Origin of the sequence: Bdellovibrio sp. BCCA (genome assembly GCF_037996825.1) — a bacterium.
Taxonomy (GTDB): Bacteria; Bdellovibrionota; Bdellovibrionia; order Bdellovibrionales; family Bdellovibrionaceae; genus Bdellovibrio.
This window is the reverse complement of the sequence record NZ_JBBNAC010000001.1, coordinates 513,010-570,680: the sequence shown is the minus strand read 5'-3', so window position 1 is coordinate 570,680 and position 57,671 is coordinate 513,010. Positions and strand designations below refer to the sequence as shown.

Below are 57,671 nucleotides of genomic sequence, written 5' to 3'. Positions count from 1 at the left end.
CTTAAGCTTTGAAGAAGTCAATCAATGGCTGCGTGAAGCAGGCTTTACGGAAACTGTGATCGCTAAATTCAAAAACCGTCCTGTTCATCAGTTTGACAAGGCGGTTCGCAAAAAGGACGGCACGACGGTGCAAATTCGTGTCACTCGTTTGCTCGCTGAAACAGGTGTCATGAGTAAGAACGTGACCTTTGCTAAATTCTTTAAAGAGGCCGTAAAACAGTCCGATGTGATTATCTATGCAGGACACTCGGGTCTTGGTGGAAATCTTGACATTGGCTCGTTAGAAGAGAAAGCCGGGCCTTTAGAGTTTAACAACCGCAAACATCAGATCTTTTTCTTCGATGGATGTTCTAGTTATTCGTATTATCTTTCGATGTTTGAAGCTCAAAAAAGCAAAGGCAAGATTGATATTCTAACAAACGGTCTTTCAAGCTATTTCGCTTACGAAGCACCAATTCATATTCAATTCATGAAACGGCTTTTTAAAGTGAATGACAATCCAACTTGGGGCGAAATCCTAAAAGATATGGAAAAGCCCCTAGATGGAATGACCTTTATGCTTAACGTTGGTTCGCTTTAATCCAGTTCTCTAAAGCGGAACCATCCTGCCAACGCAAAGATTTTAAACTCTCGGCGGAGTTCACAATTGCAAACTGCACTGAACTTTGTCGAGGTTGGGTCGCGAGTAAAGTCAAAACACCTGCATATACTGTAGGATCATCCGTCGGAAGAATGTGCCCTGCATTCGCCACCACAAGCACACGTGCTGGTTTTCCGCTTGCTAAGTAATGCTTTAAAACATCAATTTGATTTTTAAGACGCTCCGGATTTTCCCGGCCCGCAAAAACAAAATCACGCGTGCGTTTTTCTTTTCTAAAATCCCACTCCGGAAAATTGAAATCTTCCACAGCGCGAGCAATCGTCACATAGCCGGATTTGATATCGGCAACGCGTGGATTTTCACCATAGAAATCAGCATCCGCTTTTAAATTCGCATCCACCGTCTGTCCCCAGTGAGTGGCATAGGCTGTGTCGCGGAACTGACGAATCCAGAACGGAGCCATGAATGGATTTAAGCGAAGCCAATTTTCCCAAAGCTCTGCGTTCTTTGCTGACGCTGGATCGGCTTCTGTAGCGACTCCCAAAGGAACTGTTTCAATCACATGAGGAAAAAGTTTTTCGTTCAAATAAGCACCCACAGAAGAACTGTAAGACAGTGTGACGGGAATGGCTTTTTTAATTCCCAAATACGCTGTCAGCGCTTCGATATCGCCCGCAAAGTCTTTCACACGGACAGTGGAATCATATCTGAAGTACGGAGCTTCCAAAGACTCTAAGCCTCGCACAGAAAGAGGATGTGCTGGCAAAGACGGCATCAAAATATTCCAACCTTGCTCCGCTAAAGCGCGCACGGCACGGTCTGATGGATTGAGTGCGCGATTCACTCCCGGAAGTAAAATCAGAGTGCCACTGTTTTGATTTTTTGCGATGTGCTCGTAAGCGATCACTTTACCCGGAGATAAGCGAAGATACTCAACGTCAGCAAACGAAAGAGACGAAACAAAAAGCAGAGAGAAAAACAGAACCGATTTTTTAATCATATAGGTGCCCCTTTTCCGCATATTGGTGAACGAGAGTTAGCAAAACCCTCTGCGGAAGGCAAAAAATATAAATAGAATGAATGCTCTAAAGGCGGCCTTCTTCAAACACAGACTGCTTGAGGCGCGGATAATTGCGACGCGCTCTTGCGGCTTGAGCCTCGGCTTTACTTGCTAAGCGAAATTCAAAACGATTTTTAGGATCGCCAAATCCCAAACGCGCCAGAGTATTTTGTTTCGCAAGATGATTGAAAAATCCAGTGAAGAAATCAAATCGATTGGCCCCAAGAACCCCACCGCCGGAATCACGGATGACGATGTAACCATCATGCACTTCTCCATTAGGCATCACGGCTCCAACTAAACGCGGAATGAAAATGACGTCGCCCGCATTATAATATTTAAGATCAGCGGCAGCTGAAAAGTAAGGATCAAGACAGCTATTGCGAACACCGTAACCATAAGGGCAGGAGTTCAAATCGACTTCAATAAAACGCGGTATCTTTTCTTTTGTTGAATAGTAATTGTAGGAAGTGATTTTACCATCGTCCTCAATAAAGCAAGATCCCTGCAAAAGACATTGCTTGTAGTCGGATTCACACAAAGTCACTAGAACCTGCCCATCCGGAGAAAGCAAGTCACGCAAAGCGTTCGCTGAGCACTTGGTTTTATTTTGATGAATCGTGGGCTTATAATAAATTGTTGGATTTAACGACATGCCATCAGAGTTTTTAGAAACTGCACAACCGGCAAAGAATAGAGCGAACAACGCCACTACGACGAACGACTTGGATGCCTTCATTTTTCGCTCCTTTCTTTGCTTTCTTTATACCAAAAGTTAGTGACTTTTTCCGGAGGCAGCGACAAAAAACAAGGCTCCCTTGCAAAGGCTTCATGGCTGTCTAAACCTTGATCAGCTTGCCTTCGCTGACGATTCAAATTTTGTAATGAAATCCGTGCCCCAGATGTGTTTTAAAGGGCCTGATTTAGAGGTCGTATGTAAGTACTCATTGCCCCTCTAAGACCGATACGATATCACTAAATTTACAACAGGCTTTCAGGGGACATGACACTACGATTAAGGATCTTTTTATTCAATCTCATCTCGGTCTTTCTTGCGACATTTGTCGTCGCACTAATTGGCCTCAAGATTGTTGAATCCACTGTCATCGATAGCACCTACGAAAGACTGACACAGATACGCATCAGCAAAACCACCGCCATCGAAAATTATTTCCGCGATTTGCAGACTGCGATCAACCTCATTTCTTCACACGAACTCACAGACAACCTAATGATGGAATCCAGACTGGACAGTCATCCAGAGTTTCGCCGCCTTCTCGATAACTACGTTTTGGATTTCAATATTTACGACATGGCTCTGGTCAATCCCAAAGGCATTGTGATCTACACCACTCGTAAAGATATCGAAGACGGCACGTCTCTTTTAAAAAATGGTGCTGCGAGCAGCAAACTGAAAGATCTTTTTACTTGGGGAATGAAAGCTCAAGAGGGATCGACTCTGTTTTTGGACTTTGACAAAGACACCCTCAGTCCCAACTCGGCGACAGGGTACGTAGCGGCTCCCGTCTATCGCAATAACAATATCGTCGGCGTTTTGATGCTTAAAATTTCTATTTCAGAAATTGATCGCATCACCAGTGATAACTTCGCCTGGGCAACACATGGAATGGGACAAACTGGAGAGACCTTGATTTACGGCGAAGACTGGAGCTTGCGCAACACGGGACGTTTCCGTGTCGAAGGCATTCAAACCAGCAAAGCCGTCAATGAAGCAGAGATTCTTTCCTCCAATCGCGGCGATGAAGACATTAAAAAAATCGAAAACCTCAGTGAGGTGCGCGAACTTGGCACGGACTATCGTGGTCAGAAAGTCATTCGTTCAATCGGGAAAATTTATTTGCCCAATGGCGAACTTTGGTACATCCAAACAAAGATTGACGAAAGCGAAGCCTTTGCCGTTCTTGATCGTATCGCCATCGCCTCCAGTGCTGCCGCGGTATTGATCTTTATTCTTTTCTTCTTTGCGACGTTTGCAGCGACAGGAAAAGTTGTCGAGCCTATTCAACTTTTGACAGATCGCCTGGAAAAGCTGGGAACTAGCAACCTTACTCAAAAGATCAACTACAATTCCAAAGACGAGATCGGTCTTCTGGTCAGCAAATACAATCAGCTTGCTGACCGTCTGGAAACTACCACGGTATCCAAGGAGTTCTTAGACAGCGTTATCCAGTCTATTAAAGCTTTTTTGTTCATCGTGAAAGTCTCTCATCACGAGGATTGGCGCCAGTGTTCTTACGTGATTTCACAAGCCAATGAATCGGCTTTAAAACTTTTAGGCCTGTCACCAAATCAAATGTCCCAGATTGATTTGAAAACAGTGATCCATGCGCAGCCTGAATTTAATAACTACATGTGGCTCCTGCAAACCCGTCACAGTATTGAAGCTGAAATCGTCAATCATGAGGGTCGACGAGTTCCAATGCTTATGAACTGGGCCGCTCTTCCAAACCGTACAAGCAAGGACCTCACTTTCGTTTTCGTCTGCACCGATATCACGGACCGTATCACTGCGGAAACGGCTTTGATTGAAGCGCGTGAACAAGCCGTCAAAGCTTCCCAGGCAAAATCAGAATTCTTGGCTCGTATGAGTCACGAAATTAGGACTCCACTTAATGCGATTATCGGTATCACTGACATTCTTGCAGAGTCTGATCTTAAACAAGAGCAGGCTCAGTTGGTGAAAGTCTGCGCCAATGCCGGGGAAAATCTTCTTTCTCTGATCAACGATATCTTGGATATTTCTAAAATCGAGGCCCGCGAAGTTCGTCTTGAAAGAATTGCTTTCGACCTAGAAGCCACGACCACAAATATCTGCGACATTTTAAAACAAAAAGCCGCAGAAAAAAATCTGCAGTTCCATTTACGCATGAGCTTAGATCAAGATGAATCCCATCTCGTTATCGGAGACCCAACCCGTCTTCGTCAGATACTTTTTAATCTGATCGGCAATGCTATTAAGTTCACGCAAACAGGTGAAATCTCTGTCGCCGTGGATTTTGAAAGCGACGACAAAAAGTTCGTGCGCTTTGCCATTCAGGATACAGGAACGGGGATTCCGCGCGATAAACAGCACTTGTTATTCCAAAATTTCGTTCAAGCGGACAGTTCCATCACTAGAAAGTTCGGTGGTAGCGGTCTTGGACTTACGATCTCCAAAAATCTTGTGGAGCTTATGGGCGGTCGTATCTGGTTCCAGAGTGCGGAAGGCAAAGGCAGTTCCTTTTTCTTTACAATTCCGTTCTTGCCGGCGGATGCGTCTCATGAATCCGTAAAAACGGTGGAGGCCGCTCGTCCTTCTCAACCGACCCAGCCCATAGAATCCAGCATCACTCGCAATGCACGCATTTTGATAGTCGACGATACCGAAGACAACCGTTTCCTTTTACTGACTTATCTAAAAAAGCTTCCGTTTGATGTCGTCCAAGCTGAAAACGGACTTGAGGCGATTGAAAAGGTTTTCCGCGAGCCCTTTGATCTGATCTTGATGGACATTCAAATGCCTGTGATGGATGGCTATGCGGCCACTCAAAAAATCCGTCAATGGGAAATAGAACAAAACAGAAAACCGATTCCAATTATTGCCGTCAGTGCGAATGCGATGGCGGAAGACGTGCAAAAATCTTTGGATGCTGGTTGTACAGAACACGTCACAAAACCGATTAAGAAATCGGCTTTGTTAGAAATGATTCAACGCTATACGATTTAAACCAACCGTCCATGACGGATCTGGGTGACTTTATTGGCAAGAACATCTACGTCACGCTGATCGTGAGTCACCAATAACGTCGGAATTTTTTCGGTTTCTATCACTCTTTGCACGAGCTTACGACTTTCCTCGCGCAGTTCTTGATCCAAGGCAGAAAAGGGTTCATCTAATAACAACAATCTAGGCTCACCCATAATCGCACGGGCAATCGCCACGCGCTGCTTTTCTCCACCAGATAAGACGGCGGCTTTGCGTTTTAAAAAGCCTTCCATCTGCATCACTTCGGTCAGTTCCTTCATGCGCTCTGAAACTTTCTTTTCATTCACATTGCGGGCTTTGGCCGCAAAAAGAATATTTTCTTCCGCGGTCATATGAGGGAAAAGATCTAAAGTTTGAAACACAACACCCAAACGTCTTTGCGGCGTTTTTAATTTCGCAAGATCAACATCTTGAAACGTCCACTTCATTCCCGGGCACGCTTCAAGTCCCAAGAGAATGCGAAACACCGAAGTTTTACCAGAGCCTGAAGGCCCCATTAAAACCGTGACTCCTTCATCAAGAATGTCCCAGGCATCAATATCCAACTTAAAGTCGCCATAATCACGGTGCAAATTTTCGACGTAGGACACGACTTCCTCCCACACATGCAGTGAAACACAAAAGTCCCGATAGAATAATCAAACTGCTTAAAACGATTGCTTGGTTCAGGCGATACCCTGACATCAAGGTCTCCGTCATCATCGCAATGCTGAGATCCCGGTGCGCGAGGATCCTGGAAACCGCAAAATCTCCACACGCCCAAACAGAGGCGATTCCGGCAAGAAGCCCCGCACGCGTTGAAATCTGCGGAAATAAAATATCTCTAAAAATTTGTTTGTGAGAAGCCCCCATCGCATAAGCCACTGTCATCTGCGATTGCAAAGCATGAAGCTCACTGTCCCAACCCATGCGAAAAAGGCTGTTCAGACTTAAAAGTGTTAACGCCACGGGAATTTTTATGAACGGATAAAAACTTTCATTCGGCGTTAGGATTAACAAACTAAAACAGGCCAAAGAAGTCGACGGAGCGACATAACCATTTAAGAACTTTTCAAACCACGCTTTAGGCCAACAATAAGCAATACCCAAAAGTCCAACGTAGCAAAGCAATCCCACACTCAAGCCAAGCGCCATGCTCCCTAAAAAATTCCAGAAAAGAGCCGATTGCACTTCGTAAAACGTCGAGATCATTGAAAGGCCAGAGACGAAACCTTGGACATATCCGAAGAGATACAAAAACGAAAGCCCCGCGACGACGACAACTCCCGAATGGCTTTTAATAAGACTTAAATTTGCAATACGCGTAGAGTGCGAACCCTTCCCACGGCTGGCAATGAAAGATAAAGCAAAAATAAAAGTGGATTGCAGAAAGGCCAATAAGACCGCGTCCCCCCAATCACTGGAAAGACGGATTTTTTCGTAGATCAAAACTTCGACAGTCGTGCCCTTGCCACCGCCCACAATCAGTGGAACGGCGAAACTTCCAAAGCACACGACAAAAATGAAAAGACCTAAAAGCCAGAAATCTTTTCGAAGAGTCGGAAAAAGTCCTTTCCACAAAAAGTACCTGCGACTGGCGCCTTCAACATAGGCAAGCTCCACCATGCCACCCGTTTTGTTTTCAATAATTCCCGCAAGCAAAACGGCGACAAGACCAAAATTCATCAAAGTGTGAATGATCACAATGCCAGCCACTCCCATAGGGAAGGGCTCAATGATGTTCAACGTGGAGAGTAAAATAAATATCGGCGGAAGAAAATTCGGCAGCAAACACAAGATTTCAAGGACAAAGCGGCCTTGTTTGCGGGGACCTTCATTCAGACTGAGAAGTCCCAATGACACCCAAAAACCCACCAGAAGAGAAAAAAACGCAGAGAAGAACGCCTGAATGAAACTGTTTTTAAAGGCCCAAAATAATTCTCCCCAATCCGGCATCTCGGTCACACGAAACTGTGTGAATAAGAACAGAAAGGGGAACAAAAGAAACAAAACATAACTGAGACGCAGGCACTGTCTTAGATTCAATTGAGTTCGCCTCGGCGGACTTCCGTCCAACGTCGCAAAAGACGATCGACTTCAGCAGCAGAAAGAATTTCTACTTGGCTCATCGTTTTCACATTCATCAACGGCGCAAAAGGAGTATTTTCCATCACACCTTTCATCACCGGGAACATATAGTTTTTTTCCATGATGATTTTTTGACCTTCAGGAGACAGCATCAAGTTAATAAACTGCTCTCCTAATTCACAGTGACGACAAAATTCTGGGATTCCCACAAATTCAAATTGCACCGGAAGTGGTTCATTAAATGGCAATGCCACATAGTCTTTATTTTTTTCTTCAATCTCGTGATAGAGCGGCGACGTCACGTAAGAATAAACCAGCTTCGCCTGTTTATTCGTGAAAAGCCCGTAAGCCGCGGACCAAGTTGGTGAGAAGCTGTGAACCTGTCCCATCAATTTTTGCAAATATTTGAAACCTTCGTCTTCACCTTTAGAACGAATCACCCAATACAAAAACTGCATGCCCGGTGAACTCGTGCGCGGATCTTGAAGCGCAATTTTTTTCGCAAGTTCGGGTGCCAACAAATCGTCTAAAGAAGCCGGAAAGCGAGGAAGATCCCCTTTTCTCGTCACAAACGTCAAAGCTCCCCAATCATAGGGAACAAAGAAGCTATTGGACAACGCAGGTTTCACCGAATCGTAAACATTGAGTTGTCCCAAGCTGAGCTTGCGCCAAGACTGCTCGGCAATCGCTTTTGATAAATCAAATTGATCAAGACCGATAACGACGTCAGCGCCTAAACTTTCACCTTCGATTTTCAGACGCTGCAAAAGAATTCCTGAATCACTGCCTTCGATGAATTCCACTTTGCACTTACAGGTTTTTTCAAACTGCTCTTTTAAAAGAGGCCCTGGTCCCCAACGTCCCGTGAAAGACGCATAACCAAACACACGAATTGTCGGAAGTGAATTTGAAGCCGCTCCCTGCTCGGTTTTATTGAGAACCGCCAGAAACAAACCCAAGAAGATAACTGCCATGAAGAAGATGAAATGTTTCACGTCTTACCACCACAAACCGCGACGACGCTTGAAGAAATAATAATCAAACCCCAAGCAGCGTCCTGCGCCCACCCATGCCAAAATCAGATGAATCGCTAAAAACGTTTTATAAAGATCTTCTGAACCGGGACCGGAAATAAACAACATCGTCACGCAAAGAAGAACACCCAGAAGCGCCACGGGTCTGACAACGTAACCGATGATGTAGGAGATCGCGATTGCGAACTCAAGGCCTAGGATAATGAATGCCACCGTTTGCCAATTGGGAATCATCTGACTGCTGGCAAAAATCTTAAACCAATTTGGAGCATGACTTGCCGGCAACCACTCTGCCATTTGATCAGCAATGCGCGGACGAGTTAAAAAATCGCCGCGAAACTTCATCATCGCTTGTTCTAAATAATAATAACCTAAGAAAATTCTTAAGAAAGAAATCGGTAAAAGATGGCCTACGTATTTAACGCTCTCAAAGAATGCAACAAACATGAAACCATTGTGAACTAGACACCCTTCTTAGGGCAAGTCTCCTCTAGGAAACAATGACTGCAATCAGGTTTTCTCGCCTTACAGATAGCTCGGCCATGAGAGATCAGATAGTGCGACAGCATGACCCAGTCTTCCTCAGGTACATGCTTGCAAAGTTCCTTTTCAATTAGCACGGCGTTTTCAGTCTTCACCCAACCCAGACGGTTGGACAAACGAGTCACGTGAGTGTCCACGACAATACCGCTGGCAATACCAAACGCATTTCCCAAAACAACATTCGCTGTTTTACGTCCCACTCCAGGCAGCTCGACCAAAGCCTCGAGATTTTGCGGAATTTCGCCTTTGTACTTTTCAACAAGCTCAATCGCAGCCCCTTTAAGGCTCTTGGCTTTGTTCTTAAAAAAACCTGTGGAGCGGATGATGTTTTCAATATCCTCCACCGGGGCCTTCGCCATCTTTTGCGGGGTCGGATACTTTTTGAAAAGGTTTGGAGTCACCATGTTCACGCGTTCATCCGTGCATTGCGCGGAAAGAACCGTGGCAACTAAAAGCTCATAGGGATTTGTGAAATTAAGGGCACAATGAGCGTCAGGGTAATAGCGCTTAAAAAGCTCAATGGTCTCCAAAATAGGAGCCGCTTTTTTGACGACCTTTTTAGGGGCTGTTTTCTTGGAGGGGGATTTCTTTTTACTGATCGCCATCGTTTCCGATGGCTTCAACTGGACAACCTTCCATCGCCTCTTTACATAGAGCTTCTTCCTCAGGAGTTTCCGGTTGTTTAGCCACGAAAGCATGGCCGTCTTCTTCATGCATTGAGAAGTTCTTAGGAGCCGTCAAAACGCAGGCATCGCAGGCAATACATGATTGATCCACGAACATTTTACCCGGTTTATTCTCTTTCCATTGCTGACTCTTATCGGCCATGAGGTCTCCTAAATATGCGACCTTAATATAAAACTTTTGACCTTTATGTCAAATCCAGTTCCAGACTTGGGTCGCATTTTTCACACCTCGGACTTTGCCGTCCTATGGGCCTCTGCTTTTTAACGCTAGACTATATAAGGGGTAGGGAGTGGCTCTCATATTAAAACACTCAGACAGTCCTCGCTGACGCGGTCCCTTCGGGCCTCGCTGCTGCGGAACTCGCATTTTAATATGAGAGCCACTCCCTACCCCACACAGTTTAGCTTTTAAAAGGAGAGATCCAATGGAAGGACCTCGTTCACCCTCTGAAAATGAATTACCCACGGTGCTTGATTTCTTAAATAAGAAATTGCGCAATGAGGCTTCTTGGTCGATTGCGGCGGAGTATCCGACGGCGTTTTCTTCTAACAACTTGCATAATATGCGTATTATTGCGGATGAGGGGCATGTTCTTTCTCATGCTGTGTTGAAGCCTCTTATTATTAAGTCGCCGCATGTGATTTTTAAAGTGGGTGCGATTGGATCTGTGGTGACTGACGATCAACATCGTGGTCAGGGGTTAAGCACAAAAGTGATTTCGGATTGTTTGAAGCTGGCTACGGAACAGTCTTGTGACATTGCTATTTTGTGGACGGATCTTTTTGATTTTTATCGTCGGATGGGATTTGAGCTGGCTGGCAGTGAAATTAGTTTTGTGGTGGAAGAAAATTATGACATTCCACCTATAAATCTTCGTTTTTCAACGGACACTAAAGTTTCTCCGGATGCGATTTATCGTCTTTACTCTTCTCACTCTGTAAATTCGGTTCGCACTATTGAGGAAACTCGAAAGTTTCTCTCGATTCCGCAAACGAAAGTTTATACGGCTTGGGAGTCCAATGGTCAACTTGCGGCTTATGCCATTGAAGGCAAGGGGGTTGATCTTGGTGGTTACATCCATGAATGGGGTGGCTCTATTTCGAAATTGATGGCGCTTTTTAGTTTCATTCGTGCTCATAAGAACCAACCTTATACGATTATTTGCCCTCGTCATGCGCAGAACTTAATTCAACAGTTGCAGCAAAAACCTGTGACGATGAATCAAGGTTTCTTGGGCATGATCAAACTTGTGAACTTCGATCAACTGTCTGCGAAAATCAAACGCGCTTTCCGTGCGGAAGGTGTCGCGGATATCGTCTTGGAAAAACACCCGCAACATTTTGTGTTTGGTGTGGGCCAGGATCTTTTCACTATCAATAATGAAACCGACATGGTTCGTCTTCTTTTTGGCCCGGTGGACTACCGCGCTTTAGGAATGTTCAAGGAAGAGACCATTCAAAAACTTGAAAAAGTATTGCCACTGAATCTGTGGATCTGGGGATGGGACTCTATATGAGTTTAAATAAAATCATCGTGCTACTGGCGCTCACAGCCAGTATGGTTTCTTGTATTAAGGAGCCGGTTGAAGAAACGGAAACGCCCGCGACAGCTCAAGAAGTTTATTCTGCCGTGGCTCAAGGTTGGGGCAATACCGATCCCCTCACGATGGCGCCGAATGATTTTCTTTTTCAAGAAACAGAACAAACAATAGAAAACAATCCAAAGCCTTTCTATGTTCTACAAGAAGGCATCACGATTTCTAAAAAAGAAGAGCAGACGGACTCTTGGCTTTATACTTTTCTTTATCAAACAAAAGTCTATAAGCAGGATCAAGAAGGTGCGCAGTCCACTCGCGAAGATCATCGCACTGTTGGAAAAGCCAATGCAGCTGTGACAATGGCGCAGAATGCTTTACGAGCGGCCAAGCCTTACGCTTCGTTAAAAACTTTAGCTGAAGACAATCAAATGTCTTTGGGCTTTGAGCGCATTTATGGTTTAGCAGGTTCTTGTGTTAAGAGCGACGCTCTTGATAAATACTGCAAAGAAGATTTGGGAATGGATAGCTGTGAAATTCAATGCTCGAATCTTAAGACAGCGGATGAAGTGCGTCCCCTTCCCGACATGATCAAAGCGCAACCTAATTGCGGTGGTTTTGCCGACTGCACTTATCATGTGAAGACGGTTCAATTCAATTGGACGATTTCTCTAAAAAAAGGTGAATCGGTAGAGACACAAAAAGTGAATTACTCTATCGCTTTGAGTCCTGACATGCCGTTCTTCTCGCGCATGAACGAATATTGCTATCGTCAACTGTACACAGTGCAAGATCAGAAAGTTCTCGTCACGACGTGCACTAAGTTAAAGAACTTTAAAAAGGGCGGAACCTAGAGTAATCTAAAACCTCTTTCGGGAGGTTTTATGAAAAAGATTGCCGTTGTTTTATCTGGTTGTGGGCATCTTGATGGCAGTGAAATCACGGAGTCCGTCAGTTTGCTGATTGCTCTTCACCAAGCCGGAGCAGACGTTTCTTGTTTTGCTCCCGACATTGAAATTCCAGTGATGAATCATATCGAGGGAAAACCTCAAACAGAAAAGCGTCGCCTGCTTGTCGAAGCTGCGCGTATTGCTCGCGGAAATATTCAAAGCCTAGATCAGCTTCAAGTGAAAGACTTTGATGCCTTGGCATTCCCCGGCGGCTACGGAGCCGCAAAAAATCTTTCAAACTGGGCCGAAAAAGGTGCCAAGTGCGACGTGAACCCCGACGTCAAACGCGTGATTTTAGAATTCCACAGCGCAAGCAAACCGATTGGCGCATGTTGTATTGCCCCTGTTTTGTTGGCGCGCGTTCTGGGTGATAAAAAAGTCACGGTGACCATTGGTGAAGATCCTGAAACAGCGGCCGAAATCAAAAAGACAGGTGCACAACATGAAGATTGTCCTGTTGATGATTACATTACGGACCGTGAAGGAAAAATCGTCACGACTCCAGCATATATGTATGACGACGCAAAACCGAATGAAGTCTTTAAAGGCATCTTTGGTTTGGCGCATGAACTTGTAGAGTGGGCATAATATGAAAACAGTTGTCGCACTTATTTTCGGTGGAAAGTCAGCGGAGCACGAGGTTTCCTTGCGCTCTGCCAAAAACATTGCCGATGCTTTGGATAAAGAAAGTTTTGTTCCCGTGCTTATCGGAATTAGTAAGGAAGGCAGTTGGTATCGTTTTCCAGATATGAACGTTTTCCAATCAACAAAAGTTGTTGATTCTGCCTTACCTCCGAATGCGGAACCCGTGGCCCTTATTTCTCTCCAAGGGAAACCGGTCCTTTACTCTTTGAAAGACCAATCGAAAACATCTGTGGATGTGGCATTTCCAATTCTGCACGGAACTATGGGAGAAGACGGAACCATTCAAGGTCTTTTTAAAATGGTTCAATTGCCTTTTGTCGGTTGTGGAGTTTGGTCTTCCGCCGCCGGCATGGATAAAGAAGTGATGAAACGTCTTCTTGTCGAAGCGAAAATCCCGAATGCTCGTTATATGCTTTTGACTCCGTTTAAAAACATTTCTTATGCGGAGATCACAACACAATTGGGCTCCCCGTTCTTTATTAAACCTGCCAATGCAGGTTCCTCTGTGGGCGTTCATAAAATCAAAAATGCAGATGAGTTTGTGACGAAATTGAAGGACTCTTTCCAATTCGATAATAAAGTTTTAGCGGAAGAATTTGTTCAAGGTCGCGAGATTGAATGCTCCGTAATGGGACATAATCATGCTCCGCAAGCTTCTTTACCGGGTGAAATCATCCCCCAGCATGAATTTTATTCTTATGAGGCTAAGTACGTTGATGACAATGGCGCCCTTCTAAAAATCCCGGCAGAGATGACGGCTGAACAAGTCCAAAACCTGCAAACCTTGGCAAAAAAAACATATCAAGTGATGGGTTGTGACGGTTTAACTCGTGTGGATTTCTTCATGAAGGCGAACGGTGATATTTTCGTAAATGAAATCAACACGATCCCAGGTTTTACAAAAATATCGATGTATCCAAAAATGTGGGAAGCCGCTGGCGTTTCCTATAAGGACTTGATCACGAAGCTGATTCATTTCGGTCTTGAGAAATATCAAGAAGAGCAGAAGCTCAAAACCAGCTACTTAGATTAACGATCTGCAATGAAAGTCATCAAAAGGCCTTCCTTGTGAAGGCCTTTTTTTTCTGTCCTACGTCTGGATATTTACAAAATGGAATTTGTTTATAATAATCCCACATCTGTCCGATAAAGAGAGTATGGGACCACGACGATTTTGGCGACACCTTTCAGTTTCAAACAAACTTTACGCTGTTATTGGCGTGATGGCCTTACTTATTGCTTTAGAGCTTTTCTCTCTGTATTTCGCGATGAATACGCTGTCTTCCTTGCGCGGCTTCGTTACAGGCGAAAGCCTGTGGTCGAAAGCGCAAAAGGACGCTGTGATCAGCCTGCACAAATATGCGCGCACTCGTGATCCAGAATTTTATCGCTCTTTCCGTGAAAATCTGGAAATTCCTTTGGGCGATAGTAAAGCACGTCGAGCTTTAGAAAAAACGCCGCCCAATATTCGCGAGGCTCACGAAGGTTTTGCGCAAGGGCGAATTCATCCCGACGACGTTCCCGGCGTTGTGCATTTGATTTTGAAATTCAATAATGTCTCTTACGTCGCCAGGGCCATCAGCATCTGGCAAGAAGGTGACGATCTGACCAACGAGATGATCTCTTACGGAGAAAACCTTCACCATTTGATTTCCACTCGGGCCCCGGAAAAAGAAATCATCACGACACTGGATAAAATTGACGAACTCAATGATCGTTTAACAATTTTAGAAGGAAGTTTTTCTTACACCTTGGGTGAAGGTTCACGCTGGCTCGAAGGTCTTTTGATGATCACTCTTCTTCTAGCAGTGTTGATTGTAGAAGGCACTGGCTTGTTTCTTACCGTTACCTTCAGCCGCAATCTTTCAAAAGGACTTAAAGAGCTCAATGTCGCCGCTCACAAAGTAGGCCACGGCGAGTTCGATGTTCATGTCCCCGTGCGCTCAGGTGATGAGTTGGGACAACTCGCAGAGTCTTTAAACAAAATGGCTTTCGACTTACGGCACAGTATCGGCGAACGACAGCAAGCCGAACAAGCAAGCCAGTTAAAAAGTTTATTCCTTGCAAATATGAGTCACGAGATCCGCACACCTTTGGCTGCGATTATCGGATTCTCGGACTTGCTTAAAGATAAAAATCTACCCGAAGAAGAGCGCCTGCAATATTTGAATGTCATCCATCGCACGGGAGAAAATCTCACTCGCATTATCAATGACATTCTAGATTTATCTAAAGTCGAAGCCGGTCACTTAGAGATTGAAAAAAGTCAGTTCTCTTTATCTTCACTTCTGGATGACATTCACGTCGTGATGGTGGCAAAGAGCCAAGACAAACCTCTTCATATTGAATTCAACCGTCGCGGCATCGTTCCCGACATGATATATACGGATCCTCTTAGGTTACGCCAGGTTCTGACAAATGTTTTGGGTAACGCGATTAAGTTCACGGAAAAAGGCTACGTGCGCATGACCTACGAAGTCTCTGGCGATAGTCTTGTTTTTACAATTCAAGACACCGGTGTCGGTATAGCGCAAGACAAACGCACCTTGCTGTTTCAGGCATTCAGTCAGATCGACAATTCTGTTTCAAGAAAATATGAAGGCACGGGATTGGGTTTGGTGCTGTCTAAAAAGTTAGCGCAAATGATGGGTGGAGATGTGACGTTGGATGACAGCCAGATCGGTAAAGGTTGCACATTCACCGTGCGAATTGCCTTGCAAACGGTGGCACCAACCATAGCCAAAGCTTCCACTCACCGCGGAGAAATTCATCTTGGAAAACAACTTGCCAGTACAAATATACTTTTGGTCGATGACGTCGAAGACAACCGTCTTTTGATTCAGAGAATGCTAAGTAAAAGGGGCGCCAAACTGACCTTAGCGACAAATGGCGAAGAGGGTCTCAACAAAGCTTTGGAAAATAATTACGATATTATTTTAATGGATATTCAAATGCCGGTGATGGATGGCTACACGGCCACACGAAAATTACGTCAAGCCGGATATAAAAAACCGATCATTGCGCTGACTGCTCACGCTATGAAGGATGATCGGGAACGTTGCATAGAAGCCGGTTGCACGGATTATTTAACCAAACCCGTGCAAGTCGAAGCATTGATTCAAACGATATTAACGCATTCGATGGAAGAAATGACTTAGTTTGAGCAATTCATTATTTTATTCTTTGTGATGCAGGAAGTTTGTACTTCACCATTTGCACCATTTTTCCCATCGGGTCCTTTGTCTCCTCGTGGCCCCATCAATCCCCGGATTCCTCCACAATTTTGCCCTCGGCTATCGACCGTGGGATTGCCTCCGTCGCCGCCGTCGCCACCGACACCTCCGGGTTTGCCCATTCCTCCCACGCCTGGAACTTTTTCGACATTGTGAACAAAGCGACTTGAGTCTTCGATAGAGATTTCTAAAGTACCCGTGGCCCCGCCTTTTTTGCCGTCTCCACCGGGATAGCCCGGAAGACCTTTAAGGCCTTCAGCACCGCTATAGGCAAATGGCAAAAGAGCTTCAGGACGACGGCGTTGGCAGAACCTTTCACTACGTCCGTCTTTGCCTTTCGGTCCCTTAAGCGCAAAATCAGGATATTTCGCCGGGATTCCATCTCCGCCTGATTCGCCACGCATTTCAATAGTAAGACCTCCAACCGCGACACCAAGATTTAAAAGAATATGTCCTCCAGATCTTCCTTCTTCACCTAATTGCGCTTTCATATTTTTGGGAAAGGTCGCAATTCTTCCTTTAGCAGAAACAAAACGATTGGCGTGGATTCGAACATTGTTTCCCATGGTATAAAGAACACCGTTTTCCTCAAAGCGGAGTTCATCAAACTGAAATTCGAAATCTTTGTTTTTGCCAGATTCTATCGAAAGCATTTCTTCTTCAGTAACAATTTTACCGTTCCAGATGTAGAGGTTTTTATCGACCACAAGATTTCCCATGCTTTGAACTTCGACCATAGGTTCTGGGGCATGGGGTGTTTCGTCGTCAGCGTCTTTAAATTCTACGCAGCCTGCGAGCATTGCTAAAGCAGCAAGACCGGTTGTTAGCTTTAAGATTGTTTTCATTGTTATCTCCTTTTCATCGCTTCGAGGCCTATCCAAAAAAGACACCTTCAGAAAATCCAAAGAGACGACGCCAGGGTTCCGGACACCGGACGTTGGCCTGTGAACAGCTTTTGCAGTGGCTCCTTAATGCTCCAGGATGGAGCCTTGGCCGTAAAGGTCGATGAACTCGAAGGAACGAGACAAAATGGAATACAGCAAGATCAACTACTTTGAAAAAGCCGACTCGAAAAAGCACCGCGAGTTTATAATTTCTCAAAACAATTGCATACTTTGCGGCACAGTGCTGGAGCTAAAACACATTGCTGATCGCGGAATTTCTGAAATCAAAGAAGAAGCATTCTGCCCTCATTGTGAAGTCAAAACTCGGGCGAAAACGCATAATTTGAATTGAGCTTCGTCAAGAATTCGACAGGGGATTTCGTCAGAAGGTTGACGTTATAAGGTCCCCGCCAATTTTTTTACATCCGAATAAAAGCTTCCAGACCAAGACATCTCAGGATTTCCAAAGCTGGATTGCTTATGTCCAAAGATGATTTCTGTCTCGCCTTTTGTCCAAGAGTTCACCCACACGTAAGCGCACTCTAATTGCGAAATCACCTTCATCACTTTTTCCGAAGGTCCCCACACAATACCTGAATGAGCAAGATAACTTGTATTCGCCCACTTTAAGCTTTCGTGTTGATACTTTACCGGAGTTATTAACAACAACGGTCCTTGCAATTCATCTTGTTGAAGAACGCTACAGTTCGGAAGATCAAGCATCACAGTGGGCTTATAAAAATAACCGGGACCGTCGAAACGGGCGCCGCCGACAAACACTTTTCCGTGCTCTTCTACACCGCTATGAATTTTTGCATCAATGCTTTGGATCGCTTCCTCTGAAATCAAGGGCGTCCACACTTCAGAACCGCGCGGATCTTTAAGAGGTGTTAATGTTGAGAGATATTCTTTAGCGACATTCAAAAAATCCTGCGCAAAGGATTCAAGAACAAAGATGCGTGAAATATTCCAACAAAGTTGACCTTGCCCCATCAAAAATGGACGAAGGATTTCGGGCATCAAATTTTTATAATCTGTATCTGCCAAAACAATCGCGGGATTCTTTGCACTCCCATTGAGTTGCATTTTTTTGAACTGTGAAAGACCTGCCTTTGCAATGCTTTCCATGGTTGAAGTTTTGCCAACGGCCGTGACCGCGTGAATGCTGGGGTGACCTGCAATCACTTGAGCAATATCACTTCTGCCTTGCAAAACATTGATGACACCCGCTGGAACTTGCGCCGCTTTGGCGACCTCACCCAGAATTTTCGCCGTGATCGGAGACTGCTCGGAAATTTTTATGATCACAACATTTCCAGCAGCCAAGGCCGGAGCCAATCTTTCGATCACGAGTTTTAAGGACAAGCACCATGATGTGATAAGACCCATCACACCGTTAGGTTGTTGTACAATATGTATCGAATTTCCTAGCAAAAGACTTTGCGCATTGTTTTTCAAAATTTGAATCGCGGGTTTCACACTGTTTTCTAGAACGAATGAATGCGAAAGACCTTGGTGAAGGGCTTCTTCATAAGCAATCACATCGGCATTTTGCTCTAGGTAAGCGGCCATTTTAGCTAACAACTCAGATCTATTTTCTTTTGAAAGCTCTTTAAAAAGAGGTGCCGCTTTTTTTGCGATCTGCAAAGTTTTAATGACGTCCATGGCATCGCTTGACGCCACTTGCGCTAAAACACTTCCATCAAAAGGAGAATATTTTGTGAAGGTTGCCTTGCTTTCGGCAGGAACAAATTCCCCGCCTATAAAATTTGAGAGGTCCAAAGAACATCCTAGTACAAGTTTTGGTTTCGATACTGCATCAAATGATGCGCCAACATATCTGATTTAAGTACCTCATCCGCAACTCCAAGTTCAATGGCTTTCTGTGGAGCATAGGGAAATTGCGCTTCTTCAGGGTGCTGCACGACGCTAGCGCCACCCTTTTTCTGCACTTCAATAAGACCGTCGACGCCGTCCGTTCCGAATCCACCTAACAACACAGCGTAGACACCTTTGGAATAACTTTGGGCTGCTGACTGAAACAAAACGTTGCTTGATGGCAGCTGCGAACAAACAGGTGCCCCTTTTACGATGTTCAACATAGGACCATGCGGACCCGCTTGAATTTTTCCGTGATGTTCAGAAGGGATAAAATATACATGTCCCATTCTTAAGAAATCTCCGTCCTTTGCAACAACGGATGTCACTTTTGAACCGACCTTCAGTTTACTGATAAAGGCTGTGATAAAATTCGCTACCGTACTGCATGACACCACCACAGGAGGCGTATCCGCAGCCAATCCTTTTACGAATTTTTCCAAGGCGTCGGCACTTCCGGCATTCCCCCCAAGAACAACGACTTTTAGCTCCGCAGCTTTTCTAAGTGTAGAGGTCGCGTTGTTTGCGCTTTTCATTTCCATCACTGGCGGAGCTTCTTTTAATTTTTTAAGGACATTGACTGAAGCCGCCGCACGAACTTTATCGACGAGCATTCCTGCAAGGTCCTTTAAAACTGCCGGGTCAAATTGCGAAGGCTTATGAACGAATTCAATTGCACCTAGCTCTAACGATTTCAATGCGGCTTCCCCGGTGCTTGCAAGAGATGACACCATCACGACAGGTATTGGATGATGCTTCATGATTTTTTCTAAGAACATCACACCAGACATTTTCGGCATCTCGATGTCCAAAGTAATTACATCTGGTTTTTTATTCAGAATAAGCTCGCGAGCTTGATAGGCATCCGCCGCAGCTCCGACCACTTCCAAACCGTTCTTGGTAAAAATATTTGTGAAAAGAGTTCTTACCGTCGCCGAGTCATCGACAACCAGAACTTTCACGTTTTTCGCTACAGACAAGGGTTTGAAGCCCGAGACATCCACAGGTCTTTCCACAGTGCCGTCTTTTGAAGAGTTGTGAAGCACGTCAAAAGTCGCCGTGTTCAACTTAATGGTTCTGGCAGACTCACCTGCGACATTTTTTTCTAAAATAGGAATGCCCAACTCCTTAAGCATTTTTTCAGCCAAATCGATATTGCGTTTTCCGATACCATCACCTAGCTGTGCCACACTGATAACGTTAGCACCGCCGTAAATCTTGGCTTGCAACTTATTGCGATTCGCTCCTAAGCGCACACACTCTTCAATAAGAATGGGAATCGCGTGACTTCCATAACGGGTATTGGCTCTTTCTTCAGGAAGACCGTCTGATAAAAGATAATGGTTCAAGCCGCCGATTCTAGTTGTCGGATCATAAATGGCTACCGCCACACAAGAACCCAAGAGAGTCGAAATGATCGTTTCTTCTTTAAAGGCCGCCACTTTTCCGGGAAATAAATAGTGTGTGTTCATTATGCCACCAGTTTTTCTAAATCCAGCACCATGACACTTTTATTTTCTCTAATAAAGAATTGCTTCACAAAGGAAACTTGGATCATAGCTGAATGGTTTTCTATATTTTGAAGTTCTGAATCGCGTAGGCTTAAAAGGTCGTCGGTTTCAGTGACCTGCAAAGAAAAACGCACGCCTTCATGTTCGCAGATAATGTAATAAGAATTTTTAGCGTCCACTGTTGCAAAGCCATGATCTTGAAAATTCACGACAGGAACGGCTTCGCCTCGAAAGGGAATCACACCAAGAAGTCCCGGCTTTTTTTGAGGTAATGAGTAAAGAGGTAAATGGCTGCTGATTTCCACGACGTTGAGCAAGGGAATCGCAAAATCTTGCGCGCCCCAACGGCAGTGCAAGAACAAAGTTTCATGGCGGCTCTCGGCCACCAAAGAAAATTTTGCGGCAAGCTCTGTAGAATCTGTTTTTTCAACGATCAAAGCTTCAGCATAAGCTTTAACCGCTTTTAGAGATTTTATGAACTCGGCCGCTTCTTTTTGAGCTTCCGTCCTTTTTTCAAAGCCGTCTAACCATTCTGCGAAGAAATTAAATTCGTTGGTTTTCGCGTCGACAGCCCAGGCTCTTGTTTGCTCAGAAACTTCATTCCGGATACGCTTCCACAAAGAATCGTCCACAAGATCTATAAACTTGTCTGCTTCTTTCGCCAGGTTATCGAGAAAGTAGGTTTTTAACTCGGCTGTAAAGTCATCACCAAAGAAGTCACTCATGCTGCTTCCTCCACTGAGCCGGGCTGTCTAACCATTAACGCAATCAACTTTTCAGGATCTACGATGTACGTTACTTTTTCGTCCGCCAGGATTGAAATTCCCTTGAAGCCTTTTTGTTCACCGACGATCTTTCCAAATGATTTCACTACAAGATCCGTCTGAGCTTCGATTTTATCCACCAAGAGTGCAAAGATAGCATCTTTGATCTTAACAAAGACAGCAGATGAAGAACGAACTTGTTCCTCACTTGCGGTAGTTCTTAAGCAGAGCATTTCACCGTAATTCATTAAAGGAACTGTGAATCCACTGAACTGACAATAACGAAGGTGATCAACTGTTGTGATCTGCATTTCTGCGCAAGAACTGATATGAGCCACGGATGTTAACGGCACAGCAAATTGGAAATCCTGCCATGCACAGAGCAAAGCACTTTCCACCATAATGTGCTGAGGAATGGGCATTTCGAGTCTAAAACAAGCGCCTTGCCCGGGGTTGTTTTCGATAAATATTTTTCCTTGATACTTTTCAACTGTGGCAAGAACGATGTCCATACCCACGCCACGCCCGGAAATCGTCGTGACTTTTTCCTTCGTTGAAAAACCCGCGTTGAAAATAAAGCGATAGACTTCATCGTCGGAAAGCTTTGCCGCAGTCTCTTCTGTTACCAGTGCCAGCTTTAAAGCTCGCTGCAAGATACGTTCTTTGTCCAAACCTTTTCCGTCATCTTTAAAAACCACGTGAACGGTGTTGTTCTTTTCAAAAACTTCGAGAGACAAAGAACCAATCGGGGATTTCCCCTGGAGGGCTCTTTCAAATTGATCTTCGATACCATGGTCAATAGAGTTGCGCGCAACATGCACCAACGCTTCATAGAGATCTCTTCCCAAGCCTTTATCAATAAGAAGCTCTCCACCATGAATTTCAAAGTGGACGTTTTTGTTCAGCTCCGTTGAAGCTTGGCGAACAAGAACATGCAAGCCTTGGAAACTTTCACTGGCTTTTTCTTTACGAACAGATTGAACCTGATTCTGAAACTGATCGCAAATCTTAGAAAGATTTTGTGAAAAATCCGTCTGGCGTCTTTCAAAAAGTTCCGGTTGTGAACGAAAGTTCACTGTCTGGTTCATCATTTGAAAGAAGTTTTTTAACACGAGAAGCTCGCCAGAAATTCTAAGGAACTCATTAAGCTGCTTCACCGAAAGCCAAACACCTTCATCTTCCGCGGAAGAAGCTTGCACCGTTCTTACGACAGAACGGTGGACGACGTGGCCTTCATCAGAAAACTCGAAACCGCCATATGCAGAAATTAGTTCGATGGCTTCGCTGAGTTCTTCCGGAAAAAGTTCGCGCTTGTCTCGTAAACTTTGAGCTAGAACTTTGAGAATGCGGGAACTCTTTAAAAACAAATCGATGCACTCTTTGGGAACCGGACGCGATTCGCGCTTAATACGGGTAAGAAGCGCCTCAAACTCATGAGCAAGAGAACCCATCAACTGTCCACCAGGAACGGAACCGACACTGCCTTTAATGGTATGAACTTTACGGAAAAGTAAATTGATTTGGTCCGCGTTTGTAGGATCGGCTTCAAGTTTAAGAATCAGACCGTCGAGATCTTCAAGAATCTCTTTGGATTCTTCAAAAAAAACGCGTGAGACTTCTTCGACTTGTTCGAAATCAATGAAAACGGCGGCTTCCTGTTGTGTATTTTCAAGTTCAGATTTTTCGTCAGACATAACTCTTGGAAGATCCCGCTTTCAATCAGTGTAAAGTTCCAAGAATTTATCGGCATTTTCAAAGATTTAAGTTAGATACTTCGGAGACTTATGAGACCAGATTTTTGTTAAAAAATGGAAGAGCGACCTTGCGGTCGCTCTTGATTATGATTCTTTTAGAATCCAGGCGAAGGACTAGCCGGCTAAGAAGCCGTCACCTCCGCCTTGGTTATGTCAGATGTTTTAACCATAAGCACCACCTCCTCTCCAGCCCCAATAGAAGCTTTAGATGATAGTACAATGGTCTTAACAAAATGCGCCATAGTTTCATGGTCCAGTTTTTTTCTGAACCATTCAGATTGAAACAGTCAAACTACAAAGACCTGATGAACTGGATCAAAGCAGTACGGTCTGCCTTTGGAAGTTTCGCAAAATTAGATTTTGAAAATTCTGCTTCCCCACCATGCCACAAAATCGCCTCTTCAATAGTGCGAGCCCGACCGTCGTGCAGGAACCCAGCGCGCGGATTGATTGTTTGAGTATGCCCCAAACCCCAAAGCGGACGCGTCTTCCACTCACTTCCGGTGGCATCGAAATCTTGGCGTCCATCAGCAAGTCCCTCTCCCATGTCGTGTAAAAGCATATCCGTGAAAGGATAAATTTTTTGATTACGGAAAGCGGGATTTGCGTGATCGCCCGTTACAAAACTGGGTTGATGGCAGCTTGTGCAACTGACCTGATGAAATAAGTTGGCGCCGCGAATGATTTCTGCTTCATCAACATTGCGACGAGCTGGAACTGCGAGAGTTTGTGAGTAAAACACAAGATCGTCCGCCACTTCGCGCGAAGCTTCAACCACTGTGGGACGAGTCTTTCCTTGCATGAAAAGATCATAGAGGGCTGTACCGACAATGCTCTCTTGAGGGAAAGCATAGTTTGTCACGCCGATGTCACCGCGAAGGGCTCCGAGTGATTGATGGAAAACAGACGGCGTATTGTTTTTTAAACCAAATCGTCCCATCGAAACAGGATAAGGATCGTGAACCATGCTCTTTTGAATATCAAAAACGTAGTTCGGTTTTCCGCTGACACCTTCGCTTGAAAGATCGCGAGCGGCCAACGCGAGAATGTCGGATTCCTTGATCGCCTCAAGAAGTCCAAGACCAATCATAGGCGTTCCGATACGTGCGCCCATCTTTACATCTTTTTCGTAAAGACGACTGCGCGTTTGTCCCGTAACGGAATCAAAATATTCATCGTAAGCATCTGTGATCTTGAAGATCGGCTTACGCAACTGCACCACTTCTCCGTCGGAATAAGTGAAGGTGCTTTTTTCGTACTTCATCCAAACCTGCGCTTGGCCTACGCCGGGAAGGTCTTCGCGCACTCCCATGGAACCTAAATGAAAGAGTTGATCTGAAAAACCAGGAACAGCAACAGGAGCACCCCAATTATTTTGAGCACTCTTTGGATGTTGGACGCCGTCTTCAATACTGATGCGCAAAAAGACCGCTTCGTTTTGTCTGAGCGGAACCCACTCTTGACCAAACGGAATTACCGGCAAAGCACCGCGACCGTCTTTAGAGTGACAAGCATTGCAGCTTGTATTGTTGAAAACAGGTCCCAAACCGTAGTCAAAACGACTGGCATCATCAGAAAAATTTCTTTCAAAAAGAGCATCGCCAGTTAAATGCTGACGAATTTGATCTTCCGTTAAGTTTGCAGCGGGATTCCTGAAAGCCTGAACCGATTCTCCTCTAAAAAAAACCGTCGTGTCACCGCCTGACTTAATAGCGCGCACGTAGTCCATATCAATTGAAGGAGCCGCGTTTGCCGCCGCTCCCATAATCATTCCACTTAAAGCAGTTAGAACAATCCAAGCTTTCACATGTTCCCCTATTACATATCCAAGGTCGGAAGAACTTCAGACTCTAGAACACCGTGAAGAGCATTCAAGGCGTCGATGGCTTTTTGTGTGCGTGCACGACCATCTGGCGTGAAGATCGCTTGACCGAAATCGCCACCGTTGGCTGGGCGGATTGCTTGAATCAACTGCATGCAGTTCAAAATGTCTTGCTCTACTTGAGATGCCAAAGCAGGGTTTACTCTTTCAACAAGAGCTTTCACGCCCGGACCTTTTGTTGTTCTATAGTGACCTGTGTAGATGCTGTAGACGGAACGAATGTTGTTTGTGAAGTCGTTCAAAGAGTTCCATGCAAATGGTGACTCGACAAGAGCCATGTTTGCAGAACCGATGTCAGCACCCATTGGGTCAGACATCTTACCGTTGGCTACTTCATCAACGATACCCATCATGCCTTGAACAAATTCTTCCATCACGGCTCTGTCAGACGTATAGAATTGGTTGTCAAAACCGGGTTTGCTGATCACCTTTACATAGCCAGGAGCTGACGGATCTTCTGGGTCATAGTTTGTGGACCATGTGTAAGCCAAAGTCGCTGCATGTTCAGCCAACAAAGCCGAAGTCGCTTTCAAATATTCAAACTGTTTACCAGTCAATGCAGTCACTGGTTTTGTATTTGCTGAAGTTCCGTCACCGAACAAAAGATATTCGATCGTGTGGAAACCTTGAAGATTTGTTCCCAGTGCCCGCACGAAATCAGTCGTGATCGCGCGATTGGATTTAAGAACGTTATCAAGATCCAATTTGTTCAAAGGCCAAGTGTCCAACATCGGATCAATACCCAGTGAATCAACTGGTCCAAACAAGAAGGACTCAGAACTTTCCCAAGGAACGCGAGCCGCGCGCCATGCAGTTTGAGCGTTGTTCAAATTTTCTTGAGTAGGATTTGCGGCCAATGTGTCTACAGCCGTTTTTAGGTTTGCAGTTTGCGCCGCAAGGTCATTGTAAGTTGCAAGAATCACATTGTAAGAAACGTGATTGATGATCTCTTGGTTCGTCGCTGCTTGAGCCGTTGCTCCCGCAAATGCGAAAGCTGCGAACATCATTTTAAGAGCTTTCATTTTTTGTCTCCTTTAATAAATTAATTAAAACGATCTAAATCAAATCCAAATGCAATGTTGGCTTGGTAAGTTTCCGGCAAGCCTTCCAATTCTGTTTTTTCACGAGAGTACTGAACTTTCATGAAAGCGGCTGTGTCCCACATCCACATCAAACCCGCCGATTTTTTTGTCATGTTGTAACGAGGATTTTTGTTGATGTTTCCGGCAACATCCGCAAACGTGTCGACATGTTCCTGTTTTAGATAGAACGTCAAATCTTCCAAAGCGTCGTAAGAAACCTGCACGCTTTCAAGACGAGCTTTGCTTCCCAGCGGCGCAAAGGCTTTTGGTTTTGCAAGTCCGCCCAATGTAGCATTGGCCTGAGAAACTTTATCCGCATTATCAAGTTCCCCCAGAATCATTTGTCCTTGAATTCCGAACTTGCCCAATTTGTAAGATCCCAGCAAAGACCAAAGAGTCACAGTCGCCGTGTCTTTCAGCTTGTCGACTTTATATCTGTTTTTTGTTGTGTCACCTTTGTAAGCGGCAATGGCAATGCCTTGGCCTTTTCCCACGTTACCAAACTCTAGACTGCCCACTGTCGCCAAATCATCGGCGTTCATGGTTTCAAAGTGGCGTTGATAACCACCACCAACCCAGTTGTATGTTCTAAAGAATTCAGAGTTTAAACCCGTGACAACTCCCAAACGTCCCGTGAAAAGACCGTACTTTTGCTCAACTTGTACGCCTGTCTCTGTCCATCCTAGCGGAATCATGCGTGCTTCCACATCAGAAGGAAGAATTGAAGGATAGCGGTGTGGTTTTGTAAGAACAGAGCCTAGAGAAATAAATAAAGGAAATTTTCCGACTTTCAAAGTCGTGCCGTATTTGAAAGATTTTTTGTAGTAAACTTCGTGAAGAACAACTTCCCCGCCCTTCTCGATTTCTTGCTCGAACTCACCGAACTCTTCAAATGGATCAAACTCAACGGCTGTCCCAACACCGCCGTGTTCAATTTCCACTTCGAATTCGATTTTTGAATTTTCAGTGAGGATGTATTCACCTTCAAAAGCGAACTCTGCCAAGTCCATTTGACGACGGACAATCGGTTCTAGATTCTGAACTGTTTTAAAAGTTTCATGTTGGCTAAATGAAATATAACCATAAGACTTAAATTCAAATTTCGGGAATTCACCACGCGGCTTTTCAACAGAAGCCGTAGAAGTCGCTACTGGTTTTTCATCATCATCGTCGTCCGAAACTACGGAGGGCTTAACTTCCTCTGGTACAACGGTTTCAACCGTCGTTGTGGTTGTTGTCGTCGTTGTTGTTTCACTTTCTTGAGCGTGAACAAAAGTAGAAAAAAAGATGAGAACTAGAAATACTGATTTCATTGAACATGCTTCTCCGTGAGGGCCCTTTTAGAGAAGCACTATATAAAGGTCAAAATCACCGCCTGTTTTTTAAACAAGTGATAAAGACCTGAATGCCAATTGAAAGCGAGTTGATAAAATTGAGAGACCTTTGTGGAACACCACAATTTCCATGAAAAAACTACGCTGTCAGTTGTTTTATCAACTCACGAATCGAGAGCTCTTTCAAACGTCCAACACCAGTGCCTGCCCACAATGACATAAAATCGGAAAGACCTTTTTCTGTGGCGTATTTGCGTAAGACCTGTGTCAGAGAATTTTGCAAAGGATAATCAGGAAGGTCCTCTTCAAAAGACTTCATTTCCTGCATAAAGCGGTTGGAAACTCCGCGCGCCCAGCGACCAGAGAAAGCTTTTGTTAAAATGGTGGAGCCTGATGAATTTGTAAGAAGTCTTTTCTTAAACTCAGGAGCCGCTGTGCTTTCTTTACAGACTAAAAAAGCGGTTCCCACTTGCACACCCTGTGCTCCCCACTTTTTCGCTTCGCGGACATCGTTGCCGTCGACAATTCCGCCGGCCGCCAGCACAGGAATCTGCACATTGTCCACGATTTGCTCAACAAGCTCTTGAACTGGGATCAGAGGAAATTTTCCATCAAGGAAAGATCCACGATGCCCACCTGCTTCAGCTCCTTGAGCTGCGATCGCATCACACCCGATCTTTTCCAGGAATAATCCTTCTTCAAGGCTCGTGGCTGTTCCAATGATAAAAACACCTTGAGCTTGCAAAGTCTGCATTTTATCCGCAGAGAGAGAGCCAAATGCAAAACTAAAAACAGGCACTTTTTCTTCCAAGACCACCTGGAATTGTTTTTCAAAAAGTTTTTCATCCCAATTGAGTTTGGGCTCCGCCGTGATACCGAGTTCAGCATGATAGCGCGCGAGAATTTTTTTGCTCTCTTCAATCTTCTTCTGATCTAAGTGCACAGGTGTCGGAATAAATAAATTCACCGCAAAAGGTTTCTGAGTGAGTTTCTTTATTTCCTGAATTTGCGCGCGCAAGTCTTCGGGATTTAGGTAACCAGCACCAAGAGTGCCCAATGCCCCTGCTTCACAAACAGTCGCAATAAACGAAGGCGGAGTAAAAGTTCCCGCCATCGGAGCTTGAATGATGGGAAAGGTAGGAAGTTGAAAGCGCTCTTGGATTAGGTTTTTCATTTGAATAAAAATTTAAAGCGAGGAACCTTCTCGCCTTGAACTTCCACAAGTTCAGACCACATATAAGCCGGACGACACCAGAGCCTTCCCAGCGAATTTGGATACAGAGCTTCGTACAAGACAACGTCTTCCAAGGTTTCGCTGTGTTTCCCAAGCCCGATCACGCGGTACTGTTTTCCCTTGTAGTGCTGATAGATGGCTCCAGGAATGATTTCGTTTTCCGGATTTTTTGCCATAACAACCTTACTTCAAATTATCCAAGTGTTTGATGATTTCCGCTTGGATTTGTTTCATCTCTTCATCAGAACGACGTTTCGCTCTCTTGAAATCCAAATCAGGAATCGACCACGCTGGAATCAAGTGCAAGTGATAGTGAGGAACTTCAAAACCAGCAACCATTTGTCCAACACGCGGCGAGCCCGACGCTTTCAAAATCGCTTTGCCGATTTTTTGAGAGATCTTGTGCAAATGAGCATAAGTTTCAGATGGTACTTCCGTCCAATGATTGATCTCTTCTTTGCAGATAACCAAGGTATGTCCCAGGTTCACTTGATCCAAAGCCAAGAATGATAAGACCCGATCATCTTCATAAATTTTATAGCTAGGAAGTTCACCGTTGATGATCTTGGTAAAAATAGAGGCCATTTCTTAACTCCTTTAATCCTTTGGTATTATCCAAAGGTGTGTAAAGGCGAGCAAGCGATGACGTGTCTTGTAAAGCCTGGAGTTTACCAGGCTCCGAGCTTCAACAAGCGAGATCCTTGATCGTAGGTGTCTTCCGCAAATCGAATGACACCGTCGGAACTTAATTGTGACGTCATGAAAACCATATAGACCGGCATGACTTTTTTTAAAGCCACGCGCGTATCCATATCAAGAACCTCACCGGGCTTCGCTGCGTATCGTTCGATCATTTCACGCGTCCAGGGAGTTCCGTGCAAAAGATATTCCGCCAAATCCATAGGACGTTCTAAGCGCACGCAACCCGAGCTGATCAAACGGAAAGGATCAGAAAAAATCTCTCTTTGATTTGTGTCATGCAGGTAAATCGCAAAGGAATTGGTTAACATAAATTTCAACACTCCCAGAGCGTTGTTATAATTAGGTTTCTGACGAATAAATATTTCTGAATCCAGGTTTGGGTCCTGCGCGTGCCAATCGATGGTTGTCGGATCAATTCGTTGCGTGAAATCACGATTCCACACTTCATAGTTTCGTGTTTGGAAATAAGCCTCAACTTCCCAAGGTTGTAACTTACGAATTTCCTCAACCTTGTCTTCCTTGAAAATGGTGGGAGGCACGACCCAAAATGGGTTGATTACGACATAAACTATTTTGTCTTTCAAAGTGGGAGACTTGCGTGCAACACGTCCATTGATAGTCCTAAAGTTCATTGAAAAAAGAGAAGGACCTGTTTTATCAATCAAAGTAAACTGTGACATCGCAAGATTGATAAAAATATATCGATCTTCAAAAGTTTGCGGGAACCAGCGCAATTTCTCCATATCAAGTCGCACTTGCTGTATGCGGCTCTCACACGACGTATTAAGATACTTAAATGTCCTTCCATTCGCGGAAATAACGCCGTCAGGCTTTACGCGAGACATCCATTGAATATCAACCGCGGCGTCAACCATGTCTTCATCAAAGATGTCATCGTTCGAAGGAATATTATAGCCAAGTTGGCGCATGCGTTCCTTAAGAGCCGGAATAGCAGGACTGTACACGCCCGGCTTTAAATCTTTTTTCAATGGCGGCAATTCCGGCCACTGCCCTTGTGAGCAATAAGAAATCAGCTTATGAAGCGCTTCTTTCAGCGCAATGTATTGCGCTGTTTTTGGTACAAGGCTCTCCATGAAAGGGTTCGCACTTGTGCCGCTTGCTAAGAGAAGAACTTTGAGTTGCGGTGCCGTGAGGAATACTTTTTGTTTTAACTTAACATCAACGCCCATAGATTCTGGATTCACAACACCCAAGGAAATATCTTTAAGCAAGTTCAGAAAATTTTCATTGGCCTGAGTTTTTAAAAGAGGATTCCCACCTTGTTGAAAGGACTGCTCCATGGCGTCTGTCCAATAGGCTTTGTAATTCAATCCATGACTTGCAGAGGAAAGCATGGCCGCTCGAATGTCCGGCAAACTTAAAGCGTCGATCACTTCCAGATAATCAGCTTGTTTTGACTGTGTATTTCCCAAACTTGAAAAAAATAAAATCACACCCACAACAATGATTCGAAACGTATTCATGGCTCCTCCTCATGTTTTGTCGCTATATTAATCTTGTCCCGGCGACGAGTTATTGAGGAGGCCTGCTCTGGGCCGCAGACTTGTATATTTCGAAAAGAAAATGAATCGCTTGTCTAATTGCAGACAGCAAGATGTTCTATCTCACTTCTTCGATAGAAAACCAAGTTCTGACATCATTTGGAATTGTGACTGTACCAGCACCGTTAGGCCCAAAGGTCATTTCGAAGTAGTCGCCTGCTGTAACCGCCACGGGACTTGAGCAGAAGTTCGTAATATAAGGAGTCGTAGCTGTGTGTCCTTCTGTGAGCGTATGCGGAAGCCCTGCTGCGAAGGCTCCATTTTTATGAATACCTGAACCAATCATCCCGCTGCTTCCGGGAGCGAAATATCCATAGGCATTTCCGCATAAACGGACCAACGTAACTCCCGCAGGAATTGTAAGTCGTGTAGGAGATCCCGCACTCCAGAATCCGCCAGTATCATAGGTCGCAACATTCCAAGACACAGGACTGACGGCTGTTGCAGATGTTCCTGCATTTAACGCCAACAGTGCTCTTTTCGCAGCTCCAGGATAAGCGGTCGTTTGTGTTGTCGTATCAGGATATTTCACACCACCTGAAGTAGATTCGATAGTTCCGGCAACAGTGAGTTTCTGTCCTGGAGACGCAGTACCGATACCTACTTTGCCATCACTTAAACGCATGACTTCTGTCAAAGTGTTAGCTCCCGTCGTGGTGGTTTGAAAACGCATATAACCACCCGTCGCCGTTGTTGTTGTATCTTCGGAAGTCACAACCGAAATACGTGCTGACGGATTCGAAGCTGCAACTCCCGTTTCATTCGTGCCGTAGAAATTAATCTGTCCTAATCCTTTGGCGCTGACTGTTTGTGATGTTGCCGTATCTGTGCTGTCTGCCGAAGTATAGAAATCGACTCCAGGACCGATGCCGGAAACTTCCGTGCGACGCAATTTGATGGAACTTGTCGAGTAGTTATTGCCTTGCACATCGATGCGATAAGAAGGCGCTGTCGTGCCAATTCCCAGGTTTCCTGCCGCTGTTAAACGCATGCGTTCCAAGTTGCTTGTTGAGTTCAACGGGGTTGTTTGGAAATACAAGTCCGTTCCTGCGGCAGATCCCGAAAAATCTTGTGCTGCTTGCGCCCAGATGGAGGCTCCCATTTTATATCCACCAGCCGCATTGGAACTTCCGTTAAATGCGATCGCTCCAAGAGATTCACCCGATTTCATGACAGCACTGGTGCCTGTTGTGCCACGCATGTTCACGAGATTGATAGAAGGATTTCCCACTGCGCCCACGGCCGGCGAACCTGCATAGTTCACAACGTTAAGAGCCGGATATCGCGCGTTTGTTGTGGAAGTATTTTCGGAGACGACGGACATATTCGCATCGGCGTCCGCTTTATACAGACTCACATCATACCAAGACAAAGCTTGCGTTCCGAAACCTACACTGCCGCCATTGAGAATCGTCATTCGTGTGGTGTTGTTTGTTTTCAAAACCAGGTTGCGGTTGTCAATTGTTCCTAACGTCGCAACAGCTCCGAATGAATTTCCGCCTTGTTTAAAATAAGTCGTATCGTAAGGAGCTGCTGGCAAATCGGCTGCGACAAGAGTACGGAATGTCGGAGTTCCCGCTCCTCCGCTTGGCGCGGCTAAGAACGTATTTGCTGATTTTGAAGCGTAAGTGATTGCCGCATCACCAATGGCAATAGATGTACAAACAAAGCCTCCCGCAGGAGAAACAAAAGTTAAAGTTTGTGCAGCCGTACAAATCGGAAATTGGGTGTAATCCGGTTTTCCACTGAGAGATGTTGAAAGACCCGTGACATCGGCAACGGCAATCGCACTATTCACCCAGTTTGTACCGTTGTATTTTAAATAGTCCGATGTCGTTAAAGACGAAATCGAAAGTGCCGTGCCACTGAGCTTTGCAACAGTAGGGCCTGGATAAGAACCAGAAAGATCTCCACTGGCTGAGCCTGTCGGTGCCGCTCCTGTCGCAGCAATTGTGATCGTGCCATTTCCATTTGTAATATTCACACCACTACCGGCCGTGAGTGTCGCCTTTGTCAGAGTATTTCCAGAGGAATTACCAATAAGAAGTTGTCCATCCGTGAAAGAACTCTGCCCAGTTCCTCCTTGTGCTACTGCTAAAACTCCCGAAGCGATTGTTCCCGCATTCACACTCAAGGTGACAGAGCCCGAAGTTCCACCGCCCGTCAAACCTGCGCCCGCCGTAACTCCCGTGATCGTTCCGCCAGTTCCTGCTGCCGAACTCACAACGTCCCAAGTCGTCCCATTATAGCGATAAATTTTTTGTGTATCTGTGGCGACAAAAAGATCTCCTGTCGAAGGAGTTCCAGGTTTACTCGCATCAGTTCCCGAAGTGATCGCAGGAGCGCTTGCTGGCGCCCACTTGGCTCCGTCCCATTTCAAAATTTGATTGGTTGTCGGCGCCGTTGTATCCACCGGACGATTTTGCAGAGCGACCACTTTTGCCGCTCCAATAGATCCTGTAATATCTCCCGCAAGTCCCACGTTGATCGCCTGACATTGGAAGTTTCCAGAAACGGAATTCCAATACATTGTTTGGCTCACAGTACATCCTGCAGAAGTTACGTAACTATTGAACGCCGATTGAGTCAGATAAGAACTCAGTGTCGTGCTAAGGCCATTCACGTCGGATGTCCCGATCGTTGCAGGTCCCCAGGTTGCGCCACCGAATTTTAAAAACTGTCCATTCGTAGGTGTCGTCGAGCTTACGCCAACACCTTGCAGAGCTGCGACCGTGGGACCTGGATATGTGCCACTGAGATCTCCACTTGCTGTCGATCCTGTTTGCAGTGCATTTACTAGACGCGGATCATTCCCCGCTGCCACTGTATTTGCCGATGTTCCCACATTCAATGTCAAAGTCGGCGTGGAAGTATTGTTGATGATCGTAAGATATGAATTTGCAGAAGTGACATTTGTCACAGTTCCACCACTAGCACCTGCGACGGCGGCACAAGTCAGCGCCGATCCATCCCAGCTTAAGAAAGTGCTCGGCGCACACGTAGGTATTCCGGTTTTAAGAATAAAATCTGAAGCCGTGTTGTTACCCAGTTTTGCCGCCGAATACGAAAATCCTGCATAAGGAACAGAGCGCACGGTTGAGTCTGGAGAAATTGTTTTCCATCCGCTGCCGTCATGAAATTTCACGCGCAACTTACGAACGTCGTCCACCTGTGGACTGTAGGGAGAATTTCCGTCACAGGTCAGTGAGCCGGTATTTTTAAATGCATCCAATAACGTAAACGTTCCATTACCAGGATAGCTTTGCGTTCCGAGCGCACCGATCGGTACATCGAATACACCTCCGGAATTTACCATATTGATACCGTTGACTTGTTCACGATAAAGGACACAAAGACCATCGGGGCTGGTGATTTCAAATTGAAAGCTGACGTTGTTGTACTCGAGTGGAGTTCCGTCCGATTTTAGAATACGCCCCTGATACGTTAATGAACTCGGAGACGTATAACCTGCTACCGCAAAGAAAAACGGAAGAAAGAATGTCCAGAGACGTGCAAGATTAGACATACCTCTTTATCGGCTTTTTAACAGACTCTCTTTAAAGTTTTTCGCTTCAAATTGAGATACTGGACTTAGTATTGAGCTCAATAAGAGATTGTCTCTAAATCTGATTCAAACTTAATAAAATAGAGTGACTCAAATGAAAAAAGGCCGACTTTTCAGTCAGCCTTTTTTGTGCGCCGTAGACGTAAAAAATCCCCTGGCACTTTTTATCTTTGGTTAGCAGGGACCCATTTAAGGCCTTCTTTGCCAGCCCATTTTCCGCGAGGACGGTAGATGCGGTTGTTAGCGTATTGCTCAAACGCATGTGCACACCATCCAGAGATACGAGATGCTGCGAAGATTGGTGTGAACAAATCTGTTGGGATACCCATAGAGAAGTAAACCGTTGCAGAGTAGAAGTCCACATTCGGCATCAAGCCTTTTTCGTTGAACATTGTATCGTCAATCAAAGTCGACATTTCATACATGTGGTGGATACCAGCAGCTTGAGTCAACTTGTCAGACATGCTACGCAAAATACGAGCGCGAGGGTCGCCGTTTTTGTAAACGCGGTGACCGATACCCATTACTTTTTCTTTCGCAGCCAAAGCGTCTTTCACGAATTGCTGAGCTTTTTCCATTGTGCCGATTTTTTGCAGCATCAAGATCACTTGCTCATTCGCGCCACCGTGAAGAGGGCCTTTCAAAGCACCAATCGCAGAAACGATTGCAGAGTGAAGATCAGACAAAGAAGATGCTGTCACGCGAGTTGCAAATGCAGAGCAGTTCAACTCATGGTCGGCGTGAAGGATCAAGCAAGTGTCCATCACTTTTACGTGTTCAGCATTAGGCTCTTTACCACCGCCCAACATGTACATCATGTTCCAAGCGATAGACTTATCAGTTTTAGGAGCGACGGGCTCTTGACCTTTGCGGATCGCATCGAACGCGCAAAGAAGAGTTCCCATTTTCGCCGTCAAACGAACAGATTTTTTCAAGTTCGCTGCAGGAGAATTATCGTTTGCATCAGAATCCCAGTGCGCCATCAAAGAAACAGCCGTGCGCAACCAACCCATCGGGTGAACGTTTGTAGGAATTCCTTTAAGAACTTTGATAAATTCAGGGCTCAAAGCCATTTCTTTGTGAAGTTCCGCAGAGAAAGTTTGCAACTCTGCCGCTGTTGGAAGCTTGTCGTTCCAAAGAAGGTATGTCACCTCTTCAAAAGTTGAATTCGCAGCTAGATCTTCAATTGTGTAACCACGGAAATTAAGAGAATCACCGACGATAAAAGAAACTTTCGTCGTACACGCAACAACGCCTTCCAAACCCTTGTCCAAGGCGCCTTCGTAAATATTTACTTCAGCCATTGTAGTGTCCTTTCTGACTTTCAATATAACATTGTACTCATATCAACATTTTGAACAACAAGTCACCCTCAAACCCTACAAAAGCCGCAAGGCAAACAAGATGAAAACCTGATCGAAACTCAAAAGAGTAACTTATTCGGCGGTCTTAGTTTTTAGCTAGTTTGATGACTCGATCTTTTACTTCAGTGACGATCACGGTTTGATCTCTGACGGGATCGGTTTTGCCGGAGTATTTTTCGTTCGCGAAAAGGATTTCGTTACGGAGTTCGTGCACGCCCTGTTTCGCCGCTCGGGAAATAGCTTCGGAAAGACCGTGGCCTCCCCAGTTAACACCCAGGGAATTCTGCGAGTTCTTCACGCCTTCGGTTGTTAACACCACGCGGTCTCGTGGATTGAGCTGGATCGTGCGACTTTGAGGCTCCGTGTTATAATCTTTGCCCAAGCTTGGGCCCGTTGGCAGAAGCTCCACCAAAGAATCCTGGCCATAAACCTGCAAGAATCCATCGATGGTTCCCACAGAACAATATTGCATTTCGTAACTGCGGCGATCGACAACGCCATAAAAAACGCTGGCCTTGTCGTCGTTCTGAATACTCGGGACAACTTCTTTCGCCAAGAGAGCAACAACTTTGTGAGCCTCAAGCCCGCGACGTGCTTCCATTTGCGAAGAGATTTTAATAATCACTGATAGAAGCATCGATGAAAGCGAATAGCCACTGGCACTAGAAATCAAGATTCCGAATTTCAGTTTATCTTCGTGTTCAAAAATATCGAAGTAATCACCGCCGGAACGCGTACCTGGCAAAAACTTGGTGCTAAATTCAAAACCTTGAACGTTGGGAAGCTCTGTCGGAGATAAAAACTTTTGCAGAGTTTGGGCGAGTTTCAACTCCTGGCTGACTTGAGAGATCATTTTTTCTAAAGCCGTGTTGGCTTTGGAAAGTTCCAAACGATAGCGATGAAGTTCTGCCTCTTTCACCGCAAGTTCGTGTTCAAGTTCTGAAATACGTTCTTTCAAATCATTTTCGTTTGCCATGGCCTTCTATTGTAGAGGCCTCCTGAAAACGTGTCACCCTTTTCAGACCTTGAGACTTTGGTCTAGCAAGGACAGTTGCTGCTCCTCTAATTTCAATCGAGCTTGAATGTGCTCCGGCACTTGGCCTTCTTTTAAGGTTCCCAAGCCCTGCAAGTGGTAGCGAATTTCGCTAAGTCTTTTGTGCACTTTTTCTTTAGCCCAACTCATTGCAGTTGGAGACAAAAGTTCAAACTCTCCCCATTTTGGAGGGAAGTATTTTGCATCTTGCAGTTCATCAACTTTAGCAAGACTTCCGAAATGTCCCCAGATCATTTGTGCGAAGAATTGAACAAATAGAATCACGCCGAATAATAAAACAAATTGTAGACTCTTATCCTGAAATGCAGAGAGATCAGAACCAAACCCGAAATCAAAATAACTGCGTGCTTCCCCGGCAATAAGAAATCCAATCAAAACTCCGGCAATTGAAACGGTGGAAAGTTGCCACCCGATACGACGGCAATCTTGGTTCAGTCCTCGGCTGCGCCACCAGAATAAAATCATGCGGCCGACTCTTTCCCCGGCAACGAGAGCTAAGGCTCCGTTAAAAGAAATCGTATTTGTTAGAAGTAAAGACAATGCTAAGGCCAAAGACCAAAACTCCACTTGCACGATAAAGCTGATCACGACGCTCGCTAATAAAATTCCAATCACAGCACCGAAGCGACCGTCCGCCAGGAAAAAGGCCAAATCACTTTGGCCTAAGACTGTTTGCACGACGCTTGAGTTCCTGAGCATTGTTTCGCCGCCGACAAGAAAAACACCGACGGCGAAAATCCACTTTAAAAGTAATTTAGCTTTCGGAGCTTGCCACACGCCGATCAATCCCAGTGCACAAATTCCTAAAAGAAAAAAACCATTAAAGCTTAAAAACAACAAACCCAGAATCAAAACCCACCACGCACCCAGAGTGTTCAAGCACATAATCAAATTGCTCGCGCGCAGATTTAAAATGCGCAAATTATACAACGCCAATCCCGAATAAAGAGATTTTTGCGGAGACGCCTCTAAAACAACGACATCTAAAGCACGCACAAAGATTTTCGCTGTCGTTGTTTCAAAACCTTTTTCAAAGAAAGACTTTTGAAGTTTTGCAAAGAAAGCTGCTGCATGTTTTTGTGATTCGGTCAGACCAAACATCATCAGGACAAAACTACCCAACCACATAAGTATCATAGCGAACCACCTTTCCTTCATAAGAGTGGCGAACTCCTGGCAAGAGTTCTTCGGCGTGCATGGGACGCTTCACCACCACTCGTTGTACAGGCCATGTCAAAGCCTCTTTTAAAACTTCCGCTGCGTCGTCATCGTGACCGACAAGATCACGGAAAACCACCATCTCTTGCTTAGGAAGCGCTGACTTTTTCTTGTGCGGATACATCGGATCAAAATAAATGCATTCAACATCGAGCTTGCCTTTGTTTTCTTTTAAAAACTGAAGGCTGTCGGCGAAAAACAATTGATACGATTTCAAATAGTCTTTTTCAGTTTTGGCAAAGGCTTCTTTAAGAAGAGCATACAAGACCGGAGATCTTTCAACACCGGTGACTGCAAATCCCAACTGAGTCAGGAAAATACTGTCCACCGCAAGCCCCACAGAAAGATCTAAAACTTTGCGATAGCCTTTCGCCACACCCAAAGCTTTTGCGATCAATTCATTTTTCCCACGATGGCCTTTGCGTTCGTAATCGAGATGATTCTTATCAAAATCAATTTCAAGCAGACGGTTCTCCAGATCACGAACGTAAACACGATCGTTTTCGACATGAAAATGAAAAAAGAAATCAGAAGGATTCGCGGGATTTAAAGGACAGTTAAAAAAATCAGCCCAAGCCTGCGCCTTCAAAAGAGCTTCAACCGAAGCCACAACACAAATCTTAGAACTTAGTGAAGCAGATACCATAGACATTCAAATACCCATAGGCCTATGGTGAGTAAAAAAAGTTGAAAGCCAGAACGGAAGACACCGCGAAGCTCGCTCCCGATGGGGCTTGAAAGATTCTTAAGTTTGTAAACGAAAGTCACAGATAAGAAGAACAAGACGATGGAAAGATAAACTCCCCAGTAAATACCTGCAAACAACAGATGATAAACCAAATTGAAACCAACAAAGAGGCCCCACCAAGCCGCAAGCAAGCGACGAGATTTATCAAAGCCCAACCAGTTCACCGTGTTTGTGAAACCTGCTTGAACACTGGGAAGAATGCTGATGAAGTTTCTTAAGTGCACGATGAAAAGAACCAGCCAACCCCACACACAGCCCAGCCAGAAACTTTCCTGATCAAAGCGCGCACCCATGGAAAGTTGATAACCCACTGTGAGCAAAGGACCCAACATCAAAAACAGCGCGAACTCGCCACCGATTTGATACTTGAATGAATTTTGTTTTTTAAACTGCGCCCACAACCCAACAGCCAATCCCAACGCAATTACGATGGCGACCACAGGAAATGCAAAAACAATGGGAAGCGCACAAAGAATCGCGAGAACCAATAGAATTGTGGAAGACGACTTCACTTGAGCTGCCGTCACCCAACCGTTTTGAATGGCACGACTTCCGCTTTTTTCTAAAACGCGATCCACACCTTTAAGGTGATCCATATAGTCGTTGCGCAAGTTCACAGCGGCAAACGCCAATAGAACTCCCAAAGTCGCAATACCAGTCGTGATCGGATCAAGGATCGTTTGATCGACAATGTTTTTAGTGAGAATTAAAAAAAGTGGCACAAGAATTAATAAAAAACTGCGCGCCTTGAAGGTTCTTAAAAAAACAACCAGTGAAGAAGGACGAGAAATACTTTCGACAGGAACCACGCGAAACGTGACGGTCTCCGATGCCGAATTCACATTGAGCGTTTGCAATGGCAAAGCTCTTTTGTCTTTGGCAAAAGTTCCCATCAAGTAAGATTCAAACTCCGGAGAGTTTTTAGAAAGCGTGATCAATTCACTCACGAAGGCTTCCTTCTCCAGTAAAGAATCTCGGTCAAAGGACGAAGCTGATCGATGAGTTTTTCTTCTCCAGGCTTGAGGAATGTTTTAAGACGGTCCAAATGATGATTGTACATTTGGATAAGGCCTTTGTTCATTTCATCAAACTCAAGAAGTTTTTGGTCGAACTGCGCTTTGCCACCGATGTTGGCGTAGTACTCTTCCAAGTTTTTGCTTTTCACGATGCTGTCGATCTCTTGGCGAGAGCGATTTTTACAAACGTAAGCACCGAAAGAATTTAAATAGCCGGATTTCAAATCACCCAAGATCGCTTTGCCTTCGTCGTTACGAATATCGTAATCAAGAAGGTCATCACTGCGTTGGAAAAGTTGCCCTAGAAGCGTGCCCATCTCTTCCAAAATGCGATGAAGTTCTTCATCATATCTTTCTTGCGCGATGAAGGGAGCGCGAATGCACCACTTAAACAAGCTCGCCGTTTTCAAATTGTGAATGCGATCTAGCTGCTCCAAAGTCACAAAGAAGTCGCCGACGACAGAGTCCTGCAACCACTCCCCTTCAAGCAAATCGGAAATCACTTCGGCTGTGTACTGAACAAGTTTGATATTGCCGTGCCCAGAAAGATTCACCATCACGCGTGCAAGCAAGTAGTCACCTGCCAACACAGCGTACTCGGGAGTGTATTTTAACCACGCCGCCGTTTTTCCACGACGTAAGTGTGAACGGTCGATCAAATCATCGTGAAGCAAAGAAGCATTGTGAATAAACTCAATTGTCTGCCCCAAAAGAAGCTCGGCTTTGGGATCTAATGAGAGATTTGCTCCCATCATACGGATCAATTTTGCGCGAAAGCCTTTGCCACCCGCAAAGAGGTCGTCATAAAGCTTATTCAGCTTGGGCAAATAGGCCGGAAAATCCTTTGGATCATAGACTTTAAGATCAATGACACTTCGCTGCAATTTTGTCTCCTGGAGAGGCCCTAACTTCGCGATTTATCTGCTTGCTGTCAAGACTCTTCGGCCTTATTTTGAGCTCTCAATACAAGGAAAATAATGGAAGAGTTCAAATTCACGGGAAAAGAATGGTGGCGAGAAGGCGTTCGTTTTGAATGCACGGGTTCAGGCAAATGCTGCACGTCTCACGGCGAATACGGTTTTGTGTATTTAAGCCTAGAAGACCGCCAACGTTTTGCGAAGTATTTGAAAATCAGCACTTCCACTTTCACGCGCCGTTATTGCGAAAAAACCGGCGGCATCTGGCATCTGAAAGAAGATCCCAAAAATCCGGATTGCATGTTCCTTAAAGGAAAAGCTTGCGGCGTTTACGAAGCCCGTCCAACACAATGTCGTACTTGGCCGTTCTGGCCTGAAGTGATGAACGCAAAGTCATGGGCAAAAGACGTGAAAGCATTTTGTCCTGGAGTGGGTCGCGGTCCGGTGATTCCTGCTGAAAAAATCGAAGCACAATTGCGTGAACAAATTGAAAGTGAAAAAGGCTGGGGTAAGTAATCTGCCCTAGTTTACATATTGGATGACAATGGTGTCACTGCCACTGGAGTTTCCGCGCGTATTGATCGTGCAAGAACTAAAACTCTGTGAAAAATATTGAATCGCGAGAGTGTAGGTTGCTCCTGCTATCACGTTAAAAGTGTCAACAGTGGGAGCAAAAACAGCTTCGCCGTTTTGGTAGCGAGCAATGTTTGAAATGAAGTTATGATTATTTATAGCTCCAGTTACACCATTAACGGTAAATCTGAAACCAAAATTTCCGCTCGTACATGAAAACAAATAAGGCGCAATTTTATACATCGTCATCAGCACTTTTCCACTCTCAGGCGCTGTCCACGTCGCACTATACAGAGTTACAAACGAAGGAGCTGAAGACGTTGTCACAGTCGTATTTGATGTAGAAAACGTCACGACACTCGGTAAGGTGGAAGCAGCCGCCGCTGTCGTTTGCACAGAACCATCTGGAAATTTAATGCCTCCCGTTTTTGACTCAATCGTCCCTTGCACGGTGAATGCCGAGGACGGTGATGTTGTTCCCACTCCAACTCCCGAAGTTGTGACAGCAAAAAGCGGAGAGCCTGTCTGATTGACAGAAAGAAGAACACCGCTTGTCGAACTTTTTCCATTCACTTCTAATAGAGTTCCACCGAAATTTCCATTTCCCACTTTCAAAAGCGGCACAGTAGAATTGATATTCGTATCCATGCTCACTCGTCCCGCCCAATCGACATCGATGATTGCTGATCCATTGGAATGCGAAACGCGGAAGGGATTTTCGGAGGCTGCTTGTGCGATATGAAATTTGGCTCCGGGCGAAGTCGTACCGATACCAACACTACCTCCACTTGTGACGGTCACTCTGTTAGCTCCATTAGTTTCTAAATTCAAAGCAAAGGCATCGTTCGTTCCCAGAGTGGCAGCGGCTCCAAAACTATTTCCATCCTTAGAAAAGAATCCCGTGATCGCAGAGGCATCGAGTTTATTATTAAACGCATTCCAATCCGTGGCAGTAAGAAGACCCGAAGATGATCCACTCGCTGTGGGAATTGAAGCATTTGCGGCGGCAGTCAATCGTCCCTGGGCGTCGACTGTGAAAGTCGGAATCTGTGTGCTAGAGCCATAAGATCCCGCACTCACTGTCGTGTTTGGTAACGACGTCATCGCCGAAGAACACGCCAAAGCCGAACCATTCCACGAAAGAAATTGATTGGCTCCGCAGGTAGGAAGACCGGCTTTGAGTAAAAAATCCGATGCCACATTGGTTCCGATTTTTTGCGCCGACAAAGCATAGCCCGCATAAGGAACACTGCGAATCAAACTGTCAGGAGAAATCGTCTTCCATCCCGCACCATCATGAAATTGCACGCGCAACACGCGCCCGTCTGCGCTTAATGATGAATACGTGCTCGTGCTGTCTACACAGTTGTATCCTACGCACGCGCCGCAAGTGAAACTCGCCGAGTTATTGAAGGCATCCAGAATAGAAAAAGTTCCGCTCAAAGGATAATTGACGACGCCGTTTCCAAGAGGCACATCAAAAACCCCTTTAGAGTTTGTCATATTAATACCCGTAACTTTTTCCTGGTAGATCACGCATTGACCAGAAGGGTCTGTGAGCTGAAAAATAAAACTGACGTTGGAGTACTCCAAAGGAGTCCCATCCGACCGAACAATCCTGCCTTGATAAGTTAAGGTCGCAGGCGCCCCGGTCGCTGCTATCTCAAAAAGAAACAGCGAGCTCATGAAAACAAGAAACGCTCCGAACTTCATGCTTAATTATTCGGCAATTTCAGGTAAAAATATGAATATGTTTACTCACTCTTAATACTTTTTTTATTCGCTTCTATTTGAGACAGAACTCTTACAATTCCTTAGTTCTATTAATAATCTCATTCTGAATCTTTAGATGCTCTCGTCCTTTGTCGATGAGTAGAGCATGTTGAACGTGTCTGGCCGATATCTTATTACTCTTATTTTATCTGCTGTCTTTTTAGCGGGCTGCAAAGATCCTGACTTGGACGTATCCTCGTTAGGTAAAAAACTTCCGGCGCCTTCGCTTAAAGGCACAAGTCCATTTAATCAAGATTTCGAGTTGCAAGGTTATGCTCGCGTGCAAGGAAGTTGCGACAGTCGCGTCGGCAATGTTTTTATTAGTTTCGACAAACAGCTATGGCATCAACCGCCTGTAAATCCTGACCTCACAGGCACAGCGCTGCCCGTAGGAACGACAAATGACCGCGATTGTTCGGACGGATCATTTGATATTTATCTGACGAAAAACGATTTACAGAATATCTGGGGCATTCAAACTGGTTCCAACGGCAGCCACGTTGACTATCTCTATATCAAGGGTGAGTCTTTAATTGGTGATACCGAAACTTTGACTTTGGTTGACAATAATTCAGGGACTTCACCGGGCTCCAACAATTCTCCTGCAAAAATTATTTTGGAAAAAACATGGCCGCGAGGTTTTGCGGGAGCGGGAATGTGCGATTCCTTCCGCGTGTCTGTGCTCAGTGCCGGCGGTTACCGAGTAGCCACTCCGACAGCGATTAGTTTTAGTTTGGAGGGACGCATCAGTGGCTCTGCCACAAGCAAGGTGCAAGCTTATACGAGCTGGCAAGATTGCGCCAGTGGAACTCCGGCGACTCAAAGCACCTTTACTATTCCGGCTAACACAGATGGAACAGATGTCATTTATAAATTCCCAGAAACACCTTTGAATCAAATCTTTGAATTCCGCGTGGTTCAGTCGTCAGCGTTAACTCCCGATACCGGCTATACCGATGTTATCTTGCGCGACTCTTCGGCAGCGTCATCTTACCGTTGGCTTGCGGCGGAAGAATACATTCACCAAATTTATAAAGGTCTTTGTTATCCAATCAAAATACGTGCATATAACTACAATCGCACTCCGGCTTATGATCAATTTCCGGGAAGCGTGACTTTGACATCCGCCGATACTCAGGTGAAGTTTTACGGAAACTCTTCGTGTGCAACGGAAGTTTCCAACTTTGCATTTGCGTCTTACAGTTCCGAAATCACGGCCTATGTAAAATACAACCCTTCACCGACGGACTCTGGAACTATGACAGACTTTGCAATCACCATGGTTGGCACAGGCACGGCGGGTTCTCTGATTTATGATGCAAGTCCAATTGCTATGCGAGCGGATCTGACATCGAAAGCAACAGTAAGCTCTGTGGATATCTGGGGACCTCGCGACGTGACTCGCAATACCTGTTTTGCTTTCCGTATAGTTTCAGTCAATGACAACGGAACCTTAATTCCTGTGAGTGCGCCGACAAATATTATTCTGGGCACCCAAGAGTCTAACGTAGGAAGTTTCTATTCTGACTCGACGTGCGCAGGCACAACAATTTCCAATGTGTCGATTGCCGCTCAGTCGACTTCGATGACCGTCTATTTCAAGTCATCCAGCACCGCTAGCGGCATTTATCACTTCAATTTAAGTTCATCCGGTCTTTCATCGAAAGCACGTGAACTCAATGTGCAGCCTTAGACGGTGCCAATAAGATCTATTTAATTTTTTCACGCAGGTGTTGCAGAAGCTTTTCGCGATCCTCTTCAGGATGAACGATGAAAGTTTCTGTAGGACCTTGCACAGGCGCGTACGTCACGGCTTGGTATTCATCAATACACACATCCAGACAGCTTGAAGTCACGATGCGGATTTTTGAAAGATCACCGGTTTCTTTAAATGATTTTTTTAAAAATGTTTTAAGATTTTCTCCGGCATTGCCTTCTTCATGCAAAGACTTAGGGCTGATCGACTTTCCGCACTTTGTGCAAACTAGAACGACACCTTTTGACCACGGATTTTCTTCTTGTTTCATAACCGTTTCCTTAACTCTCCCCACAACACTTTACCTAGATCACTACGGGGAATTTCATTGATATAATAAATTTTACGAACTTTTTCGAAGGGAAGCACTTTTTCTGAATAGACCTGTACTACTTTTTCAGTGTCGTCCGCCGAGAGCAAACTCACCAAATGAATTTCACTTCCCAATCTGTCAGAAGGCATATCCAGCAGAACTAACTTTGCAGGCCAGCTCGGATTCATTTGCAAGGCGGCGTTTTCCAAAAGCGATCGCAAGCGAGCGACATTGGTGCCTTCGCCTCCGATTTTAATGTAGTCTTTGTTGCGCCCTTGAACATGCAAGGCCCCATCGATAATTTCGCCACGATCTTCCGTCGTGAACCAACCATCGACCTTAGGGTCCCACGACTTCATTCCTTCAGTCGTGTTTTGGGCGTAACAGGTAAATAACGACGTCGCCTGAACTTGTAAAAAACCGTCAGCGTTTTTCTGCGCTCGGGCGTGCGACAACAAACGCACTGATGGATATTCCGATTGCTCCAACGACTGTAAGGTCGCCGTGGCAATCTGTGAAGCGGTCTCTGTCATCCCGTAACTTGGAAGAACTGGCCATCCTAAGACACGGGCTTTTTTGTAAAGCTCGGCTTCAAAAACACCGCCACCAACAACAATCGCGCGCATCGAAGAAGGCGCTTTGTACGAATGTGTGACCAGGTCATAGACTTGCGTTGGAACTAAGGCTGACAGAGTGCACTTTTCTGACTTTAGAGTTTCATAAAAGTGGTGTACATCCCACTTTTGTTCCTTCAAAGAGGGAACCACTCGCGCACCAACAAGGGAAGCACGCACTTCAATACCGAGACCGCCCACATGGAAATGAGGAAGGACTTGAGTCCACACATCTTGAGCGGTGGAGTTTAAATGTTTATTCACGGACTGTGCAGAATTTAAGAGCGCTTTTTTTGAAAGAGCGACAAGTTTCGTTCCCGCGACTGAATCTGCCGTGGAACCCGAAGTCGCGATCCAAACATGTCCTTGCAATTTTCTTTCTTCTTGAACGTGAGATGCCAAAGCCCAAAGTTTTTCGTAGTCCTCTTTAGGCCAGCGCGGATTAAGAAGAATTTCGTTCTTCTCAGAATAAAGATCTAATTCATTTTGACTTGAAACCACGATGTCGCCTCTAGAAGTCGGTCAAAACCAACTCCTGTGCCTTTCACTTTCAACAAATACGGACCTTGCGTGGAAAGCTCTGCCGCAAACGGATCCATTTGATAAAGTCTGTGAGTCAGACATCCGGACTCCAGAATCATCTCGCCGTATTTTTTCTTAAGCTCCATCGCAACACCAATGGCGTGTGCGACACCGACGGGATGATCCATATAACTTGTCACTGTGGCTTTTAAATTCCACTTCTTACAACGTTCGATGGCTTTATCGATGTCCGTTTTTGCAGGCTTCATCACGATCACATCAAAAGGCGCAGCAACCAAGCGATCCCAAGGAACGCGGTCGTATTGATTGTCGATGGCAATTTTCACAAGTTTTTTTGCTTCCTTCCACGCATTCACGTCAAAAGGAAACGGATCTTCCACATACTCAATCAAAGGACGTACGGTCGGAGGCAGATTGCCAATGAATCTTTCAAAAGTTTGCCAGCTTCCAACGGCATTAAAATCCAAACGAATCTTAAGTCCCGCAGCCGCGACGTGTGTCAGAATATCAGCTTCTTCCTGAAGGTCTCTTCCGACTTTCATTTTGAGAGTCGTAAAACCTTGAGTCTTTAACTCATCCAAAAAGCCCGGCTTGATCAATTTAAAATCAGAGAGCAGATAATTGTTTTTGATTTTCTCGCCGCCTTCATAAACGCTCTTCTTGTCTTTACGAAGTTGGGCGTCCCTGCGCGCAAGCCAAATGCTCTGTTCGATTTGCACGGACATACGACCGCGGCGAAGTTCAGAAAGTTGATCCTCTAAAGACAAATCTCCCAACTCAGGCCACGGGTGAAGATCCGCATAGCCCGTCAACCCGTCAGACCATTCTACTTTGAGAAGCACTCCCTCGCGAGGGGCGGCTGATGAAACAGCATTCAAAGATTGAACAGGCTTTAGAGTGTAAGGGCTGTAGGAGATTTTAATCAAAACGCAAATCCAATCGCGAGAAGTAATCCAAAGACAAGATGCAATCCTGCCGCTTGTCCCAAGAAACGATTATAGGCCGGACTTGGTTCGGTAGAGAAAACATTTTTTGTGATTTTCACAGCCAATGGCAAAGCAAACAAAGAGAAGATTGCAGGGATCTTATATCCTTCTGTCCACCAGTAGATATTGAGTACAAATGGCAAAAAGCACAGGGTCGCAATTTCCCAGCGTGAAAACTGCACACCAAAACGCACGGCCAAAGTTTTCTTATTCACCAAAGCATCCCCGCTGTGATCGCGAAGATTGTTGATGGCAATAAGCACTGTCGCGTGAAAGCCGATTTGCAATCCAAGCACCAAAGCTTCCGTGAGCCATTTACCTGTGTTCAGGAAAACAATTCCCGTCACCGCAAGAAGACCAAAGAACAAGATCACAAAAAGATCACCAAGCCCCAAGTAAGCTAAAGGAAAAGGTCCCGCTGTGTAAGAGTATCCCATCAAAACGGAAGCAACCCCGATAGCGACAATGACCCAGCCGCCTTTCATCACGAGAGGCACTCCACACAAAACCGCCAAAAGGAAACACAAAGAACCCAAAGCCATCACTTGATTCGCCGTTAAAATTCCAGCTTGAGTAATGCGTTGAGGACCGATGCGTTTTTCAGTATCCGCACCTTTTTTGAAATCCACGGCATCATTCACAAGGTTTGTGCCGATTTGAATAAGAAAGGACGCCATCAAAGCGTAAAACAAAACCCATCCGTCCCAAGAAAGACCGACGGCTTTGACCAGCGCTGTTCCTGCCAAGCATGGAACCAGAGCGGCTGTTAAAGTTTTAGGACGGAAAGCGAGAATAATACTTTTAATTTGAGTCGCAGAAGTCATTTTTGCATCGCATTGTTAAGAGTTCAGTAAAAGGCTGTTGTATCAGATTCTTTTTTCCGTGACCAAAGGAAATTCTGAGGGCAGAAAGAGGAAGTCCGAGGAGGCCATTATGAATTTCATCGCCATTGCCGCTTTTATTGCAGGAGCCATTATTTCAGGTCTCGTGGTTTATTTTAAAAATAAAGCCCAGGCTGCGGCAGAAAAAGCGCAATTACAGGCCGAAGTTCAAGCTTTGCAGATGAAAAACGACCTCCTCTCACAAAGCATTCAAGAGCAAAAATCTTTGATGACCGAAGCACGCAAGCAACAAGAAGAACTGGCAAACCGCATGAACGTGCAGTTTGAAGTCGTTGCACAAAAAATCTTTGAAGAAAAATCAGCGAAGTTCACGGATCAAAACCACAAAAACATCGCCTCTGTTTTAGAACCTCTCAAAGAGCGCATCAAAGACTTCGAGAAAAAAGTGGAAGAGACGTACTCCACCGAGCGTTCCGAGCGCGGCGTTCTTCGTGGTGAGCTGACAAAACTGATGGAATTGAACAAAGTGATGTCAGCAGAAACTCAAAACCTTACGAAAGCTTTAAAGGGCGAAGTGAAAACCCAAGGCAATTGGGGCGAGTTGATTCTTGAAAATATCTTAGAGCGTTCAGGCCTTCGCAAAGGTGATGAGTACATCATTCAAGGCACAGACATGGATTTGCGCGGTGAAGACGGACAGATTCTTCGTCCTGACGTGATCGTGAATTTGCCTGACGAAAAACATTTGATCGTCGACTCGAAAATGACTTTGATCGCTTACGAACAATACACATCCGCGGAAATTCCGGAAGATCAAGAGCGCGCAGGAAAACTTCATGTGGAGTCTTTGAAAAAACACATCGACGGTTTGTCAGAGAAAAAATATCACGCGGCTGATAAGCTGATCTCTCCTGATTTTGTGATTCTTTTTATGCCTTTGGAGCCGGCGTTTGCGTTGGCGTTTAAATTAAAGCCTGAACTTTTCCAATATGCGTGGGAAAGAAACGTGGCGATTGTGAGCCCGACAACACTTTTGGCGACATTGCGAACGGTAGCGGCTTTGTGGAAACAAGACCGTCAGGAAAAAAATGCGCTGGAGATCGCGAAACGTGGTGGCCTTCTTTACGAAAAATTCGCGGGTCTTCTTAAAGATCTCCAAAACTTAGGTGAAAAACTGGGAGCGGCTCAAAAAGCTCATGAAGAGGTTATCAAGAAGGTTTCGGAAGGCCGTGGAAACTTGATCGACCAAGTGGAAGATCTTAAGCGCTTGGGCGCAAAGACAGAGAAATCCTTACCTCAATTGGAAAACGCCTAAGTCTTGTAATAGACACTATGATCTGACGCATCAAAAGGCGTTTTCAACTGATTATCAATATCAAAAGTCTTCATGACATCGCGAAAGCGTTGGCGTACTTGCTAGCGTTCAACATTAAGCCTACTTAAGGATACGCGAAATACATGAAAAAATTAGGATTTTGTTTACTTGTGACAGTTCTGGTTCAGGCGTCTTTTGCACGCGCCGATGAAAACCTTCTTGGTTACGTAAAAGGTGCTGAGACTCTTCCAAAAGGAAGCTGGGAGCTTTATCAGATCCTAACTTCTCGTGATAACAAAGGTGCAGGCAAATACCACGCTTTGGATTCAAAAACAGAAGTTGAGTACGGTGCTACTGACAGCTTGTCACTTTCTGGCAGCTTGCAGATGTTGCAAGTAGAGATGTCCGGTTTGTCTGTCGATGGTTACTTGCCGAAAGACAACAACCTTTCACTTCGTCCCTCTGGTGTTGAAGCAGGTCTTAAATACAATTTCTTAAGCCCGGCAAAAGACATCATCGGTCTTTCTTCTTACCTTTCTTTTTCGTACAATTGGTTGGACAGACATTCGGGTCAAAACAAAGACAGCTACTCGATGGAACTTCTTTTCATCGCTCAAAAATACTTCCTTGAAGGTGAGGTTGTTTGGTCTTCAAACTTGGGCTTTGAAACGACTTACGCGCGTCGCGGAGATTTGAACGATCTTCCTCCTGGATTTGACTGGCCTGTAGAACCGGAAGTTGAAATCGGTTTCACTGCTGATACGGGCGTTGCTTACCGTTTCATGCCAAACTGGTTCATCGGTGCGGAAGCTCTTTTTGAGAGTGAATATGAAACTGAAGTGGGCACAGAGCGCTGGACTGTTTTCACAGGCCCAAGCTTACACTACGGAAGTGAAAAATGGTGGGCGACTTTGACTTGGATTCAACAAGTCAGCGGTGGCGGTGAAAAGTTTGATGCGCAAGACGACAACAACCTTCACTTGATCGAAAAAACGAAATACGAAACTCGTTTAAAAGTGGGCTTTAACTTCTAAGCCCGTAAGGAACTTGCATGAGCCTGTTTAGAAAAGAATATCTTACTCTTCTCCCCGTCACGATGATCACGTCTATGGCGTATGCCACGGACTACTTCACGACGGAGCAGGCTCAAAAAGTTCTTTTCCCTGAAGCTGATACTTTTGTCGCAAACCCTGTGACTTTGACAGACGAGCAAAAAGAAAAGATCGAAGAGATCGCCAAAGTTCGTCAGCGCAAAAAAGAAGTCCCAGCTTGGCGCGCTGAAAAAAAAGGAAAGCTTTTAGGTTGGTTCATCATTGATGAAGTGATCGGAAAACACGAGTTCATCACTTACAGCGTGGCGATTTCTCCGGAGGGAAAAGTTTTGGGCCTTGAGATCATGAGCTACCGCGAAACCAAAGGCGGCCAAGTTCGAGATTCAAGCTGGAGAAAACACTTTGCAGGAAAAACGATTTCCGATCCGTTTAAGCTCGACGTCGATATTCCAAATATCAGCGGGGCAACCCTTTCCAGCCGCAATATCACTGACGGCGTGAAAAGACTTCTTTCCTTCCATAAAATCGTTTTACAAAAATGAAACATGCTACGCGCAGAATGAAGCCTCTCTTGGGAACATTTGTCGAGGTGGGCTCTGCCTGCCCTTCGGCTCAAGATTCCCCCGCTTTTGATGCTGCGTTTTCCGCGATCGAACAAATTCATAATCTTTTGAGCTTTCACAATCCTCAGAGTGATTTAAGTCGTTTAAATTATTCATTCGGAAATGAAGTAGAGTTACATCCGCACAGTCTGCGCGTGCTTCGTCTAGCCAAAGCCATGTCTTGCGCCAGCGATGGTCTTTTTAACCCCACTGTGGGCGGAAAGCTTCAGTCTTTAGGTTATTTACCGGATCATTCTTCTTATTTTCAAAGCTCTGAGATTCCTTTGCCGATCGGTGAAGCTTTCGATATTCAGATGCGCAGAAAAAAAGTATTTCTCGCTCGCCCTGTGCGCGTCGTCTTAGACGGCATTGCCAAAGGGTATGCCGTGGATCTCGCGATCAAAGCGTTAAAGCAAGCAGGCCTTTCCAACGGTTGGGTCAACGCTGGCGGCGACATTCGCGTTTACGGAGACGTGGTCTTACCATTGCAAATCCGCGGACCTGAGGGCCTTGGTGAAACCCTGGGTGGCTTGCAAAATATGTCTGTCGCCACAACCTGGGTGAAAGACGTCTACGATCAAAGCTTTCCCGGCTGGGTGGTTTTAGGGGACCGCAAGCCCGCTTTGGGTGTTTGGACGGTTCTGGCTAAAAAAGCCTGGCGCGCAGATGCTTTAACAAAGGTCGCAAGCCTTGCTTTTCCTGAAGAAAGAGCAGAGATTATGGCTCGTTTAGGTGGACGCTGTTTATGATCGGTTATCCAAAGTGGTTTTCTAAAAATCTGATTCATTCGATTTTTTTCCTGTCATTTGTGACAGGCGCTTTGCTTTTTCCGACAATCCTCGTTTTGAAATTAGAGTGGAATTTCCCGTGGAGACTTCCCACCGAGCAGCGTGATTGGATCGTGATCCTGCACGTGGTTTTGGGATTTACAGTCTTCACCGTTCTAGGCGCTTTATCGAGTGTGCACGTGCGCTTAGGCTTTCGCAAAAAAGCAAAACGTGTGAGTGGCGTGGCACTGATGAGTTTTATCGTGGGCCTAGGAATGACGGGAATGGGAATTCTTTATTTAGGCGACGAGAAACTTTCCACTTACGCCAGCGTCGTGCATTTCTCTATCGGGACGTTGTTAACTTTGTCTTATGTGATTCATATGCTCACCAAAGTGGAAAGCAAAAAAACTACTCGCTCACTTCGTCAATAAGCACACCGGGATTCACGAATTCTTTGCCTAGCCTGCAGCGGTCTAAACTGTACCATTGATCGTCGGCTTTAAATTCAATCAACTCCGCTTTTCCGCCAATTGCGTGGCAGATTTTAAATCCGGGAGAGCCTGAATCGGCCACCACATCTGAAAACTTGATTCTCTTTAATTTTTCTTTCGGAAGACATTCGAGTTTTAAGCAGCCTTTGGACCGCAAGGAATTTCGATCTTTGTTTGTGCAGATTTCGACTTTCTCTGTTTTTGTTTTGCCATCGGCATAGGGAATTTTTATTTCACTAGCCATGCAGGTGAAGTCGGACTCCTCAGCGTGGGCGAAGTTTAAAAAACTACTTAAAATAAGTAATATCAGCAACGGATTCAAATAAGTCATTTTCGGCAACCCAGATATTTCCTGATTCACACTTTAAAGATTTGTTGTAGCCGTCACAGCTACGTCCAAAAGAATTGCGAATCAGATATTCGCATTTTTTTGTTTTCGCATTAAACTTTCTTCCCACCAAAACACTCGCGTGCATGCCCTCAGCCGTAGGATGTTTTTTCATGATGAGCTTTATAGGATAAGAAATCATCACGGGTTTTTTTTGATCGAATTGATTTTTAATAACTTGCGGTATCTTGGCTTTGTTCGTTTCTGCCGTCACATCGTTTTCATTAAAGCCTGCACTGTAGCGAGTAGGACAGTTTTTACTCTGCAGTTTTGCGACAACTTGCCATGGAGGCTCCGTCGCAATTGTCTTTGCGATCTCTTGCGGAGAACTACTCGGGAAAAACTTTTGATAAGCTTGAGCGGCACCGGCGCAATATTCTTTTCCTCGCCCCGTTGTCTGAATAGATTTCGAGATGCGGAAAAGATTGTAATAAGCTTCGTAGATATCACTTCCTTGATTGACCTCAGAAGGAACGGACGCCTCTGTGCACACACCTTTTTTGGCGGCCATTTTCATTGCCTGCACTGGGACTCCACCGCCGAAAGTAACAATGGGTCCGCTTGTAAGAGAAACGTTTTGCTGACTGATATACTGAGTTGCCATGTCAGAAGCAGAAACGTAAGCGCGGCCTTTGTTTTTAAAAGTAATCATATCCGCCGCAGAAAAAGCATAACACCAACCCACACCGTCTTGATTGCGAATCGGTCCGAAATCTTTACGAAGATCCACGGTTGTGCACGACTCTGCTGTTGCAGCATGTGCGGAATAACTTAAGAATAAAATCAGAACGCTCCAGACCACTCTCATGTATATAATTTTATGTTAACTAGAGTGATGGAGCAAATTTCGCGGACCACGAAAGTAAGAAACCATACTTCTGCACAGTGGAGTAAAAAAGCGGCCTCAAAAACCGCTTCGTCCGTGATAAGTCCCGAGTTTTAAGCTCGACTCGCCCACGAGCCGGAAGCCTATCGAAGTAGCCCTAAGCCCTATGGATAGTTTACCGTCTTAACTGCATGAGCTGACTAAAAGAAACAAAATCAGCACGAGCAGCTTTAGAAATTTCTTAAACTGCCGAAAAGCCTCCTGTGAGGGTTTGCTTTTCATAGAGAGCCTCCTTGTTTAGAGGGGTCTCTCGTCCATAAGAAGGCGGTCTTTGAGGCCGCTTTTCTTTTTTGCAAGAATTACGGCTCGACTTAACAGCAAGAGATTTTCTTAAAACTTAAACGGCAACTGATATTCGGACACAAAATAAAAAGGCCCGGTTTTACCGAGCCTTTTCTTAGTTTTGAATTTTTATATTTTAAAGTTCAGCGTCTTTCACGACGTGCAACTTCGTCGCAACGTCGATACCAGAAGATTGATTCTTGATCGCCACCGCAGGGTTTTGCACCACACGTTGTTGCAACTTCGTGAAGATCGGCTCGCGGATCGCCAAGTTATTGTCTTGAAGAACACATTGACGAGCCATTCTCGCCGCCACATTCACAACAACCGGAGCTTTCAAGTTTGCTGTCATCAAAGTCGGATCATCAGGAATAGTTACGATAGAGAAGTAACGAGCTTTATCTTGAGCCGTTAGTTTCAACGCTTCCAAATCGCTTTTTGTGAGAGTGGCTTTGTATTGAGGAGCGAAAAGTTCCGGCTCTAAAACTGGAAACGCTATTTGAGGCGCTTCACAGCTTTGCAACCATGCAAAGATCTCGTCATTTGGATCATCGAGAAGAACGAACTTGCGCAAATCCGCAAAACCCAGAAGGCCTTCCGGAAACGTCAAAACATCTTCTTGTTTCAGCTCAACTTGGCCGAAGCGCGATGTCGAAATGATCATTCATCCTCCCAAAGATTCAGGATTCACCCATAGTTTAGACACACGAAGGCACTCTGATGGTGAATACATCTATAAATCTGGACCTAAATCTAGGGAGACACAATTAAAATCTAGATGGCATGACGAGACGCTTCAGGCTCTGGAAGCGGAAAAGGGGCCGATGGGACCCCTTTAGAAGTTAGATGTCAAAAATTGGAAATTAAGGCTTCAATAGCTTTGCAACGCTGCGCGTTTTATCAGCAGGGACACTGGCAGACTGTTGGTTCTGTTCTTGGATCGCAACGTAAACTTCTTCACGGTGGATTTTCGTGTCTTTGGGCGCTTCGATACCTAGGCGGACCTGTTTACCCTTGATTTGAACTACTCTAATTTTGATGTGGTCATCGATAGCGATGCTTTCACCCAACTTCCGTGTGAGAACCAGCATGACAACTCCTTTTGCTGCAGTCGTTATCGGTAGTTTTAAGCGGAACTGTAGGTATTATTTTTATCTGAGAAAGTCAAGAAGGCTTGGCTGAATAAGCTTTCCAGACGTTTCGAGGGTCGCTTTTAGGGTGCTATCGGTCTTATTAATATCTGAAATCACCTGGAATGCATCGGCATCCTCAAGCTCTGACGCCGTCACCTTATTGTCCACCACGGCCTTTTGCAGGGAATCCATGGTGTTATTGACGGACATGATTCTGGACCCAACCTCAGAACGCGCCAAAACCACTTGGGAGATAGCCTGATCCAAAGTATCCAAGGTCTCTTGAATGCCGTCTTTATCATTGGTGCGCAAGGAAACTTCCAAATTGCGCAAGGTCGTAAACAAGTTGATTCCTGCTCCACCCGTCACTGGATCTTGCTTATCCATGCGGCTGTTGCGGCGCTCAGAAGCCGGACCGCGAGTCTCCAAATAGTTCTGTTCTAACTCTTGGTTTTGCTCTTTACGCTGAAGTTCTTCTTGTTGGAACTCTTTCAACTGCTCAACATTTGTCGGCGCTTCATAACGAGCGCGCACAATGCCGTCACCACCCAAACCTTTTCCCAAAAACACTTTGTTGCCAGGAATGTTCATCGCAACAAAAGAATCTTTGTGAGTTTGGATCTTCATATCGCCATCGTCACCGAAGTATTCCCCCGCCTGACTGAATGGCATTGTCTGAGTTTTATATCCGCCGAAAATGTATCGCTCACCGAGTTTGCGGTTTCCGATCTGTACAGCTTGATTGTAGATTTGTTCAACCTCAGACGCCGTGACCATGCGGCTTTCTGCATTTCCGCTGGCATCGTTGGATTGGCTGATCGCAAGTTCTTTCGCACGCACCAAGATTTCTGAGAGTTCCCCAAGAGATTGATCCGAGAACTCAAGGAAGGAGCGCGCGTTGTTGATGTTTTTAATAAACTGCGTGTTGCCTCGTTCTTCCGTGCGAGCGGCAAGAACGCGAGCTGATGCTAAAGGATCATCGGAAGGTTTGGTAATACGCTTTTGAGTCGCAGCTTGATTCTGCAAATCAGCCATATCTGATCGATTCTTCGACAGATTCTGATTCACCTGATTGAAAGCCATTTTATCTGCGATTCTCATCTACGTCGTATTCCCTATCCTAATTAGAGGCGTTTAAGGTTCAGTACCGTATCAAACATTTCATCCGCTGTTTTAATAAGTCTTGCGGAAGCATCGTAAGTTTTTTGGAACTCAATCATCTTTGTTGTTTCTTCATCCAAAGAAACTCCGCTGATGCTTTCACGAATGTTCGTCAGTTGGCCCAGAACGTTTTTTTGCGATTCTTGAGCTTTCGCCGCTCTTTGTGCAATCGCACCAATCTGACCGACTTGCGTGTTGTAGTAGTCATCCAAAGTGGAAGAGCCACCGTCCATCACTTGGCGGTTTTGCAAAGAAGAAATCACGTTGGCAACGGTGTTATCACCCGCAGCTCCCGGTTGAGCACCTGCCGCGATTCTGCCGACATCGTTAAAGATTGTTTTATTTAAGTTAATTGTCGCAGCGGCACCCTTCACATCTTCTGGCATATCGAAGAATAAAACGCCCGGGCGACCTGATTTATCAAAACCCTCGATGTGAGCCGCATTGACTTCTTTCGCCAAAGTGTAAGCCATATTGTCGACGTGAGCGAGCATGTCTTCGATGATATGGTCACGCACATCCAAAGCACCACCGATACGACCACCCGTGATTTGCTTTGTGATATTTGCCGGAGCCCCTGTGCCCACGAAGAAAATTTCCAAACGATCACGATCTCCCGTTTCTTGGGCCTTCAATTCAGAAGATCCACTTCCTGAAACCAAGATCCCCGTGCGACCGGCCGTCACTGTGACCATGCCGTCTTTACCTTCCGCCCACGAGATATCGATTTTTTCGCCTAATTTTTTAAGCAAGAGATCACGACGGTCTCTTTCATCGTTGGCCGGAGTATTTTGAATTTCCACCATCTGAACTTTTTCATTCAGAGAGGCAATTTCTTTTGTGATTTGATTGATTTCATCCACGGTCGTTTTGATTTGACCGTCGATGTCTTCCTGAACGTCTTTCAACTGACCGACAACGCGACCGAAATCTTTGGTCAATGCCGCTGCGGATTCACGCACCATTGTACGTGACGCCAAACTTTCAGGATTGTTGGAAAGTTCACGGAACGAGTTGAAGAAATCAGTCATGTACTGATTCAACCCTTTGTTCGCTTGTTCGTTGTAAATCTGTTCAACGCGGCTCAAAGCATTTGTACGGGAATCTTGATATCCCATGCTTGTGCCTTCTTTTTGGATTTGTTTTTCTAACCAAGGATTGTTAACACGAGTCACAACTCCCGCACGCGCACCCATCCCGATCTGAAGATTTCCCTCAGTGATCGGTTGGTTCGTCATGAGTTCGACTCTCTGGCGAGAGAAGCCCTCTGTCGACTTGTTGGCGATGTTATGACCGACCGTTTGCAACGCCGTCTGAGAGTTCATCAGAGAGCGTTTACCCGTATCCATCATAGCCGAGATTTTAGACATCCTGTCTCCTGCTCGGTGGTGCGACCCGAAGTTTCTTTATTTTAAATAAAGAAACTTCTGGTGTACATCCTTCCACTCGTAGCGCCTTTGGGAAGATGGACTTCTTGAGGGCGCTTTTTTCTGGGCGCATTCTGCGCCGTTTTTTTAAGCCTCTTTACTTACGAAGTTACCGGACACTTGGGGGCCTTGTTTGTATTGGCCTTTGCCTCCGTAGGTTTTTTTGCCAGAGAGA

The 57,671-nt window shown here is 45.2% G+C and carries 54 protein-coding genes (2 of these 54 only partly in view); 15 read left to right on the top strand and 39 right to left on the bottom strand.

Annotated features, from left to right (window positions below; all coding sequences use genetic code 11):
* Positions 1 to 580, top strand: the end of a protein-coding gene (locus AAAA78_RS02865; protein WP_340590206.1) for a hypothetical protein. It extends 668 nt beyond the left edge of the window; only the last 580 of its 1,248 coding nucleotides appear in the window; its start codon lies off the left edge, out of view; the stop codon is at positions 578 to 580.
* Here the strand turns inward: AAAA78_RS02865 and AAAA78_RS02860 are convergent.
* Positions 561 to 1,601, bottom strand: coding sequence for an alpha/beta hydrolase (locus tag AAAA78_RS02860; protein ID WP_340590205.1), 1,041 nt, complete (start codon positions 1,599 to 1,601; stop codon positions 561 to 563). The two genes, AAAA78_RS02865 and AAAA78_RS02860, sit on opposite strands and share 20 nt — an antisense overlap.
* Before the next feature lie 85 nt (positions 1,602 to 1,686).
* Positions 1,687 to 2,400, bottom strand: a complete 714-nt coding sequence (locus AAAA78_RS02855) for a murein transglycosylase (protein WP_340590204.1) — start codon at positions 2,398 to 2,400, stop codon at positions 1,687 to 1,689.
* Between the two features lie 264 nt (positions 2,401 to 2,664).
* Between AAAA78_RS02855 and AAAA78_RS02850 the strand changes: the two genes are divergently transcribed.
* Complete coding sequence (locus tag AAAA78_RS02850; protein ID WP_340590203.1) at positions 2,665 to 5,388, top strand: ATP-binding protein; 2,724 nt, start codon at positions 2,665 to 2,667, stop codon at positions 5,386 to 5,388.
* On the opposite strand, the gene AAAA78_RS02845 is transcribed toward AAAA78_RS02850, so the two are convergent.
* The 6 genes from AAAA78_RS02845 to AAAA78_RS02820 all read right to left on the bottom strand — a co-directional run bounded on the left by AAAA78_RS02845 (position 5,385) and on the right by AAAA78_RS02820 (position 9,899).
* Positions 5,385 to 6,017 (bottom strand): ATP-binding cassette domain-containing protein, encoded by a 633-nt coding sequence (locus AAAA78_RS02845; RefSeq protein WP_340590202.1) that lies wholly within the window; start codon positions 6,015 to 6,017, stop codon positions 5,385 to 5,387. The two genes, AAAA78_RS02850 and AAAA78_RS02845, sit on opposite strands and share 4 nt — an antisense overlap.
* Positions 5,989 to 7,362, bottom strand: a complete 1,374-nt coding sequence (locus AAAA78_RS02840) for an ABC transporter permease subunit (RefSeq protein ID WP_340593624.1) — start codon at positions 7,360 to 7,362, stop codon at positions 5,989 to 5,991. Before AAAA78_RS02840 ends, AAAA78_RS02845 begins: the two co-directional genes overlap by 29 nt.
* An 86-nt stretch (positions 7,363 to 7,448) precedes the next feature.
* Complete coding sequence (locus AAAA78_RS02835; protein ID WP_340590201.1) at positions 7,449 to 8,489, bottom strand: thiamine ABC transporter substrate-binding protein; 1,041 nt, start codon at positions 8,487 to 8,489, stop codon at positions 7,449 to 7,451.
* 3 nt (positions 8,490 to 8,492) lie between these two features.
* Positions 8,493 to 8,975, bottom strand: a complete 483-nt coding sequence (locus AAAA78_RS02830) for a DoxX family membrane protein (protein ID WP_295900401.1) — start codon at positions 8,973 to 8,975, stop codon at positions 8,493 to 8,495.
* A 14-nt stretch (positions 8,976 to 8,989) separates the two neighbouring features.
* Positions 8,990 to 9,676, bottom strand: coding sequence for an endonuclease III (gene nth, locus AAAA78_RS02825; RefSeq protein WP_445291990.1), 687 nt, complete (start codon positions 9,674 to 9,676; stop codon positions 8,990 to 8,992).
* Positions 9,663 to 9,899: a ferredoxin gene (locus AAAA78_RS02820; protein WP_295900405.1), complete on the bottom strand. Its 237-nt coding sequence runs from the start codon at positions 9,897 to 9,899 to the stop codon at positions 9,663 to 9,665. Before AAAA78_RS02820 ends, nth begins: the two co-directional genes overlap by 14 nt.
* Positions 9,900 to 10,182: 283 nt before the next feature.
* Here AAAA78_RS02820 and AAAA78_RS02815 point away from each other — a divergent pair, with 283 nt between their 5' ends.
* From AAAA78_RS02815 to AAAA78_RS02795, 5 genes are all read left to right on the top strand, one after another.
* A complete protein-coding gene (locus tag AAAA78_RS02815) occupies positions 10,183 to 11,274 on the top strand; it encodes a GNAT family N-acetyltransferase (RefSeq protein ID WP_340590199.1) in 1,092 nt (363 codons plus the stop codon).
* Positions 11,271 to 12,146 carry a hypothetical protein gene (locus AAAA78_RS02810; RefSeq protein WP_340590198.1) on the top strand — a complete coding sequence of 292 codons (876 nt, stop codon included), beginning with the start codon at positions 11,271 to 11,273 and terminating at the stop codon, positions 12,144 to 12,146. Before AAAA78_RS02815 ends, AAAA78_RS02810 begins: the two co-directional genes overlap by 4 nt.
* Positions 12,147 to 12,176: 30 nt before the next feature.
* Positions 12,177 to 12,830, top strand: a complete 654-nt coding sequence (gene elbB / locus AAAA78_RS02805; protein WP_340590197.1) for an isoprenoid biosynthesis glyoxalase ElbB — start codon at positions 12,177 to 12,179, stop codon at positions 12,828 to 12,830.
* Between the two features lies 1 nt (position 12,831).
* Positions 12,832 to 13,920, top strand: a complete 1,089-nt coding sequence (locus AAAA78_RS02800; RefSeq protein WP_340590196.1) for a D-alanine--D-alanine ligase family protein — start codon at positions 12,832 to 12,834, stop codon at positions 13,918 to 13,920.
* Positions 13,921 to 14,110: 190 nt separating this feature from the next.
* Positions 14,111 to 16,045 (top strand): response regulator, encoded by a 1,935-nt coding sequence (locus AAAA78_RS02795; RefSeq protein ID WP_340590195.1) that lies wholly within the window; start codon positions 14,111 to 14,113, stop codon positions 16,043 to 16,045.
* Here AAAA78_RS02795 and AAAA78_RS02790 read toward each other — a convergent pair.
* Positions 16,042 to 16,965: a hypothetical protein gene (locus AAAA78_RS02790; protein WP_340590194.1), complete on the bottom strand. Its 924-nt coding sequence runs from the start codon at positions 16,963 to 16,965 to the stop codon at positions 16,042 to 16,044. The genes AAAA78_RS02795 and AAAA78_RS02790 overlap by 4 nt on opposite strands.
* Before the next feature lie 184 nt (positions 16,966 to 17,149).
* Here AAAA78_RS02790 and AAAA78_RS02785 point away from each other — a divergent pair, with 184 nt between their 5' ends.
* Positions 17,150 to 17,356, top strand: coding sequence for a hypothetical protein (locus AAAA78_RS02785; RefSeq protein WP_295900418.1), 207 nt, complete (start codon positions 17,150 to 17,152; stop codon positions 17,354 to 17,356).
* A gap of 44 nt (positions 17,357 to 17,400) precedes the next feature.
* Here AAAA78_RS02785 and AAAA78_RS02780 read toward each other — a convergent pair whose 3' ends face one another.
* From AAAA78_RS02780 to AAAA78_RS02695, 18 genes are all read right to left on the bottom strand, one after another.
* On the bottom strand, positions 17,401 to 18,786 hold the full coding sequence (locus AAAA78_RS02780; protein WP_340590193.1) for an aldehyde dehydrogenase family protein: 1,386 nt from the start codon (positions 18,784 to 18,786) through the stop codon (positions 17,401 to 17,403).
* A gap of 8 nt (positions 18,787 to 18,794) precedes the next feature.
* Positions 18,795 to 20,354: a chemotaxis protein CheB gene (locus AAAA78_RS02775; protein WP_340590192.1), complete on the bottom strand. Its 1,560-nt coding sequence runs from the start codon at positions 20,352 to 20,354 to the stop codon at positions 18,795 to 18,797.
* Positions 20,354 to 21,118, bottom strand: a complete 765-nt coding sequence (locus tag AAAA78_RS02770) for a chemotaxis protein CheW (protein ID WP_340590191.1) — start codon at positions 21,116 to 21,118, stop codon at positions 20,354 to 20,356. Before AAAA78_RS02770 ends, AAAA78_RS02775 begins: the two co-directional genes overlap by 1 nt.
* On the bottom strand, positions 21,115 to 22,851 hold the full coding sequence (locus AAAA78_RS02765; protein ID WP_340590190.1) for a chemotaxis protein CheA: 1,737 nt from the start codon (positions 22,849 to 22,851) through the stop codon (positions 21,115 to 21,117). Before AAAA78_RS02765 ends, AAAA78_RS02770 begins: the two co-directional genes overlap by 4 nt.
* A gap of 352 nt (positions 22,852 to 23,203) precedes the next feature.
* Positions 23,204 to 24,718 (bottom strand): di-heme oxidoredictase family protein, encoded by a 1,515-nt coding sequence (locus AAAA78_RS02760; protein WP_340590189.1) that lies wholly within the window; start codon positions 24,716 to 24,718, stop codon positions 23,204 to 23,206.
* An 11-nt stretch (positions 24,719 to 24,729) separates the two neighbouring features.
* A complete protein-coding gene (locus AAAA78_RS02755; RefSeq protein ID WP_340590188.1) occupies positions 24,730 to 25,815 on the bottom strand; it encodes an imelysin family protein in 1,086 nt (361 codons plus the stop codon).
* Positions 25,816 to 25,835: 20 nt separating this feature from the next.
* On the bottom strand, positions 25,836 to 27,188 hold the full coding sequence (locus tag AAAA78_RS02750; RefSeq protein WP_340590187.1) for a hypothetical protein: 1,353 nt from the start codon (positions 27,186 to 27,188) through the stop codon (positions 25,836 to 25,838).
* Between the two features lie 160 nt (positions 27,189 to 27,348).
* Entirely contained in the window at positions 27,349 to 28,383 is a 1,035-nt protein-coding gene (locus AAAA78_RS02745; RefSeq protein WP_340590186.1) for an NAD(P)H-dependent flavin oxidoreductase, read from the bottom strand.
* A complete protein-coding gene (locus AAAA78_RS02740) occupies positions 28,380 to 28,619 on the bottom strand; it encodes a DUF1653 domain-containing protein (RefSeq protein ID WP_340590185.1) in 240 nt (79 codons plus the stop codon). The genes AAAA78_RS02745 and AAAA78_RS02740 overlap by 4 nt, the downstream gene beginning before the upstream one ends.
* 7 nt (positions 28,620 to 28,626) lie before the next feature.
* Positions 28,627 to 29,028, bottom strand: coding sequence for an HIT family protein (locus tag AAAA78_RS02735; RefSeq protein WP_340590184.1), 402 nt, complete (start codon positions 29,026 to 29,028; stop codon positions 28,627 to 28,629).
* Positions 29,029 to 29,111: 83 nt separating this feature from the next.
* Positions 29,112 to 30,629, bottom strand: coding sequence for a L,D-transpeptidase family protein (locus tag AAAA78_RS02730; RefSeq protein ID WP_340590183.1), 1,518 nt, complete (start codon positions 30,627 to 30,629; stop codon positions 29,112 to 29,114).
* Between the two features lie 136 nt (positions 30,630 to 30,765).
* A complete protein-coding gene (locus AAAA78_RS02725) occupies positions 30,766 to 34,233 on the bottom strand; it encodes a beta strand repeat-containing protein (protein ID WP_340590182.1) in 3,468 nt (1,155 codons plus the stop codon).
* A gap of 203 nt (positions 34,234 to 34,436) precedes the next feature.
* Positions 34,437 to 35,576 carry a citrate synthase gene (locus AAAA78_RS02720; RefSeq protein ID WP_340590181.1) on the bottom strand — a complete coding sequence of 380 codons (1,140 nt, stop codon included), beginning with the start codon at positions 35,574 to 35,576 and terminating at the stop codon, positions 34,437 to 34,439.
* Positions 35,577 to 35,721: 145 nt separating this feature from the next.
* A complete protein-coding gene (locus AAAA78_RS02715; RefSeq protein ID WP_340590180.1) occupies positions 35,722 to 36,612 on the bottom strand; it encodes a PP2C family protein-serine/threonine phosphatase in 891 nt (296 codons plus the stop codon).
* Between the two features lie 42 nt (positions 36,613 to 36,654).
* Positions 36,655 to 37,827, bottom strand: coding sequence for a hypothetical protein (locus tag AAAA78_RS02710; protein ID WP_340590179.1), 1,173 nt, complete (start codon positions 37,825 to 37,827; stop codon positions 36,655 to 36,657).
* Positions 37,805 to 38,560 (bottom strand): class I SAM-dependent methyltransferase, encoded by a 756-nt coding sequence (locus AAAA78_RS02705; protein WP_340590178.1) that lies wholly within the window; start codon positions 38,558 to 38,560, stop codon positions 37,805 to 37,807. Before AAAA78_RS02705 ends, AAAA78_RS02710 begins: the two co-directional genes overlap by 23 nt.
* Complete coding sequence (locus AAAA78_RS02700) at positions 38,536 to 39,603, bottom strand: prenyltransferase (protein WP_340590177.1); 1,068 nt, start codon at positions 39,601 to 39,603, stop codon at positions 38,536 to 38,538. The genes AAAA78_RS02705 and AAAA78_RS02700 overlap by 25 nt, the downstream gene beginning before the upstream one ends.
* Positions 39,600 to 40,556 (bottom strand): polyprenyl synthetase family protein, encoded by a 957-nt coding sequence (locus AAAA78_RS02695; RefSeq protein WP_295904110.1) that lies wholly within the window; start codon positions 40,554 to 40,556, stop codon positions 39,600 to 39,602. The genes AAAA78_RS02700 and AAAA78_RS02695 overlap by 4 nt, the downstream gene beginning before the upstream one ends.
* 93 nt (positions 40,557 to 40,649) lie before the next feature.
* Between AAAA78_RS02695 and AAAA78_RS02690 the strand changes: the two genes are divergently transcribed.
* Entirely contained in the window at positions 40,650 to 41,105 is a 456-nt protein-coding gene (locus AAAA78_RS02690) for a YkgJ family cysteine cluster protein (protein WP_340590176.1), read from the top strand.
* Positions 41,106 to 41,111: 6 nt separating this feature from the next.
* Here the strand turns inward: AAAA78_RS02690 and AAAA78_RS02685 are convergent, their stop codons facing one another.
* Complete coding sequence (locus AAAA78_RS02685) at positions 41,112 to 42,875, bottom strand: hypothetical protein (RefSeq protein WP_340590175.1); 1,764 nt, start codon at positions 42,873 to 42,875, stop codon at positions 41,112 to 41,114.
* Between the two features lie 166 nt (positions 42,876 to 43,041).
* Between AAAA78_RS02685 and AAAA78_RS02680 the strand changes: the two genes are divergently transcribed.
* Positions 43,042 to 44,628, top strand: a complete 1,587-nt coding sequence (locus tag AAAA78_RS02680) for a hypothetical protein (protein WP_340590174.1) — start codon at positions 43,042 to 43,044, stop codon at positions 44,626 to 44,628.
* Between the two features lie 16 nt (positions 44,629 to 44,644).
* Here the strand turns inward: AAAA78_RS02680 and AAAA78_RS02675 are convergent, their stop codons facing one another.
* The 4 genes from AAAA78_RS02675 to menA are packed head-to-tail and all read right to left on the bottom strand — an operon-like array spanning position 44,645 to position 47,971.
* Complete coding sequence (locus AAAA78_RS02675) at positions 44,645 to 44,962, bottom strand: (2Fe-2S) ferredoxin domain-containing protein (protein WP_340590173.1); 318 nt, start codon at positions 44,960 to 44,962, stop codon at positions 44,645 to 44,647.
* Positions 44,959 to 46,119, bottom strand: coding sequence for an AMP-binding protein (locus AAAA78_RS02670; protein WP_340590172.1), 1,161 nt, complete (start codon positions 46,117 to 46,119; stop codon positions 44,959 to 44,961). The genes AAAA78_RS02675 and AAAA78_RS02670 overlap by 4 nt, the downstream gene beginning before the upstream one ends.
* Positions 46,095 to 47,087, bottom strand: coding sequence for an o-succinylbenzoate synthase MenC (menC, locus tag AAAA78_RS02665; protein WP_340590171.1), 993 nt, complete (start codon positions 47,085 to 47,087; stop codon positions 46,095 to 46,097). The genes AAAA78_RS02670 and menC overlap by 25 nt, the downstream gene beginning before the upstream one ends.
* Positions 47,084 to 47,971, bottom strand: coding sequence for a 1,4-dihydroxy-2-naphthoate octaprenyltransferase (gene menA, locus AAAA78_RS02660; protein WP_340590170.1), 888 nt, complete (start codon positions 47,969 to 47,971; stop codon positions 47,084 to 47,086). The genes menC and menA overlap by 4 nt, the downstream gene beginning before the upstream one ends.
* Before the next feature lie 109 nt (positions 47,972 to 48,080).
* Between menA and AAAA78_RS02655 the strand changes: the two genes are divergently transcribed.
* The 5 genes from AAAA78_RS02655 (at position 48,081) to AAAA78_RS02635 (ending at position 52,159) form a co-directional block, all read left to right on the top strand.
* Positions 48,081 to 49,304 (top strand): DNA recombination protein RmuC, encoded by a 1,224-nt coding sequence (locus AAAA78_RS02655; RefSeq protein ID WP_340590169.1) that lies wholly within the window; start codon positions 48,081 to 48,083, stop codon positions 49,302 to 49,304.
* A 143-nt stretch (positions 49,305 to 49,447) separates the two neighbouring features.
* Positions 49,448 to 50,338 carry a DUF6662 family protein gene (locus tag AAAA78_RS02650; protein WP_340590168.1) on the top strand — a complete coding sequence of 297 codons (891 nt, stop codon included), beginning with the start codon at positions 49,448 to 49,450 and terminating at the stop codon, positions 50,336 to 50,338.
* Between the two features lie 17 nt (positions 50,339 to 50,355).
* Complete coding sequence (locus AAAA78_RS02645; RefSeq protein WP_340590167.1) at positions 50,356 to 50,898, top strand: FMN-binding protein; 543 nt, start codon at positions 50,356 to 50,358, stop codon at positions 50,896 to 50,898.
* Entirely contained in the window at positions 50,895 to 51,707 is an 813-nt protein-coding gene (locus AAAA78_RS02640) for an FAD:protein FMN transferase (protein ID WP_340590166.1), read from the top strand. The genes AAAA78_RS02645 and AAAA78_RS02640 overlap by 4 nt, the downstream gene beginning before the upstream one ends.
* Positions 51,704 to 52,159: a hypothetical protein gene (locus AAAA78_RS02635; RefSeq protein ID WP_340590165.1), complete on the top strand. Its 456-nt coding sequence runs from the start codon at positions 51,704 to 51,706 to the stop codon at positions 52,157 to 52,159. The genes AAAA78_RS02640 and AAAA78_RS02635 overlap by 4 nt, the downstream gene beginning before the upstream one ends.
* Here AAAA78_RS02635 and AAAA78_RS02630 read toward each other — a convergent pair.
* From AAAA78_RS02630 to AAAA78_RS02600, 7 genes are all read right to left on the bottom strand, one after another.
* Positions 52,137 to 52,463, bottom strand: coding sequence for a hypothetical protein (locus AAAA78_RS02630; RefSeq protein ID WP_340590164.1), 327 nt, complete (start codon positions 52,461 to 52,463; stop codon positions 52,137 to 52,139). The genes AAAA78_RS02635 and AAAA78_RS02630 overlap by 23 nt on opposite strands.
* Before the next feature lie 43 nt (positions 52,464 to 52,506).
* Entirely contained in the window at positions 52,507 to 53,415 is a 909-nt protein-coding gene (locus AAAA78_RS02625) for a C1 family peptidase (RefSeq protein ID WP_340590163.1), read from the bottom strand.
* Positions 53,416 to 53,911: 496 nt separating this feature from the next.
* On the bottom strand, positions 53,912 to 54,439 hold the full coding sequence (gene fliW, locus AAAA78_RS02620; RefSeq protein ID WP_340590162.1) for a flagellar assembly protein FliW: 528 nt from the start codon (positions 54,437 to 54,439) through the stop codon (positions 53,912 to 53,914).
* Positions 54,440 to 54,638: 199 nt separating this feature from the next.
* Positions 54,639 to 54,866, bottom strand: coding sequence for a carbon storage regulator CsrA (gene csrA / locus AAAA78_RS02615; RefSeq protein WP_041869353.1), 228 nt, complete (start codon positions 54,864 to 54,866; stop codon positions 54,639 to 54,641).
* A 60-nt stretch (positions 54,867 to 54,926) separates the two neighbouring features.
* On the bottom strand, positions 54,927 to 56,009 hold the full coding sequence (gene flgL, locus AAAA78_RS02610) for a flagellar hook-associated protein FlgL (protein ID WP_340590161.1): 1,083 nt from the start codon (positions 56,007 to 56,009) through the stop codon (positions 54,927 to 54,929).
* 23 nt (positions 56,010 to 56,032) lie between these two features.
* Positions 56,033 to 57,439: a flagellar hook-associated protein FlgK gene (gene flgK, locus AAAA78_RS02605; protein ID WP_340590160.1), complete on the bottom strand. Its 1,407-nt coding sequence runs from the start codon at positions 57,437 to 57,439 to the stop codon at positions 56,033 to 56,035.
* 144 nt (positions 57,440 to 57,583) lie between these two features.
* Positions 57,584 to 57,671: the 3' portion of a flagellar protein FlgN gene (locus tag AAAA78_RS02600; protein ID WP_340590159.1), read on the bottom strand. The gene runs 431 nt beyond the window's last position; the window shows 88 of its 519 coding nt (coding positions 432-519); its start codon lies off the right edge, out of view; it ends in the stop codon at positions 57,584 to 57,586.

Bases quoted from the DNA above. Each gene is read 5' to 3' on its own strand.
- AAAA78_RS02860 (WP_340590205.1), bottom strand. From the start codon at position 1,601: ATGATTAAAAAATCGGTTCTGTTTTTCTCTCTGCTTTTTGTTTCGTCT.
- AAAA78_RS02855 (WP_340590204.1), bottom strand. From the start codon at position 2,400: ATGAAGGCATCCAAGTCGTTCGTCGTAGTGGCGTTGTTCGCTCTATTC.
- AAAA78_RS02850 (WP_340590203.1), top strand. From the start codon at position 2,665: ATGACACTACGATTAAGGATCTTTTTATTCAATCTCATCTCGGTCTTT.
- AAAA78_RS02840 (WP_340593624.1), bottom strand. From the start codon at position 7,362: ATGCCGGATTGGGGAGAATTATTTTGGGCCTTTAAAAACAGTTTCATT.
- AAAA78_RS02830 (WP_295900401.1), bottom strand. From the start codon at position 8,975: ATGTTTGTTGCATTCTTTGAGAGCGTTAAATACGTAGGCCATCTTTTA.
- nth (WP_445291990.1), bottom strand. From the start codon at position 9,676: ATGGCGATCAGTAAAAAGAAATCCCCCTCCAAGAAAACAGCCCCTAAA.
- AAAA78_RS02820 (WP_295900405.1), bottom strand. From the start codon at position 9,899: ATGGCCGATAAGAGTCAGCAATGGAAAGAGAATAAACCGGGTAAAATG.
- AAAA78_RS02815 (WP_340590199.1), top strand. From the start codon at position 10,183: ATGGAAGGACCTCGTTCACCCTCTGAAAATGAATTACCCACGGTGCTT.
- AAAA78_RS02810 (WP_340590198.1), top strand. From the start codon at position 11,271: ATGAGTTTAAATAAAATCATCGTGCTACTGGCGCTCACAGCCAGTATG.
- elbB (WP_340590197.1), top strand. From the start codon at position 12,177: ATGAAAAAGATTGCCGTTGTTTTATCTGGTTGTGGGCATCTTGATGGC.
- AAAA78_RS02800 (WP_340590196.1), top strand. From the start codon at position 12,832: ATGAAAACAGTTGTCGCACTTATTTTCGGTGGAAAGTCAGCGGAGCAC.
- AAAA78_RS02795 (WP_340590195.1), top strand. From the start codon at position 14,111: ATGGCCTTACTTATTGCTTTAGAGCTTTTCTCTCTGTATTTCGCGATG.
- AAAA78_RS02790 (WP_340590194.1), bottom strand. From the start codon at position 16,965: ATGAAAACAATCTTAAAGCTAACAACCGGTCTTGCTGCTTTAGCAATG.
- AAAA78_RS02785 (WP_295900418.1), top strand. From the start codon at position 17,150: ATGGAATACAGCAAGATCAACTACTTTGAAAAAGCCGACTCGAAAAAG.
- AAAA78_RS02775 (WP_340590192.1), bottom strand. From the start codon at position 20,354: ATGAACACACACTATTTATTTCCCGGAAAAGTGGCGGCCTTTAAAGAA.
- AAAA78_RS02770 (WP_340590191.1), bottom strand. From the start codon at position 21,118: ATGAGTGACTTCTTTGGTGATGACTTTACAGCCGAGTTAAAAACCTAC.
- AAAA78_RS02765 (WP_340590190.1), bottom strand. From the start codon at position 22,851: ATGTCTGACGAAAAATCTGAACTTGAAAATACACAACAGGAAGCCGCC.
- AAAA78_RS02755 (WP_340590188.1), bottom strand. From the start codon at position 25,815: ATGAAAGCTCTTAAAATGATGTTCGCAGCTTTCGCATTTGCGGGAGCA.
- AAAA78_RS02750 (WP_340590187.1), bottom strand. From the start codon at position 27,188: ATGAAATCAGTATTTCTAGTTCTCATCTTTTTTTCTACTTTTGTTCAC.
- AAAA78_RS02745 (WP_340590186.1), bottom strand. From the start codon at position 28,383: ATGAAAAACCTAATCCAAGAGCGCTTTCAACTTCCTACCTTTCCCATC.
- AAAA78_RS02740 (WP_340590185.1), bottom strand. From the start codon at position 28,619: ATGGCAAAAAATCCGGAAAACGAAATCATTCCTGGAGCCATCTATCAG.
- AAAA78_RS02735 (WP_340590184.1), bottom strand. From the start codon at position 29,028: ATGGCCTCTATTTTTACCAAGATCATCAACGGTGAACTTCCTAGCTAT.
- AAAA78_RS02730 (WP_340590183.1), bottom strand. From the start codon at position 30,629: ATGAATACGTTTCGAATCATTGTTGTGGGTGTGATTTTATTTTTTTCA.
- AAAA78_RS02725 (WP_340590182.1), bottom strand. From the start codon at position 34,233: ATGTCTAATCTTGCACGTCTCTGGACATTCTTTCTTCCGTTTTTCTTT.
- AAAA78_RS02720 (WP_340590181.1), bottom strand. From the start codon at position 35,576: ATGGCTGAAGTAAATATTTACGAAGGCGCCTTGGACAAGGGTTTGGAA.
- AAAA78_RS02715 (WP_340590180.1), bottom strand. From the start codon at position 36,612: ATGGCAAACGAAAATGATTTGAAAGAACGTATTTCAGAACTTGAACAC.
- AAAA78_RS02710 (WP_340590179.1), bottom strand. From the start codon at position 37,827: ATGATACTTATGTGGTTGGGTAGTTTTGTCCTGATGATGTTTGGTCTG.
- AAAA78_RS02705 (WP_340590178.1), bottom strand. From the start codon at position 38,560: ATGTCTATGGTATCTGCTTCACTAAGTTCTAAGATTTGTGTTGTGGCT.
- AAAA78_RS02690 (WP_340590176.1), top strand. From the start codon at position 40,650: ATGGAAGAGTTCAAATTCACGGGAAAAGAATGGTGGCGAGAAGGCGTT.
- AAAA78_RS02685 (WP_340590175.1), bottom strand. From the start codon at position 42,875: ATGAAGTTCGGAGCGTTTCTTGTTTTCATGAGCTCGCTGTTTCTTTTT.
- AAAA78_RS02680 (WP_340590174.1), top strand. From the start codon at position 43,042: ATGTTGAACGTGTCTGGCCGATATCTTATTACTCTTATTTTATCTGCT.
- AAAA78_RS02675 (WP_340590173.1), bottom strand. From the start codon at position 44,962: ATGAAACAAGAAGAAAATCCGTGGTCAAAAGGTGTCGTTCTAGTTTGC.
- menA (WP_340590170.1), bottom strand. From the start codon at position 47,971: ATGACTTCTGCGACTCAAATTAAAAGTATTATTCTCGCTTTCCGTCCT.
- AAAA78_RS02655 (WP_340590169.1), top strand. From the start codon at position 48,081: ATGAATTTCATCGCCATTGCCGCTTTTATTGCAGGAGCCATTATTTCA.
- AAAA78_RS02650 (WP_340590168.1), top strand. From the start codon at position 49,448: ATGAAAAAATTAGGATTTTGTTTACTTGTGACAGTTCTGGTTCAGGCG.
- AAAA78_RS02645 (WP_340590167.1), top strand. From the start codon at position 50,356: ATGAGCCTGTTTAGAAAAGAATATCTTACTCTTCTCCCCGTCACGATG.
- AAAA78_RS02640 (WP_340590166.1), top strand. From the start codon at position 50,895: ATGAAACATGCTACGCGCAGAATGAAGCCTCTCTTGGGAACATTTGTC.
- AAAA78_RS02635 (WP_340590165.1), top strand. From the start codon at position 51,704: ATGATCGGTTATCCAAAGTGGTTTTCTAAAAATCTGATTCATTCGATT.
- AAAA78_RS02630 (WP_340590164.1), bottom strand. From the start codon at position 52,463: ATGGCTAGTGAAATAAAAATTCCCTATGCCGATGGCAAAACAAAAACA.
- AAAA78_RS02625 (WP_340590163.1), bottom strand. From the start codon at position 53,415: ATGAGAGTGGTCTGGAGCGTTCTGATTTTATTCTTAAGTTATTCCGCA.
- fliW (WP_340590162.1), bottom strand. From the start codon at position 54,439: ATGATCATTTCGACATCGCGCTTCGGCCAAGTTGAGCTGAAACAAGAA.
- csrA (WP_041869353.1), bottom strand. From the start codon at position 54,866: ATGCTGGTTCTCACACGGAAGTTGGGTGAAAGCATCGCTATCGATGAC.
- flgL (WP_340590161.1), bottom strand. From the start codon at position 56,009: ATGAGAATCGCAGATAAAATGGCTTTCAATCAGGTGAATCAGAATCTG.
- flgK (WP_340590160.1), bottom strand. From the start codon at position 57,439: ATGTCTAAAATCTCGGCTATGATGGATACGGGTAAACGCTCTCTGATG.